We start from the raw sequence: 54,697 nt of genomic DNA on the forward strand, positions 1-54,697 counted from the left end.
TTATGCACAGGCGGTGGCGATCACCGGCCGGTTGGCCAGCAACGATCCGAACCTGCAGAACATCCCGGTGCGCACCGCCGAGGGCCGCCGCGTCCGCGAGGCTTTCATCGCGCCGGCCGGCTGGCGGATCGTGTCGGCCGACTATTCGCAGATCGAGCTGCGCATCATGGCCCACTTGTCCGACGACGAGGGCATGCTGAAGGCCTTCGCCAGCGGCGAGGACATCCACCGCGCCACCGCCGCCGAAGTGTTCGGCGTCGAACTGGCGGCGGTGACGTCGGACCAGCGCCGCGCCGCCAAGGCGATCAACTTCGGCCTGATCTACGGCATGAGCGCCTTCGGCCTGGCGGCTCAGCTCGATATCGAGCGCAGCGCCGCCCAGCAGTACATCGACCGCTATTTCATGCGTTATCCGGGCGTGGCCGAGTATATGCAGACCACGCGGGAGAAGGCGCGCGAGCAGGGCTATGTCGAGACCGTGTTCGGCCGCCGGCTGTATCTGCCGGACATCAAGCTCAGCAACCCCGGCCGCCGCGCCGGCGCCGAGCGCGCGGCGATCAACGCGCCGATGCAGGGCACCGCCGCCGACCTGATCAAGCTGGCGATGATCGCGGTGCAGGACTGGCTGGAGCGCGACGGTTTGCAAAGCAAGCTGATCATGCAGGTGCACGACGAACTGGTGCTGGAAGTGCCGGACGCCGAACTGGAGCGGGTCAAGCGCCGACTGCCGGAAATCATGGCCGGCGCGGCCGAGCTGAAAGTGCCGCTGCTGGCCGAGGTCGGCGCCGGCGGCAGCTGGGAAGCCGCGCACTGAGCCGATATCGTTGTTGCCAGAATGGAAACGGCGCCTGACGGCGCCGTTTTTGCGTCCATTCCGGCCTGCGCTTTGGGCTGGATTCCCACATTGAAAACCGGGCTTTGGTACAGGTATCGATGGTGGAGGACCGGTTGGACTTCCATAATCAATCCCTCCCAGGATGGATGTGGAGCATTGCGATGGGCCGGATGCATCAGGCCGGGCTGACCTGGCTGGAGTTGATGACGGTGCTGGCGATCGCCGCCGTCCTCGCCTGCCTGGCCTGGCCCGAGCTGGCCGCGGCGCGGGAGCGGCAGTCGCTGCGCGGCCACGCGCTGGCCTTGTTGGGCGGCCTGCACCATGCCCGCGCCGCGGCCTTGCAGCGCAATCGGCCGGTTTATCTGTGCGCGGCCAATCTGAAGGTGAATCGGGAGTTGCAGGGCTGCTTGCCGCCGCAGCGCGGCGACAGCCAGTCGTGGCCGGAAGGCGCGCTGGTGTTCGCCGACAAGGGCGCCGGCAACGGCCGTTACGATAGCGGCGAGCGACTGCGGCTGGCGATGTTCGACGGCGGCAGGATCGATGTCAGCGGACCGACGCGCTTGCTGACGCTGAGCGGGGAGGGGCGTTTGCAAGCCGCCCGACCGCTGGTTTTCCAGCTGCGGGGGCGGCGTCAATGCTTGCGGCTGACGGTGGCCGCCGATGGCCGGGGACGCTTGGGCGAGATTGGCGATGGCTGCGCCTGAGCGAGGCTTCGGCATGGTGGAGGCCTTGCTGGCGCTGACCATCTGGGCGGTGGCGATGCTGGCCCTGGCCGGCGTCCAGGGACGCATGCTGCTGCAGGCGCGCGACGCGGAGGCGCAGGACCGGATCGAAGAGGCGGTGTCCAACCTGGCCAATGCGATGCGGTCCGGTCCTGAGGCGTGGCTGCCGCATTATCTGGAAAGCGTCGATGGCGATCATCCGGCGGCGGCGGACTGCGTGAGCGGCTGTTCGGCGCAGCAGTTCGCCGCCGCCGGCCTGGCCCGCTTCAAGCGCGAGCTGCGGGATATCGGCCAGGGCGCGGGGGCGCGGGGCGTCGTCTGTCGAGCAGAGTCCCGGACGCGCCCCCGGCGGGACGCGCTCGCTTGCGACGGACGCGGTCCGCTGGCGATACGGGTGGCGTGGCGCAGCCGTCGCGGCGGGGTCTGGCGGGAGCATGCCGGTGTCTGGCCGTTGCAGCCGTAGCCGGCTGCGAGGCTCGTTGTTGCTGTCCAGCTTGTTGGCGGCGTCGCTGACTTCGCTGGTGCTGGCCCTGTCGCTGGCGGTCTTGGCGACGATACAGCGCGAGGCGAGCGACGCCGAGCGTCGAATGAGCCGGCGGCAGGACGCGCGCTGGGCCGCGGCCGAGCTGGCGCGGGACCTGCTGCGCCATGGCCGCTTCGGTTGCGGCGCCAGGCCTTGGCAGGCCGGCGATTTCGGCGCCGGCGCATGGCATTTGTGGCTGCCGGGGCGGGAGCTGGAAATCGGGCGGGTCCGGCACGACGCGGCGGGGCGCCTGGAGGCGATGGAGCTGGTCGGGCTGGCGCCGGAGTTCTGGCGGCCTTGGTCCCGGTTGTGGCTGGGCGATTGCGGCAGCGGCCGCGAGCTGGCCGGCGGAGACGCCCATTGGCAGGGTGCCGGCTCGACGCCGACGCTGCGGCTGACGCCGGCGTTCGATGGCGCCCATCTGCCGTCGCTGCAGCTGTGGCTCCCACGGGAGAGGCGCTACCGGCTGGTGGCCGACGGGCAGGCTTATCGCCTGCTGACGCGGGAGCGGGACGGCGGGCTGGCCGATGGCGAGGAGCGGGTGCTGCTGGACGGCGTGCACAGCCTGAGCCTGCAATTGCTGGTGGCCGATGGCTGTGGGGAGGCGGCGCGCTGGAGCTGGCGCGCGCCGTCCGATTTGCGTCCCGGACAGCTGCCTCAGGCGGCGAGGCTGGGTCTGGCATGGTATGCCGGCGGCGGGGAGGATGAGGTGAATCGCTTGAGCTACGATCTGGCGCTGGAGCCGGGTTTCACGTGCAAGGAGGCGTCATGAGCCCGGCGCGCCAGGCTGGCGGCGCCCTGCCGCTGGTCCTGTCGCTGCTGGCGGTGCTGGGGCTGCTGGTGCTGTCGTCGTCGCAGCAGCTGGCCGGCGTCCAGCGGCAGGCGGACAACGCGCAGGACAGACAGCGGGCGCAGATGCTGGCGCGCCAGGCGCTGAGGGGCGCCGAGCAATGGGTGTGGCGCATGGACCGCCGGCTGGCGCTGGCGGCGGCCGATCCCGGCGAGCTGTACGGCGAGGGACGGCTGTTCTCCCCCGGCTGCAACGGGCCCGAGGGCAGGGGGCTGTGCGAGCCGCAGGCGCCGCCGCAGCGCCGAACTCTCGATGGCCAGCCGCTGCTGCATCCGTGCGGGCGCAGCAGGGAGTATGCGTTGGAGGACATGGCGCCGCAGGCCGCTTGCCCGCAACGGGTGCGCAGCGGCTCACTCAGTTGGGCGAATCCGCGCTATGTGGTGGAGCTGGTCGATCCGCGCTTCGGCGCGGCCGGGGCGAGGGGACGGCTGTACCGGATCACCGTGCGCGCCTGGGGGCACCATCCGTTCAGCGTGGCCACGCTGCAAAGCTGGTATCGCGTCGGCGGGGAGACGGATCCGGGCAGGCGATTGTCCTGGACCGAGGTGGCGGAATGAGGCGCGGCGGCGGTTTCAGCCTGACGGAGCTGCTCAGCTGCCTGGCGATCGCGGCGGTGCTGGTCGCGCTGACGGTGCCGGGCTACCGGCAGTATCTGCAGCGGGCGCGGCTGGCGGAGGCCAGGGCGGCCTTGATGGAGAACGGCCATTTCATGCAGCGCTGGTACCGCTTGCGCGGCGCCTACCATCAGGACGGGCCGCCGGCCTGGCCCTTGCTGCCGGTGCTGGACACCGCGGCCTTCGTCATCGGCTTCAGCAGCGTGGCGCCGTCGTCGGACAATGTCGACCAGGCCAGCTTCATCATCGAGGCCAGGCCCAAGACCGGTTCCGGTCTGGAAGAGTGGCTGCTGAAGCTGGACCAGGACGGCAATATCCGCCAGTGCCGGCAGCAGGACGGCGTCGAGAACTGCCGGCTGTAGCGCGCTCAGGCCTGTTCCGGCGGCGGATCGTCCCCCCAGGGCGCCACCCGGACCAGCAGCATCATGCCCGGTATCGCCAGCGCGGTGCACAGGAAGAAGAAGGAGGTCCAGCCGACCGAATCGACGAGGTAGCCGGTGGCGGCGTTGGCCAGCGTGCGCGGCACCGCGGCCAGGCTGGTGAACAGCGCGAACTGGGTGGCGGTGTAGGCAGGATGCGTGCTGCGGGCGATGAAGGCGACGAAGGCCGCGGTGCCAAGGCCGACGCCCAGCGCCTCGAAGCCTATGACCACCGCCAGCATCGCCAGCTGCTCGGCGCCGACGCTGTCGAAGCGGCCGTAGCTGGCCAGCCAGGCGAAGCCCAGTATCGACACCACCTGCACCACGCCGAAGGCCCACAGCGCGCGGTTGATGCCGAGCTTGATCATCCACAGGCCGCCCAGCAGGCCGCCGATCACCGCCGGCCACAGCCCGGCGTGTTTGGCCACCAGGCCGATCTGCGATTTGGCGTAGCCCATGTCGAGATAGAACGGCGTCGCCAGCGAGGTGGCCATGCTGTCGCCCAGCTTGTACAGGAAGATGAAGCCGAGTATCCACAAGGCGTCCCGCCAGCCCCGGCGGGCGAGGAACTCGTGGAACGGTTCCACCACCGCTTCGCACAGCGTCTTCGGACTGCCGGGGGCCTGAGCCGGCTCTTTCACCATCAAGGTCATCAGCGCGCCGGGCAGCATGAACAGCGCGGTGACGACGAACACACTGCCCCAGTCCAGGTGGTCGGCCAGAATCAAGGACAAGGAACCCGGCACCAGGCCGGCCAGCCGGTAGGCGTTGATGTGCACGGTATTGCCGAGGCCGAGCTGGGTATCGCTGAGAATCTCGCGGCGGAAGGCGTCCAGCACGATGTCCTGGCTGGCGGAGAAGAAGGCGACCGCCAGCGCCAGGCCGGCGATGCTCCAGATGTCCTGGCGCGGGTCGAACAGGCCGAACAGCGCCAGCGCGGCCAGCAAGGCCAGCTGGCTGGCCAGCATCCAGCCGCGGCGGCGGCCCAACAGCGGCAGCGCGTAGCGGTCCAGCAGCGGCGACCACAGGAATTTCCAGGTGTAGGGCAGGCCGATCAGCGCGAACAGGCCGATGGACTTCAGATCGACGCCCTCGCTGCGCAGCCAGGCCGGCAGCAGGTTGAGCAGGGTATACAGCGGCAGGCCGGAGGCGAAGCCGGTGAACACGCAGACGAGCATGGTGCGCGAGAACACGTCGCGCCGCCAGTGGATGGTGGCCAGGGTCATGGGCTTCTTGTCGTGATGGTGGACGGGCCGCCCGCGCTGACGCGCGGGCGGATGTCGGCGACGGCGGGCGGCAGGCCCGCCGGGGACGGTGTCAGCGCCGCAGCGCCTGGGCTATCTTCTGGTCGGTCTTGTACTGGCTGAGCGAGTACACCGACCACAGCGCGGCCGGCAGCCAGCCTATCAGCGTCAGCTGCAGGATCAGGCAAAACACGCCGGCGAACGGCCGGCCTATGGTGAAGAACTGCAGCCAGGGCAGGAAAATGGCCAACAGCAGGCGCATGCGTCTCTCCTATCGCGATCCGGAATTCAGTCGCGCGCCACCCGGTAGAAGGCCAGGCTGCCGCGCAGGTTCGGCAACAAGGATACCCGCTTGCCCTTGTCCATGACCACCCTTTCCCTCACCCGGACGCGGTTCTTGGCGCACAGCGCCTCGAAGTCGCCCAGCATGCACCAGTGGATATTGGGGGTGTCGTACCACTGGTACGGTATGGTGTCCGACACCGGCATCCGGCCCTGCAGTATCTGCCGGCGGTTCTGCCAATAGCCGAAATTGGGGAAGGTGACGATGGCCTCGCGGCCGACGCGCAGCATCTCGTTCAAGATCGCCTCGGTATGGCGCATCGCCTGTATCGTCTGCGACAGCACCACGTGGTCGAAGCGGTGGTCCTCGAAGTCGGCGAGGCCGGTTTCCAGGTCGCCCTGGATCGCGTTGACGCCGGACGTGACGCAACGCACCACGTTGGCGACGTCGAAATCGACGCCGTAGCCCCGCACCCGCTTGTCGCGCTGCAACGCCGCCAGCAGCTGTCCGTCGCCGCAGCCGAGGTCCAGCACCCGGCTTTCGGGGGCGATCCAGTCGGCGATCAGCCTGAGGTCGGGGCGGAGAGTCTCGATGGCGCTCATGCGTTCACCTCTCCGGCGACGCGGTCCAGGTAGGCGCGCATCAGGTCGACATACGGTTGATCGGTCATCAAGAAGGCGTCGTGACCGTGCGTCGACTCGATCTCGGCGTAGCTGACGCGCTTGCCGGCGGCGATCAGCGCCTTGACCGTCTCGCGCGAGCGTTCCGGCGAGAAGCGCCAGTCGCTGGTGAAGCTGGCCACCAGGAACTGCGCCTGGGCCGGCCTCAGCGCCGCCGCCAGATCGCCGCCGCAGTCCTTGGCCGGGTCGAAGTAATCGAGCGCCTTGGTCATCAGCAGATAGGTGTTGGCGTCGAAGTAGTCGGAGAACTTGTCGCCCTGGTAGCGCAGATAGCTTTCGATCTCGAACTCCACGTCGTAGCCGAAGCGGTATTCGCCGGAGCGCAGCATGCGGCCGAATTTCTCGCCCATGCCGTCGTCCGACAGATAGGTGATGTGGCCCAGCATCCGCGCCAGCCTGAGGCCGCGGCGGGGGATGGCGCCTTGTTGGTAGAAGTCGCCGCCGTGGAATTCCGGGTCGGTGAGGATGGCCTGGCGCGCGACGTCGTTGAAGGCGATGTTCTGCGCCGACAGCTTCGGCGCCGACGCGATCACCAGCGCGTGGGCGACGCGTTCCGGGTAGGCGATGCTCCAGTGCAGCGCCTGCATGCCGCCGAGCGAGCCGCCTATGATCGCCGCCCAGCGTGCGATGCCGAGACGATCGGCCAGCCGCGCCTGCGAGGCGACCCAGTCCGGCACCGTCACGACCGGGAAGGCCGAACCCCAAGGCAGGCCGGTGGCCGGATTGACGCTGGACGGGCCGGTGCTGCCGTGGCAGCCGCCGAGGTTGTTGACGCCGACGACGAAGAAGCGGCGGGTGTCTATCGGTTTGCCGGGGCCTATCATATTGTCCCACCAGCCGACGGCCTTGTCGTCGGCGTGGTGGCGGCCGGCGACGTGGTGATGGCCGGACAGCGCGTGGCAGATCAGGATGGCGTTGCTTTTGTCGGCGTTCAGTTCGCCGTAGGTCTCGAAGCGCAGCTGGTAGCCGGGCAGCGCGGCGCCGCTGGCCAGCGGCAGCGGCAGGTCGAACGCGGCATCTTGGGCCGCGACGATGCCTACCGAACAATGGGTGTCGGTCATTGGGGCCTCTTCTATTTGTCCGCGTCCGCCGCCCTCTGTCGGGGCTGGTCTGGACGCGGTCTCCTGCGGCTACCGGTCGATTATATCCATAACATGCGCTTGCGCGGGAGTATGGCGCGCCGGGATAATCGGCTGGGTTTCCGCCACGGCCCCAATACGGTCCCCATCATGCTCGGACGCCTGTTCAAATTCTTCGCGCTATGCCTGCTGGCCTGGGCCGTCGCCCGCTTCTTCCTGAAGCCGGGTCAGCGGCGCGGCCTGCACGAGCTGGTTTCCGCGCTGGCGATCGCGCTGCTGGCCAGCGCCGGTTTGTTCTGCATTCTGTACTGGCTGGGGTGGCATCGGCTGTAGGGCGGCTTTTGGCTTCTCCGCCTGGGCGGCGGAACGCGAAGCGAGCCGTTGCGGTCCGCGCCCGTTGGTGGGCATCGACATGAAAAACCGCCCGGGAGGGCGGTTGGTGAGGCTTACTTGGCTTGGCTGGCGGTGGGTTTGTCCGTCGGGGTGTCGAGATCGGTGCGCTTGCCGCCGATGAATTTGACCAGGTTGGCCGCCCAGTGGTTGACGATAGGGTGGATTTCGGCGCCGAACTGGGTCTGCTTGTAGTTCAGATCCACGCTGGAGCCGTAGCGCAGCTGGTAGCCGGTCGCATCGTAGACGACGTCGAGCACCAGCTCATGGTTGCCTTTGACGTGCTTGAGCGACAGTTTGCCGGGCTGGTCGGCTACGACTGTCCAATCCAGCATCGCGCCGGCCTTGATGATGGCGTTCTTGTTCTGGTTGATGTCGCCGTTTTCCGCGGCCAGCGCGATGCGGCCCGGCAGCGCCAGCGGTTCATGGCGGGCGAAGGCCGGTTGGCACAGCAGAAAGCCGAACAGGGTCAGAACGAGTGCGATGAGCTTTTTCATGAGGCGAATTCTAAATCAAGAGAGAGAAAACCCCGTCGGGCGGGGTGCTGGCGCGGCAGGCCTGGGCCATGTCCGCAGCATGGCGCGAGTTTATCAGAACCGAGGCCTGGACCGTCGTATGCATTATTGTCAATATTGAGATTGTCGCAAGGACTTGGGGCCGCTTGAACGGATATCGGCACCGACTGTCAGAATCGGCATCTTGATCCGACCAAGTGGAAACGACAGGAGCGCCGCCATGCTGATCAGGAAACCCGCCGACCATACCCCGTCGGAAATCACGCCGGAAACCGTTTATTTCAACCGCCGCGCCTTCATGCTCGGCGCCGCCGGCCTGCTGCTGGCGGCCGAGGCGCCGGCCGCCCTCAACGCGAAGAAAAGCCCGCTGTCGCGGCTGGCCGCCGACGACAAGCCCAATCCGCTGCGCGACATCAACAGCTACAACAACTTCTACGAGTTCGGCACCGACAAGTCCGACCCGGCCGCCAACGCGCACACCTTGCATACCCGGCCGTGGAGCGTGCTGGTCGACGGCGAGGTGGCCAAGCCGCGCCGCTTTGCCATCGAGGAGCTGCTGAAGCTGCCGCTGGAGGAGCGCGTCTACCGGCTGCGCTGCGTCGAGGGCTGGAGCATGGTGATTCCCTGGGTCGGCTTTCCGTTGGCCAGCCTGATCAAGCAGATGAACCCGACCTCGCGCGCCAAGTACGTGGCGTTCGAGACACTGCAGCGGCCGAGCGAGATGCCGGGCCAGCGCCAGGCGGTGCTGGACTGGCCGTACCGCGAGGGCCTGCGCATCGACGAGGCCATGCATCCGCTGACCATTCTCGCCGTCGGCCTGTACGGCAATGCGCTGCCTAACCAGAACGGCGCGCCCATCCGGCTGGTGGTGCCGTGGAAATACGGCTTCAAGAGCATCAAGTCCATCGTCGGCATCCGGTTGCAGGAGACGATGCCGGCCACCAGCTGGAACCTGGCCAACGCCCATGAGTACGGCTTCTACTCCAACGTCAATCCGGAGGTCGACCATCCGCGCTGGAGCCAGGCGACCGAGCGCCGCATCGGCGAGTTCTTCAAGCGCAAGACGCTGCCGTTCAACGGCTACGGCGAGCAGGTGGCCGGCCTGTACCGCGGCATGGATCTGAGGAAGAACTTTTGATGACGACGCTGCGCATGAAATTTCCCGCGCTCGCGGCAGAGCGCCGGCTCGCCGTCGGCAAGGTCCTGCTGTTCGTCGCCTGTCTGCTGCCGCTGGCGCGCGCCGCCTGGATCGTGCTGTCCGGCGCGGCGGTGAACCCGGTGGAGTTCATCACCCATTCCACCGGCACCTGGGCGCTGGTCTGGCTGCTGGCCACGCTGGCGATGACGCCGCTGCGCCGGCTCTCCGGCTGGGCCTGGCCGCTGCGATGCCGGCGCATGCTGGGCCTGTTCGCCTTCTTCTACGCCAGCCTGCATTTCACCACCTATGTCTGGCTGGACCAGTTCTTCGACTGGCCGCACATCGTGAAGGACATCACCAAGCGGCCCTTCGTCACCGTGGGCTTCGCCGCCGTCGCGCTGATGACGCCGCTGGCGCTGACCTCGACCCGGGGCTGGATGCGCCGGCTGGGCCGCAACTGGGGCCGGCTGCACCGGCTGGTGTATCCGGTGGCGGTGCTGGCCGTGGTCCATTACTGGTGGCTGGTGAAGAAGGACATCAGCCAGCCGCTGATCTACGCCGCGGTGCTGGCGGCGCTGCTGGGCCTGCGCGTCTGGTGGAGCTGGCGGCGGCGTTCCGCCTAGCCGGCCGGCCGTTCCAGCTGTTCGCGGAACAGCGCGGCGATCAGGTCGCCTTGCGCCACCAGGCCCAGCAACCGGCCGTCGTCGTCCAGCACCATGCTGTGCGCGACGCCGCGGTCGGCGAACGGATGGATCAGCCGCTCGATCGAATCGTCCGGACGCGAGGTGTGCGGCTGCCGGTCCATCAGCTGGCCGACTCGGGTCGAGGCGTCGGCGACGGCCATCAGCTGGCGCAGGCCGATCTCGCCCAGCAGGCGGCCGTCGGTCGAGGCGACCGGCAAGGCGTCGAAGCGATGGCTGCGCAACAGCGCCAGCGCCTCGGCGCAGCTGGCGTCGGCGTGCACGCTCAGGACCTCGCGCACCATGAAGTCGGCGCAGCGTAGCGCGCCGAAGCGGCGTTGATGCAGCCTTTCCTCGGCCAGTTGCAGAATCTCCTCCAGATCGTCCTCGCTGACGTCGACCAGCTCGCCGCGTTCGGCCAGCGCCGCGTGCAGGTCGGCGCGACTGACGCCGACCCGCTCGCTGGGCGTCGGCGCCGGCGTGGCCGGCGCGCTGTGCGGATAGCGCCGGCCGGCCAGGCGGTTGATCAGCAGCGCCAGCGCCGCCAACAGCAGCGAGTTGATCAGCACCGGATGCCAGACGAAGCCGTAGCCCAGCCTGGCGACGGCCGGCCCGCCCAGCACCGCGGTCAGCGCCACCGCGCCGCTGGGCGGATGCAGGCAGCGCAGCGGGAACATCAGCGCGATCGCCGCCGCGACCGCCACGCCGGCGGCGAGGCCGGGGTCGCCTATCAGCCGCGCGCAGCTGACGCCGACCAGCGCCGCGCACAGATTGCCGCCGACGATGGACCACGGCTGCGCCAGCGGACTGGCCGGCACCGCGAACAGCAGCACCGCCGACGCGCCCATCGGCGCGATGAACCACGGGTTGGCGGCGCCCAGCGCGTGGCGGCACAGCCATTCGGTGGCGATCAGGCCCAGCGCCGCGCCCAGGCTGCCGGCCAGCCGGTCGCGGCCGCCGGCGACGATGGCCTGCGGCCAGAAGCGGCGCAGCCAGTCGCCCAGTTGTCGTCTCACGTCTTCCATCATGTTTTTCCTTGCCCCGCCGGATCGCTGGCGTGGTCGGCATTTATATCAAATCGTGATGTATTTGCCTATCGGTCCCGCACTCGGTATAAATATCAAGACATGATATATTTTCGAGTGAAAGACCGATGGAGAACCACGCTGAGACGGCCGCAGGCATGGCCAAGCAGCAATACGAGGCGCTGTCCGAATTCCGTTACCAGCTGCGGCGCTTCCTGCACTTCAGCGAACGCGCGGCCAAGGGCGAGGGGCTGACGCCGCTGCAGTATCTGCTGTTGCTGCATGTGCGCGGCTTTCCCGGCCGGGACTGGGCGACGGTCGGCGAGCTGGCCGAGCGGCTGCAGATCCAGCATCACGGCGCGGTGGCCTTGCTGACCCGCTGCGAGGAGCTGGGGCTGGTGATACGCCGCAAGCACGAAGCGGACCGCCGCCAGGTGGAGGTGCACCTGAGCGACGCCGGCGAGCGCTTCCTCGCGCGGCTGGCCGCGCGGCACGAGACCGAGCTGCGTTCGCTGCAGAACGTGTTCCGGGTGTCGCGGATCACCGCCTTCAACGATGGGGACGCCGCGCGATGAGCGGGGCCAAGCGGGATTATCTGGTGGACGGCCGGCTGCTGCCGCTGTCCGGCGTCGCGCTGATCATCGGCGCGGTCAGCACCATGGCGGCCGTGGTCCTGCTGGACCTGATCCGCCTGTTCACCAATCTGTTCTACTACCAGACGCTGTCGCTGGCCGAGCGTTCGCCGGCCCACCACGCGCTGGGCGCTTGGGCGATCGCCGCGCCGGCGATAGGCGGCCTGCTGGTCGGCCTGATCGCGCGCTACGGTAGCGACAAGATCCGCGGCCACGGCATCCCGGAGGCGATGGAGGCCATCCTGTTCGGCCAGAGCCGGATGTCGCCGAAGGTGGCGCTGCTCAAACCGTTGTCGTCCGGCATCGTCATCGGCAGCGGCGGGCCGTTCGGCGCCGAGGGGCCCATCATCATGACCGGCGGCTCGCTCGGTTCGCTGCTGGCGCAATACCTGCATTTGACGGCGGCGGAGCGCAAGACCCTGCTGGTGGCCGGCGCCTGCGCCGGCATGACGGCGATTTTCGGCACGCCGGTGGCGGCGCTGCTGCTGGCGGTGGAACTGCTGCTGTTCGAATTGCGGCCGCGCAGCCTGTTGCCGGTGGCGCTGGCCTGCGCCGCGGCCGGCTTTTTGCGGCCGCTGTTCTTTCCGGCCGGCCCATTGTTCCCGCTGAGCACGCCGGCGGTCTCCATCGCCGCGCTGGGCTCCTGCGTCGTCGCCGGCCTGCTGAGCGGCGCCCTGGCGGCGTTGCTGACGCTGGCGCTGTACCGGACCGAGGACGGTTTCGCCAAACTGCCGCTGCACTGGATGTGGTGGCCGGCCATCGGCGGCCTGGCGGTCGGCATCGGCGGCTGGCTGGAGCCGCGCGCGCTCGGCGTCGGCTACGACGTGATCGGCGATCTGCTGCACAACCGGCTGGCGCTGGCCGTGGTGCTGGCGCTGCTGGCGGTCAAGGCCGTCATCTGGGTGGCGGCGCTGGGTTCCGGCACCTCCGGCGGCGTGCTGGCGCCGCTGCTGATGCTCGGCGCCGGTCTCGGCGTCGCGCTGGCGCCCATCCTGCCCGGCGGCCCGACGGAGCTGTGGGCGCTGGTCTGCATGGCCGGGGTGCTGGGCAGCGTGCTGGGCGCGCCTATCACCGCCATCGTGTTCGCCTTCGGACTGACCGGCGACGGCGCGGCCTTGCTGCCGCTGATGCTGACCACCGCGGTCGCCTGCGGCGTGACGGCGCTGACGATGCGGCGTTCGATCATGACCGAGAAAATCGCCCGCCGCGGCCTGCACGTGCACCGGGAATACGGCGTCGACCCGCTGGAGCGGCTGCATGTGGCCGAGGTGATGACGCGCGAGGTGGTGACGATAGATGGCGCGCTGCCGCTGGCCGAGGCCAGGCGGCGTTATTTCGGCGCGGCGCCCGGCCATCACGGTTATCCGGTGCTGAGCGACGGCCGCGTGGCCGGCATGCTGTTGCGGCGCCATCTGCATGGCGAGTCGGACGACGCGCGGCCGTGCGTCGAGCTGGCCGAGCCGCTGCCGCCGGAGCAGGCGCTGCGCGAGGGAATGAGCGCCCGCCATGCCGCCGGCCTGATGGCGCAGCTGGGCGTCAGCCGGCTGCCGGTGCTCGGCGGGGCGGACGGCGCGGAACTGGTGGGCATTGTTTCGCTGCGCGACCTGCTGAGCGGCAGCGAGTCCGGCTGGCGGGAGGAAACGGTGCGGGAGCGGCTGCGGTGACGGACGGCGACGGCTGGTTCGCGCTGGCGCTGGGCGACGGCGTCTGCGCCCAGCCGCTGCTGGACGAGCTGGCCGCCGCCGCAGCGTCCGCCGGCGTCGCGGCTTGGGCGCTGTTCGTGCTGCGCGACTCCGATCGCCGGCTGCACTGCGAGGTGACCGTCTACTTTCCGCCGGCGCTGGCCAAGCTGGCCCGCGCCCGCGGCGCGCGGCCCTGGCAGCTGCCGCTGCCCGACAATCTGGAGCGGCTGGCCGGCGATCCGGATCGCCCGGTGTGCTAAAGTGGGCCTTTTGCCCGATCCGCCATCATGTCCAAGGAAAAAGCCCCGGTCACCCAGGCCATCCGCGTGCTGCGCCAGCACCAAGTGGAATACAGCGAGCATCTGTACAAATACGAGGAAAAGGGCGGCACCACGGTGTCGGCGCGCGAGCTTGGCGTCGACGAGCACTGCGTGGTGAAGACGCTGATCATGGAAGACGAGAACCGGCGGCCGCTGATCGTGCTGATGCACGGCGATCGCGAGGTCGGCACCGGCATGCTGGCCAGGCAGGCCGGCGTCAAGAAGATCCAGCCCTGCGATCCGAAAACCGCCGACAAGCACAGCGGCTACCAGGTCGGGGGCACCAGCCCCTTCGGCACCCGCCACCCGATGCCGGTGTATATGGAGGCCAGCATCGCCGAACTCGACACCATCTATGTCAACGGCGGCAAGCGCGGCTTCCTGATCGGCATCAGTCCGCGGGAGGTGATCCGCGTGTTGCGGCCGACGCTGGTCCGCGCGGCGGCGTAGCCTCGGGGAAGTTGCGCTGGTAGATCGCCTTCAGGCTACCGTCCTTGTCCATCTGGGCCAGCGCCCGGCCGACATCCTCGCGTATCCGCGCGACCTGCGGATAGCTGCGCGAAAACATCAGTCCCAGCGGCGTGTCCTTGTCCATCGGCGTAGGAATGTAGCCGAACTCCCGCTCTCGCCCCGGCATCGAGCTGCGTATCAGGAACAGTCCGCGCTCCAGCACCATCGGCACCAGGTCCAGATGTCCCAGCTGCAGCTGCCGCAGTGCGTTGACTTCGTCTGTGGTCAGCAGCGTGTTCAGTTTGTGCTGCTGGAACAGCGGGATATACCAGTAGCCGAGCTGGGTGGCGATGCGGTAGCCGCGCAGCTCGTCCAGCGACTTGAACTGCGGCGGCGGATGCGGCATCCGCGGCTTGTAATAGAACAGATAGCTGTTGGCATGCATCAGCGGCGCGGAAAAATCGAAGTCCTTTTCCCGCTCCGGCGTCGGGCGGTAGGGGAAGGCGGCGGCGGCCTTGCCGGTCTTGGTCTGCCATTCGGTCTGCGGCCAGCTCTGGAAGGTCAGCTGCACCCGGTAGCCGGCGCGGCGGAAGGCCTCGCGGACGATTTCGGTGAACACGCCCTGGGCGGGCAGTTGCTGGGACACATAGGGCGGCCATTCTCCGGTGGCCAGTTCCACCGTCGGCTCGGCCGCCGGCGCGCGCGGCGCCAGCAACAGAGCGAGGGCGGATAACAGCAGACGCCACATGGCGATTCCTTGCGAGCCGGGGATACTGTGTTATCGCACAGCCGCCGGCCTCAACCAAGGACTCACCACCACCAGAACATGAAGCCCCAGGCGCAGTCGACCAGCGCCAGCGCGGCGCAGAACGGCAGCAGCGCCGCCCAGCGGCGGACGCCGTTGTCCCAGCGCGCCAGGATGCCGCGCGCCAGATGCAGCGCCCACAGATTGGCGCCGATGAGCAGCGCCAGACGCGCGTCGTTGACCCAGCGCATGTCGAAGCCCTCGGCCTTCAACAGCGTCACCGTCAGTGCCGACAGGCCGAGAAAGACGCCGCAGCCGGCCAGCGGAATCAGCGCCTGGGCCAGATGGTGCAGCCGTTGCGTTTGCCAGCGGCCGCAGACGCGCACCGCCAGCGCCAGCGAGGCGAGGATGCCGCTGCCCAGGACCAGCGCGGTGGCGGCGACGTAGGCGATCAGCGCCATGCCGTCCAGCCAGGAGAACACGTCGTTGTGCTGCGGATAATGGGTCAGCAGCCACCACGGGGCGCCGGTGTCCAGCGGCCACATGATGTCGCGGTCCACCAGCCATTCGGCGGCGGCCTGCTTCAGCGCGACGAACCAGGGGCTCATGGTCCAGTGGAAGGCGCCCATCGCCACGCCCAGGAGGCCGTAGACGATCAGCGCGGTCTGCCAGCCGTCGGCCTCGCGCGCGGCGACGCGGACCACCTCGTCGCTGGACGGGCGCAAGCTCAGGTTTATCGCGCCGCGGTGGTCGCTGCAGCGGCCGCACATATGGCAGCCGCTGCCGCCCTGCATATGCCTGAGCGGCTGCAACGGCGCGCAATCGACCGCCGGCGTCCGCTGATGGTCGGCCTTCCAGGCGGCCTCGTCGACGCGGTAGTACAGCGGCGCCAGCTTGGACAAGAGGCCGAACACGCCGTTGACCGGGCACAGATGGCGGCACCAGGCGCGCTTGCCGCGGGTGTAGACGAAGCCGACGACGACGGCGGCGACGGTGGAGCCGCCCAACACCAGGAGCGCGGCCTTCGGATACTGGTAGACGCTGACCAGCTGGCCGTAGACCGTGGTCAGCACGAAGGCGACGAAGGGCCAGCCGCCCCAGCGCATCCAGCGCGGAATCGGCCGTCCCATGCCCTTGCGCGCCGCCCATTCCGACAGCGCGCCCTCGGGACACAGCACACCGCACCACAGCCGGCCGAACAGCACCATCGACAGCAGCACGAAGGGCCACCAGATGCCCCAGAACACGAACTGGGCGAAGATGGTCAGATTGTCCCACATCCGCGCCGTGTCTTCGGGCAGCGCCAGGCAGGCCGGCACGATCAGCAGGAAGGCGTAGACCAGCACCACCGCCCATTGCAGCCGGCGCAGCAAGGTCGCGTGATCGCGCAGCCAGTCGCCCGCGAGCGCCAGCAGGCCGCGCGGCCGCCGCTCCGGGCTACAGGAGCCGCCGCCCGACGGGGCGGCGACGATGGGGATCACCCGCTGCGGCGAGCGGGCGGGGCGGCCGGCTTTCATGCCGAGGCCGCCTGGCGGCGGTTGCGCCACTGGAACAGCGCCCAGATCGCCGCCCAGAACAGCGCGTAGGCGATCAGGCTGGTCAGCGCCGGATGCGAGCGATAGCCGGTCAGCGCGGCCACCAGGCCGCCGACCGGGCTCATGTCGTCAAGCAGCGCGGAGCTGTCCCACAGCGGGTCGACCAGCGGCGGCAGCAGGTCCATCGACATCAGCCGCTCGACGCCGTTGAGGAACAGCGAGGCGCCGAGCAGCAGCAGCATGATCTCGGTGACGCGGAAGAACAGCCGCCACGACAACACCTTGCCGCCCAGTTGCAGCAGATAGAAGGTCAGGAAGGCCAGCGCCAGGCCGGCGAGACCGGCCACGCCCATCCGCGCCAGCTCCATGCCGTGGGCCTCGGCCAGCATGCCGTACAGGAAGACCACGCACTCGCTGCCCTCGCGGGCGACGGCCAGCGCGGCCAGCACCGTCACGCCCCACCAGTTGTTGCCGGCGGCGCGTTCGGACAGGCCGCTCTCCAGTTCCTTCTTCAGCGTGCGGCCGTGCTCGCGCATCCACAGCACCATCTGCACGATCAGCGCCGCGGCGATGAAGACCATGCCGGTCTGGAAGTAGTCCTGCGCGCCGGCCATCAGCGTGCCGGCGGCGAACAGCGCGACGGCCAGCGCCACCGCCATCGCCAGGCCCAGCGCCACGCCGCCCCACAGATACGGTTTGCCGGCGCGGCCGGCCGGATTGTGGTTCATCCAGGCGTTGAGGATGCCGACCACCAGCAGCGCTTCCACGCTCTCGCGCCAGACGATGAAGAGAACCTGTCCCATTGCTTGTTCCTTGTCAGTATTACTTGGCGACGATCACGCCCTGGCCGGTCTTCGGATGGAAGTCGTCGAAGAACTTGTATTCGCCGGGGGAGAGCGGCTGGAACACCAGGAACGATTCCGCGCCGGGACCCAAGACCTTTTCCTTGCGCAGCGTGATGCTTTCGAACTCGGCCGGCGTCTTGCCGACATTCATCACTTCGATCTTGAATTTCTTGCCGGCGGGAACCATCAGCCGGGCGGGGTTCAGCTGGCCGTCCTTCATTTGCAGCTTGAACACGGGCATGTCGTCGGCCAGGGCCGAGGCGGAAAGCAGGCCGGCCATCAGGGCGGCGGCCATCAGGCGCAGAGAGGTCATCGAAGTCGTCGTTCCGGAATGAGAAACAGCGCGGGTCTCGTGCCCGCGCCGTTTTATTGTATCGAAATCAAGAATGCTTTGCGTTCACATTCTCGATACGCGAATCAATAGCCGCCCTTCTTGCCGATGCCGGCGTAGGTGAACTCGTAGTTCACTTCAAAAGGCTTGAACCACGGGCCGACGCCGGTTTCCTTGTCGACGTGGCGGCCGAAGTGGGCGTGTTCGTTGGCCGACGGCGGCATGATGGTGTATTTCAGCTTGTACTTGCCCGGGCCTTGCAGCTTGACGTTGTCGCCGTAGTGCGGGCCGTCGTTGGCCACCATCGGCATCAGATCGCCCTTCTGGGTCTTGCCGCCGACCTTGGTCAGTTCGTACTTGATCACCAGGTACGGCATCCAGGCGCCTTCTTCGAAGCCGTTCGGATTGTTCTTGGTGGCGTGGATGTCGGCTTCCAGGTGCACGTCGGACGCTTCCGGCTTCAGCATCATGCCGTCCGGCTCCATCTTGGTCGGCTGCAGGTAGACGGCGCCGATTTCCATGCCGTTCTTCAGAGCGGGCTTGCCGATCGGGTATTCCTTGGCCATGGCGGCGAAGGAGGCGGACAGGGCGACGCTGGCGATGGCCAGCTGGCAGACAAAGCGACGCATTATGTTTTCCTTATTGAATGGCCCGCGCGTACAGGGCGCTGAAATGCATGATAATGCTAGTAATTATCGTTTGCAAATCTGCGGACGCGGCGGCGGCCGGGAATGGCGATGAATTGATTATTTATTTGTCATTTAATGTCGAGCAATGGCGAGCCATTGGAGTATAACGCGAATTCGACAAGGCCATGCGGCAGGTAGGGAATAGGCTGGGGGAGACGAAATGGCGGACAACGCGCCCGGGCGGGCGCGTTGTCCGGGCGCGGACTCAGGCCGCCTTGCGGCGCAGGTCGGGCAGGGCCATCGCGACGATGCCCAGCAGCGGCAGGAAGGAGCACAGCAGGTAGACGAACTCGATGCCGCGGCTGTCCGCCAGCTGGCCCAGCACCGCGGCGCCGATGCCGCCGATGCCGAAGGCGAAGCCGAAGAACATGCCGGACACCATGCCGACCTTGCCCGGCAGCAGCTCCTGCGCGTAGATCAGGATGGCCGGGAAGGCCGAGGCCAGGATGAAGCCTATCGGCAGCGACAGCATCGCGGTCCAGAACAGCGTGGCGTGCGGCAGCAGCAGCGTCAGCGGCGCGACGCCGAGTATCGAGAACCAGATCACCCGCTTGCGGCCGATGGCGTCGCCTATCGGGCCGCCCAGCACCGTGCCGGCGGCCACCGCGAACAGGAACATGAACAGGTAGAGCTGCGCCGACTGCACGCCGACATGGAAATGGTGTATCAGATAGAAGGTGTAGTAGCTGGTGATGCTGGCCAGGTAGAAGTGCTTGGAGAACACCAGCAGCAGCAGGATCAGCAGCGTCAGCTTGACCCGCGCCGACGACAGCTCGGGCCGGGACACGGCGGTGTGCTTCTTCGCCTGGCGGTGCTGATGCGAATACCACTGGCCGACGCGGTACAGCACATACATCGCCAGCAGCGCGGCCAGGCCGAACCAGGCGACGCTGTGCTGGCCCAGCGGGATGACGATCAGCGCCGCCAGCAGCGGACCGGTGGCGCTGCCGGCGTTGCCGCCGACCTGGAAGATCGACTGGGCGAGGCCGGGCCGGCCGCCGGAGGCCATCCGCGCGACGCGCGACGATTCCGGGTGGAAGATCGACGAGCCGGTGCCGATCAGCGCGGCGGCCAGCAGCAGCAGCGCGAAGCTGCCGGCATTGGCCAGCAACAGCAGGCCGGCCAGCGTCGAGCCCATGCCGAACACCAGCGAATACGGCTGCGGCCGCTTGTCGGTGTAGATGCCGACCACCGGTTGCAGCAGCGAGGCCGTGCACTGGTAGGTGAAGGTCATCAGGCCGATCTCGGCGAAGCTCAGGTGGTAGTTGCCCTTCAGCAGCGGATACAGCGCCACCAGAAGGGATTGCAGCATGTCGTTGAGGAAATGCGAGAAGCTGATGGCGCCGAGCACGCGAAAGCGCGTGTCCTGGGCCGGGGCGAGAGTCTGGCTGCTGGTGGTCATCAAACGGTGCTCGATACAGTGGGTAGCCTGATGCTAGCAAGCGTAATCGCGCCAGTCCTGCGAAAATGAGGCAACCATCTTGTTGAAAGAGGCAGAGTGGACAGTTTCGATCATCTGAACGAGTTCGACCTCGGCCTGCAGCCGGTCGTCGGCAAGCCGCGCGACTATCCGGCCGGACTGGAGACGCCGCGCCACAACCATCCTACCGCCCAGCTCTTGTGCGCGGTGGAGGGGCTGATGCTGGTCGGTACCGAGCGCGGCCAGTGGATCGTGCCGCCGACGCGGGCGATCTGGCTGCCGATAGGCACCTGGCACGAGGTCAGGATGGTCAGTCCGGTGCGGATGCGCAGCATCTATGTCCGGCGCGACCGGCTGGCCGGCCTGCCCGAGGACTGCTGCGTGCTGGAAGTGTCGCCGCTGCTGCGCGAGCTGGTGGTCGCGGCGATGACGGTCAAGGCGCCGTGCGCGCCCGGCGGCCGCGACGAGCGGGTGATGGACCTGCTGCTGGACGAGATAGGCCGCGCCGAGGTGCTGCCGCTGTCCTTGCCGCAGCCGGCGTCGCCGGCGTTGCGGCAGTTGTGCGCGGTCTGGCTGGAAAAGCCGGACGACGCGCGCGGCGCGACCGAATGGGCGCGCGAGCTGGCGCTGGACCCGCGCACCCTGCAGCGCCGCTTCCGCCGCGAGACCGGCCTCAGCTTCGGCCAGTGGCGGCGCCAGGCGCGGCTGATGCTGGCGCTGCAGCGGCTGGCCTGCGGCGACAGCGTGCTGAAGGTGGCGCTGGACCTGGGCTATTCCAGCCCCAGCGCCTTCGCGACGATGTTCAAGCGCGAACTGGGCGCGCCGCCAAGCAGTTTCTTCGCCGCGTCCTGATCTGGCTGGGCATCGATGGTCCGATCGCGAAAGCCCTTTTCTTGCGGGAGACCGAGCCACGTAGGGTGCGTCACCCCGTAGGGGCGACGCACCGGATGTGTCCGCTTCGCGGACCGATGATTTACACGGCGGGGTTGCCCGCCGGGCAGGCAGGGGGGCTGCGCGGCCAGCCCCCCTGCACCCCCAGGCCGCCCCAACAGTGCGGCGAAACCCCGTCTCCGAAACCATTCCCAAGGCGCCGCCCAACTCGCGGGGCGCTAACGTCGCCCCGCTCAAACAGTTGGCGGCTTAAAACCTTGGGAATGGCTTCGGAGCCGGCTTGCGCTGATGGGGATGGGGTGCGTCGGTGCGGTTCCAAGTTATCGAATTGGGGTTGGAGTGTTGCGTTGTACCCCCTGTCCTCGATGTTTGGAACGAATGCGACGCACCCCTTGTCCCCTTCGGAGCGTGCCGGTAAAAAAGCGCCGGGCGAGGTTTTAAGACGCCGGCTGTTCGACGCCGCGCGACGTTAGCGCGCGGCTAGTTCCGGCGGCGCCTCGCCCGGTGTTTTTTGCCGGGGTTTCGCGCGATGAGGGGCGGCCTGGGGGCGCCGGGGGGCTGGCCGCGCAGCCCCCGGCCCGTCCGCCGGGCGGAACCGGCATTCAAATATCGTCCGCGGAGCGGACTCTGCCCCTGATGGAGGTGGAAATATTTGCAGCTAGGCCTTTTTGTTACTATATCTAGTGTTCTGGGTTAATGTTTTTTGCCGTATTTTGTGGTGGTTGGTGTGAAGGAACCATGTCATGAGCAGTAAGAAAAACGCCGTTCAGACTTCAAAAGTAGTAGCTTCAGCCGCATCGAAGGCATTGAGTGGCAAAGCAACGAGCAAATTAACTAAAGCATTAGCGGCTTCTGCACTCGTTAATGCAAAGAAGAAAACGGGCAAGAAATGATTCTTCATCTTTCATTTTCAGTCTGTCTCGTCAGGCTGTTTCTTACCCCCATCTCATCTCGCAGCTAGCTTCACCGCCAACTCCGCCAGCCGCTTCCCCTGCGCCAGCGCCAGCGCCTTCTCGTGCTCGCTGAGCGCCTGGCGCTTGTCTATGCCCGCGACGTGGCTGGCGCCGTACGGCGTGCCGCCGCTCTGGGTGGCGGCCAGCGCCGCCTCGGAGTACGGCAGGCCGGCGATCACCATGCCGTGGTGCAGCAGCGGGATCATCATCGTCAGCAGCGTCGATTCCTGGCCGCCGTGCATCGAGGCCGAGCTGGTGAACACGCAGGCCGGCTTGCCGGCCAGCGCGCCCTGCATCCATTCGCCGCTGGTGCCGTCGAGGAAGTATTTCATCGCCGAGGCCATATTGCCGAAGCGGGTCGGGCTGCCCAGCGCCAGGCCGGCGCAGTCGATCAGGTCCTGGCGCTCGACATAGGGCGCGCCGTCGTCGGGAATGGCGGCCTCGACGGCCTCGCAGACGGCGGAGACCTTGGGCACGGTGCGCAGCCGCGCCTGGCAGCCGGGAACGGCGTCGACGCCGCGGGCGATCAGCCGCGCCAGTTCGAGGGTGGAGCCGTGCTGGCTGTAATACAGCACCAGGATGTCTAGCATGATGATCTCGGATAGCGTTCGATCGCCGCATGATAGGGCAAAGCGGCTAACCTTGCCTCAGCGCCGCTTTGGCTTTACCTTTGCGCCCATGCAAGTCCAACGCCTAGAACCCTATTTGGGCTTCGCCCGCTTCCTCTCCCGCCGCATGGGAGGCCTGCGCGTGCTGCAGGTATCGGGCAGCCTGACCTTCACCACGCTGCTGGCGCTGGTGCCGCTGTTCACCATCGCGCTGACGGTGCTGTCCGCGTTTCCGGTGTTTTCCGACTACAGCGCCCGCTTCAAGATCATGCTGCTGTCGACGCTGGTGCCGGAGTTCGCCGGCAAGGTGATCACCGTCTACATGCGCCAGTTCGCCGACAACGCCGAGAAGCTGACCGCCGCCGGCATCGTGATGCTGGGCGTCACCGCGCTGATGCTGATGTCCACCGTGGAACGCACCTTCAACGCGATCTGGGGCGTGCGCCGCGGCCGGCCGTGGCTGCAGCAGAGCATGGTTTACTGGACGGTGCTGACGCTGGGGCCGCTGGTGCTCGGCGGCGGCCTGCTGTCGTGGCGCTGGCTGTTCCGCGTCACCCGCTTCGAGAAGAATCTGCCGTTGCTGGCCAGCCTGGTCGAGGCCGGCGGCAGCATCGTCTTGACCGCGCTGGTGCTGTCGCTGCTGTACTGCATCGTGCCCAACCGCTTCGTGCCCTTCCGCCACGCGGCCTGGGGCGCGCTGGCCACGGCCTTGCTGCTGGAGTGCACCAAGGCCGGCTTCGGCTTCTACATCGGCCAGATCGCCAGCTACCAGCTGGTCTACGGCGCCTTCGCCAGCATCCCCATCTTCCTGTTATGGGTCTATTGCCTGTGGCTGGTGGTACTGGCCGGCGCGGTGTTCACCTCGGCGCTGTCGTACTGGGAGGGCGGCGCCTGGCGCCGCCGCAACGAGCCGCACCGCCGTTTCCTCGACGCGCTGGAAGTGCTGTTGCTGCTGGATCGGGCGCAGACGCGCGGCGAGGCGCTGACGCCGCCGCGGCTGCGGCAGGCGGTCAAGGTCGGCTACGACGAGCTGGGCCTGGTGCTGGACCGGCTGGCGCAGCGCGGTTATGTGCAGAAGGGCCACGGCGACGCCTGGGTGCTGATGAAGCGGGTGTCGGCGATCTCGCTGGCGGAGCTGTTCGAGCTGTTTGTCTATCGCCGCGACGGCGGCCGCGGCGACGCGGTCGACGCGACGCTGTCCGACTTGCTCGGGCCGCTGACCGACCAGCTTCAGGCGGTGACGGTCGAGGACTTCGCCCGCCGCGTCGGGCAGAAGTAGGCGGTATTGTCGTAGAAGGCCGGGTTCTCGTTGTCCGGCCACCAGCCCGGTATGCCCAAGAGCGGCAGCGGGCACAGCGCGCGGGGCGTCGGCAGCGCGGCGTCGTCGTCCAGCAGCGCCGCGAGCCTGGCGTCCAGCGCCCGCCGGCGCGCCGCGTGGTCCAGCTCGAAGAAGCCGTCGTCCACCTCGACGATCCAGGCCTTGCCGCACCAGCCTATATGCGGCGTCAGTCCCATTTCCATCACCGCGTGGCCCAGCGCGAACGCCTCGACGCGCCGTCCCCAGTCGGCGCGCCGCTCGACGAACAGCCGCGTCCAGCGCATATCGTCCAGCGCCCGGCCGAGCGCCGGATCGGCGACGGCCACGATCACCCCGCACTCGTCCAGCAGCGTCGCGGCGTCGCGCAGCGGCCCGCGCCTGGTCTCGCCGCCCGCGATCGCGCGCAGGTGGCGCCGGTTCAGCGCCGTCTTGGCCAGCGGCCAGGCTAGCCAGGCGAGCGCGTTGAACCAGTCGTGCCAGTTGTCGAGGCGGGTCGGCACTTCGCCGGTCGCGCCGATATGGCTTTCGTAATAGGCCTCGGGTTCCAGTTCGCAGACGAAGCGCAGGCCGGCAGGCAGCGGCGCGCCGCCGGCGCGGGCGGCCGCGAGCAGCGCGTCGTAGCCGGCCTGGTCGGGCCAGTCGGATAGCGGCGGCACCAGCTGCCGCACCGGGCGGTACAGCGGATGGCGCAGATAATCGGTATGCCAGCGGTTCACGGCGGGAAGGGGAGCAAAAGGCGGCATTCTAGCCGGAAACCGAGCCGGCCGGCGGCTTGGCGCCGACGACGCGGTTGCGGCCGTCGCGCTTGGCCTGATACAGCAGCTTGTCGGCGCGGCTGAGCACCTCGTCGATATCGTTCTCGCCGGGCTGCCGCTCGGCCACGCCGATGCTGACGGTGTAGGACAGCGGGCCATTTTCGGCCGGCACCTCGGCCGCAGCGACGGCGGCGCGCAGCCGTTCCGCCACCATCATCGCGTCTTCGGGCCGGGTATCCGGCAGCACGGCGGCGAATTCCTCGCCGCCTAGCCGGCCGCACAGATCGCTGGCGCGCAGCGTCTCGCGGCACAGGCCGGCGAAATGGCGGATCACCGCGTCGCCGACGGCGTGGCCGTGGCGATCGTTGATCTCCTTGAAATGATCGAGGTCCATCATCATCACCGCCAGCGGGCCGGGGTGGCGGCGGCCGCGCTCGAATTCGCGGCCGGCCAGCTCGATGAACTGGCGGCGATTGTGCAGCTCGGTCAGGCTGTCCTGCGTCGCCAGATGGTATAGCTGCTTTTCGTGCACGTGGCGCTGCAGAGCGATGGCGACGATGTGGGTGCTGCGGTGGGCCAGCGCCAGCTCTTCCGCCGTCGGGCTGCGCGGCTCGCGGTAATAGCTGGCCAGCGTGCCCAGCAGCCGGCGGTCGCTGGAGAAGATCGGCACCGACCAGCAGGCGCGCAGGTCGAACGGCCGCACCTTGTCCAGCGCGTGCGCCCACAGCGGGCTGTTGAGGATGTCGTCGACGACGATGGTGCGCTTCCAGTGCGCCGAGGTGCCGCAGGAACCGTTGGACGGGCCGATGGCCACCTGCTCCACCAGCTTGCGGTAGGCCGGCGGCAGATTGAGTCCGGCGCCGAAGCGCAGCGACTGGGCGTCGCCGTCCAGCAGCATGATGCTGCACATGCTTTCCGGCTGCTGCGATTCCAGCATCTGGCAGATCTGTTCCAGCGTCTGCGCCAGCGGGCGGTTGCCGGCTATCATTTCCAGCACCGCGTTTTCCTCGGCCAGCAGCCGCTCGCCCTGGCGGCTGGCGGTGACTTCGCGGTCCACCGACAGGATGGACTTGAGCATGCCGGCGCTGTCGAATTCGGGGAAGAGGCGGATTTCGAAGGTGTGGCGCTGGCGGTCGCGGAACAGCTCCAGCTCGAAGCTGCGCGCCTCCCAGTTATTGATCAGCTGGCGGCATTCCTGCTCGAAGCGGGTGCTGGCCTCGTCGGTCCAGCCCTTTTCGCGCGGGGTCTTGCCCAGGTGGTCCTCCAGCGGCAGGTCGGAGAAGCGCGACACGCTGCGGTTGATGAACAGGCAATGCAGCTCCAGATCGTAGCGGGCGATGATGTCCTCGGAGTTTTCCACCAGGGTGCGGAACTGCTGCTCGCGGCGCAGCATCGCCGCCTCGTCGTGCTTGCGGGCGGTGACGATGCGGCAGATCGCGGTGAGCCGGTGGACCTTGCCGGCGCGCCAGGCCGGCTGCAGCGTCAACTCCAGCCATTCCCAGTGGCCGCTGTAGTGGCGGACGCGGAATTCGTGGCCGGCCTCGGGCATGTGCGGCGGCAGTTCCAGCACCTGGGCGAAGCGCGGCCGGTCCTCCGGGTGCAGCAGCAGCAGCCAGCGCGGGAAGTCCATGTCGCGGGTATGGGCCGGCATGCCGAGCAGCCGCTGTAGCGTGTGCACGCTGCCGCGCATGTGGCGGCGCGGCAGGTCGAATTCCAACAGGCCGAGACAGGCGTCCTGCACCGTGGCGCGGGCCTGGCGGTGTTGGCGGCGGCTTTGCAGCCATAGCGCGGCGGCGGCCAGCGCCAGCAGCCAGCCGGCCTGGGCGGCGAGCGAAGCGACATGGCCGTTGCCGGCTTGCGCAGGCTGCGCCCAGAGCGGCAGCAGGCCGCCGAGCATGGCCAGCGCCGGAAGGAATGAACGGTGAATCAAACAGCGCTCCACGAAAACGGCGGCGGGTCGAAACGGGAATTCTGACATCAGCGGCGGGGTGTTCCGCGCGGCGCTCGCCGCGCCGCTAGCCAAGCGTCGTATTTATGCAACAAATACAGTATGCTTGATGACGAAAGGGCGGAACATTCCGCGATGGCAAGCAAGTTGGCTGGCGCACGCTACGCGGCGGCGCGGGCGCGAGGTGGTTGAATGGATTTCTTTCCGATTTTTCTGAAACTGGGCGGCCAGCGCTGCCTGGTGGTCGGCGGCGGCGAGGTGGCGCTGCGCAAGGCGCGCCTGCTGCTGGCGGCCGGCGCCCGGCTGCAGGTCGCGGCGCCGGACTTGGTGCCGGAGTTAGCGCGGCTGGCCGAACGCTGCGAGCTCGAGCATCTGGCTGGCCGCTACGCCGCCGGGCAGCTGAGCGGGCAGCGGCTGGTGGTGGCCGCCACCGACGACGCGGCGGTCAACCGCCAGGTGGCGGCCGACGCCGAGGCGCTGGGCGTGCTGGTCAATGTGGTCGACGACGCCGAGGCGTCGCGCTATATCAGCCCGGCCGTCATCGACCGTTCGCCGCTGATGATAGCGGTGGCCAGCGGCGGCAGCGTGCCGGTGCTGGCGCGCTTGATCCGCGCCCGGCTGGAGAGCCTGATCCCGGCCGGTTACGGCCGGTTGGCGCGCTTCGGCTCCTCGTTCCGCGACGCAGTCAAGGCGCGCTTCCCCGATGTGGACGGCCGGCGGCGTTTCTGGGAAACGGTGCTGGAAGGCCCGTTGGCCGAGACGGTGATGAACGGCGACGAGACGGCGGCGCACAGCGAGATGGAGAAGCGCATCGCCGCCGGCGGCGACGGCGACGCCGGCGCGGTCTACCTGGTCGGCGCCGGGCCGGGCAATCCCGACCTGCTGACCTTCCGCGCGCTGAGGCTGATGCAGCAGGCCGATGTGGTGCTGTACGACAAGCTGGTGGCGCCGGCCTTGCTGGACCTGGTGCGGCGCGACGCCGAGCGGGTCTATGTCGGCAAGGCGCGCGCCAATCACGCGCTGCCGCAGGACGACATCAACCAGCTGATGGTCGATCTGGCTAAGCAGGGAAAGCGGGTGTTGCGGCTGAAGGGCGGCGATCCGTTCACCTTCGGCCGCGGCGGCGAGGAGATCGCCACGCTGGCCGAACACGGCGTCGCCTTCGAGGTGGTGCCGGGCATCACCTCGGCCAGCGGCGCGGCCGCCTATGCCGGCATTCCGCTGACGCACCGCGACTACGCGCAGTCGGTCACCTTCGTCACCGGCCACAAGCAGGACGGCACGATACAGCTGGATTGGCCGGCGCTGACCCGGCCGCAGCAGACGGTGGTGGTCTACATGGGCGTGTCGACGGCGGCCGAGCTGTGCCAGGCCTTCGTCGAGCACGGCCGCGCGGCCGGGACGCCGGCGGCCGCGGTGGAGTGGGCCACGACGGAGCGACAGCGCACCGTGTGCGGCACTTTGTCCAGTCTGCCCGGTCTGATGGCCTCGCACGGCATCGCGTCGCCGGCGCTGATCATCGTCGGCGAGGTGGTGGAATTGGCGGACAAGCTGGCCTGGTACCGCCGCAGCGAGAATTCAGCTGTTACAATTCAGGAAGATTGATCGCGCGGATGCGCGGGCCCGGCCCGCGCAAGTTCGAGCTTTGCTCAAAATAACGCGGCAGGTAAGTCTGTCCCGCCGCACCAAATTCGAAGACTCAGGCATGGTAGGTGTTCTGATAATTGCACATGGAGACCTGGGACGCAGCCTGGCCGATTGCGCCAAGCACATCCTGGGCCGGGAGCCGGAAAATCTGGCTGTGATGGCGGTGGACAAGACCGAAGACCCGGAACGCAAGCTGGCCGAGGCGCAAAGCCTGGTGGACGGGTTGGATCAGGGCGATGGCGTGGTGGTGCTGACCGATATGTACGGCGGCACCCCCTCCAACATCGCCAGCAGGCTGATCCGACCCGGCCGCGTAGAGGCGGTGGCCGGCGCCAGTCTGCCGATGCTGGTGCGTGCGTTGTGCTACAGCAGCCAGCCGCTGGAGATCGTCGTCAGCAAGGCGATCACCGGCGGTCTGGAAGGCGTGCTTTATATTATTCCGGGGGAAGGTAATGCTGCGATCTGAAGTCGAAATCATCAACAAGCTTGGCCTGCACGCGCGCGCGTCCAGCAAGTTCACCCAGTTGGCCAGCCGCTACAAGAGCGACATCTTCATCGCCCGCAACAATCGCCGCGTAAACGGCAAGAGCATCATGGGCGTGATGATGCTGGCGGCGGCCAAGGGCGCGCTGGTGGAGCTGGAGGTCAGCGGCGACGACGAGCAGCAGGCGATGGAGGCATTGATCGCGCTGATCAACAATCGTTTCGACGAGGCGGAATGACGCGTCATTGAGTGGGAGGCCGGTTTGCCCCGGCTTTCAGGGAGCCCGCTTGGGGCTGCCGACCGGCGTCCGGGACGTGGACGGCGACAGACGGTCGGACGGCGCCCTCCGGGCGGAGACAGCGGCAGGCATAGCACAATAACACCGGCCTGCCGGAGGAGGGGGCAATGAGCATCATCCTGCACGGTGTGGCCATCGGCGGCGGCATCGCCATCGGACGGGCCCACCTGATTTCGCGCAGCATGGACGATGTCGCGCACTATCTGCTGGAAGAGGACGAGATTCCGGCGGAAAAGGCGCGCTTCGACGAAGCGGTGAGGGCGACCCGCAAGGAGTTGGAGATGCTGTGGGGCAGCATCCCGGAGAACGCGCCGGCCGAGCTCGGCGCCTTCCTGTCGCTGCACATCATGCTGCTCGGCGACGTCACCATCTCGCGCGAGCCGCGCGAGATCATAGAGAAGCAGCACTGCAACGCCGAGTGGGCGCTGAAGCTGCAATGCGACCATCTGGTCGAGCAGTTCGACGCCATCGAGGAAGACTACCTGCGCGAACGCAAGAACGACGTGCTGCAGGTGATAGAGCGCATCTTCAATAATCTGGACGGCGACGCGCCGCAGCTGCCGGCGCCGGAAGACCTGGTCGAGGACCACATCCTGGTCGCGCACGACCTGTCGCCGGCCGACATGGTGTATTTCAAGGATTCCAATTTCGCCGCCTTCGTCACCGACGTCGGCGGCGCCACTTCGCACACCGCCATCCTGGGCCGCAGCCTGGACCTGCCGTCGGTGATCGCGCTGCACCACGCCCGCGAGCTGATACGCGAGGACGAGATGATCATCGTCGACGGCCAGCAGGGCGTGGTGATCATCAATCCGGACGCGCTGGTGCTGACCGAGTACCGCCGCCGCCAGCGCGCCTGGCGAGGCGCGCGCCGCAAGCTGTCGTCTATCCGCAAGTCGCACGCCGTCACCCGCGACGGCACGGTGATCGAGCTGTACGCCAATATCGAGCGGCCGCAGGACGTCGAGGACGTCCGCGAGTCGGGCGCCGTCGGCGTCGGCCTGTTCCGCAGCGAATTCCTCTTCCTCGGCCGCGACACGCTGCCGACCGAGGACGAGCAGTTCGAGGCCTACCGCCATGTGGCGGTGGCGCTGAAGGGCATGCCGGTCACCATCCGCACGATGGACCTGGGCGCCGACAAGAGTCCGAAATGGCTGAATCACTGCCAGGCCGACAATCCGGCGCTGGGCCTGACCGGCATCCGGCTGTGCCTGGCCGAGCCGCTGATGTTCCGCGCCCAGTTGAGGGCGCTGCTGCGGGCCTCGGCGCACGGCAAGATCCGCGTGCTGTTCCCGATGCTGAACTCGCTGCCGGAGCTGAAGCAGGCGCTGTTGCAGTTCGACTACGCCAAGGAGGAGTTGCGCGACGAGGGCATCGCCTACGCCGACGACATCGAAGTGGGCGCGATGATAGAAATCCCGTCGGCGGCGCTGGTGGCCGGCAGTCTGGCCAGGCATGTCGACTTCCTGTCGGTGGGCACCAACGACCTGATCCAGTACACGCTGGCGATAGACCGCAACGACGACACCGTCAGCCACCTGTACGATCCGATCCATCCGGCGGTGCTGAAGCTGATCCTGCACACCATCAAGACCGGCATCAAGGCCGACGTTCCGGTGTCGGTATGCGGCGAGATGGCCGGCGACGCCAAGCTGACCCGATTGCTGCTGGGCATGGGCTTGCGCAAGTTCTCGATGCATCCGGCCAATCTGCTGGCGGTCAAGCAGCAGGTGCTGACCAGCCATCTGGGTGAAATCGCGCCCGTCGCGACGCGCATGCTCAGATCGGAGGACCCTGATAAAATAGCCGATCTATTGCAACTGCTGAATGCAGAGCCGGGTGAATAGCCCGGCTTTTTTAATCGATGCTCAACGACCCTATCGACCTCGCCGCCGTCCGGCGCGCGCTGGTGATCAAGCTGCGCCATCACGGCGACGTGCTGCTGGCCTCGCCGGTGTTCTCCGCGCTGCGGGCGCAGGCGCCGCAGCTGGAAATCGACGCGCTGGTCTATCACGACACCCGCGAGATGCTGAGCTTGCATCCCGACATCAGCGAACTGCACACGATAGACCGGGGCTGGAAAAAGCTGGGGCCGCTCGGCCAGCTGCGCGCCGAGCTGGGGCTGCTGGCGCGTTTGCGGTCGCGGCGCTACGACCTGGTGATCACGCTGACCGAGCATAACCGCGGCGCCTGGCTGGCCCGCCTGCTCGCGCCGCGCTGGGCGGTCGGACCCAACGGCCCGTACGGTCGTTTCTTCAAGAAAAGCTTCAGCCACCGCTATCTGCAGGTGCCGGGCAACCGCCGCCATACCATCGAGGTGCATCTGGACGCGCTGCGGCGCATCGGCGTCTATCCGTCCGACGAGCAGCGTCGGCTGGTGCTGGTGCCGGGGCACAATGCCGAGGCGACGCTGGCGGCCAAGCTGGCGGAGCGAGGCCTGGAGCCCAGCGGCTATTTGCTGGTGCATCCGACCTCGCGCTGGTCGTTCAAGAGCTGGCCGGCCGACAGGATGGCGGCGTTGATCGACGCGCTGACGGCCCGCGGCGAGCGAGTGGTGCTGTCCGCGGCGCCGAGCGCCGAGGAAATGGCGATGATCGCCGATATCGAAAGCCGGCTGGCGCGGCCGGTGGCCAGTCTGGCCGGCCAGCTTTCGTTGAAGGAGCTGGCGGCGGCGATAGATCGTGCCAGTCTGTATATCGGCGTCGATTCGGTGCCGATGCACATCGCCTCGGCGATGACGACGCCTTGCGTGGCGCTGTTCGGACCGTCCGGCGACATCGAGTGGGGGCCGTGGCGGGTGCCGCATCGGGTGGTCCGCGCCGAGCTGCCGTGCCGGCCCTGCGGAAACGCCGGCTGTGGCGGCGGTTGGCGCAGCGAGTGCCTGGAGCGCATCGGCGTCGATCAGGTGCTGGCGGCGGTGGACGCTTTGCAAAAGGAAACAAAATGAAGCGTCTGGCCATCGTCAGGCAGAAGTACAATCCGGCGGGCGGGGCCGAGCGCATCGTCAGCGCCATCATCCGCCAACTGCGGGGCCGGGACGGCATCCAGCCGGTGCTGATCAACCGCAACTGGGAAGCGCTGGAAGGCGTGGAGGCGGTCAGCGTCAAGCCGTTCTATCTGGGCAGCGTCTGGCGCGATTGGGGTTTCGCCGGCGCGGCGCGGCGGGCATGGCGCAGCCTGGGGGCCGATCTGGTGCAGTCGCATGAACGCATTCCCGGCAGCCATGTCTATCGTGCGGATGACGGCGTCCATGCCGCCTGGCTGGCCGCCCGCGTGCGGCAGCAGGGGTGGCGGGCACGCGTCTCCATATGGTTCAACCCGTATCACCATTACATGCTGCGGGCCGAGCGGCGAATGTACCGCCATCCCGATTTTCGCGCGGTGATCTGCATTTCCGAGATGGTGAAGCAGGATGTGATCCGCCATGCCGGCATTCCAGCCGATCGTTGCGAGGTGATACACAACGGCGTCGACAGCGAGCACTTCCGCCCGGACGCCGCGCGCGCCGGCCGCGACGAGCTGCGCGGCCAACTCGGCATTCCCGCCGACGCGCCGGTGCTGGTGTATGTCGGCTCCGGTTTCGCCCGCAAGGGCGCGGCCCAGGCGATACGGGCCATCGTGCCGCATCGCGAGGCGAGGTTGGTGCTGGTCGGCGGAGACAAGCAGCTGGACCGTTACCGGCGGCAGGCGCAGAGCCTGGGCGTGGCCGACCGGGTGTATTTCCAGGGGACGCAGCGCGATGTGCGCGCCTATTACGGCATCGCCGACGGCTTCATCCTGCCGTCGGTGTACGAGCCGTTCGGCCTGGTGGTGACCGAGGCGATGGCCTGCGGCCTGCCGGTGTTGACCAGCACCCGCTGCGGCGCGGGCGAGCTGGTGGGCGAGGACGAGACCGGCTGGCTGGCAGAGCCGGACGACGACGCGGCCTGGCAGCGCAATGTCGCTCGCTGGCTGGCGGCGCGGGAGCGCTGGCCGACGATGGGCGAGCGGGCGCGGCTGCGGGTGCTGCCGTTGACCGAGGCCGCGATGGTGTCGCGAATGCTGCAACTGTTTGAACGTTTGCTGGGAGCCGCCTGATCGGCGCGGCCGATTCGGCGATGGAGTCGATTTGATGGAAAGCACACGATGAGGCCGGGACGTTTCCCCGGCCGTTTGCTGATTTTCGCCGCCTTGTTCCTGCGCCTGCTGGCGCAGCCCTGGCGTCGCAAGCCGGCGCCCGGCGCGGTGCGCCGGGTGCTGGTTCTGCATCAGTTCCTGCTGGGCGACGCCTTGATGGCGACCAGCCTGCTGGCCAAGGCCCGTCAGCGCTTCCCCGACGCCGAGATCGCGCTGGCCTGCCCGCCGGCGCAGGCGCCGCTGTACGCCGGACGGCCCTATGGCGTGCGCCCGCTGCCCTGGCAGCCGCGCGATTTCGCGTCGATCCGCCGCCTGTTCGCCGAGCCGCGCTTCGACATCGTCTATCTGATGGGCGAAAACCGTCTGAGCTTCCTCGCGCGCGCGCTGGGCGCGCGCTGGGTGGTCGGCTTCGCCGGCGAGGCGCCGGCCTACAAGAACTGGCTGGTCGACGAGGCGGTGCCGTACGCGGCGGAGCCGGAGGCCTGGACCGACACCGCGTCGCGGCTGATAGACGGACCGGAGCCGGCGCCGTTCGATCTGGCCGACTGGCCGCTGGAAACCCAGCTGCCGATGGCGTTGCCGTCGGACTATGTGTTGCTGCATGTCGGCGCCAGTTCCGCCACCCGTTATTGGACCGCGGCGGCCTGGAACCGCCTGGCTCAGGCGGTGAGGACCGCTGGTTGCCGGGTGTTGTGGTCCTGCGGCCCGGGCGAGCAGTCGCTGCTGGCCGGCATCGAGATCGCCGAACGCGATGTCTTGGTCGCCGGGACGTTGAATCTGCCCCAGTTGCGCGCGGTGCTGGCCCGCGCCCGCGCCTGCGTCTGTCCGGACACCGGCATCGCCCATCTGGCCAAGGTGGCCGGCGCGCCGTTATTGATGCTGTTCGGCCCGGGCAGCGAGACGCTGTTCGGCGCCAGCCGGTTTTTCCGCAATCAGATTTGCCTGGGCGCCGGCCCGGCCTGGTTTCCCTGCCGCGGACAAAGCAGCGTCCACCATCGCGAGGTGGAGTGGGCGCTGCGTTGCGGCCGCAAGCTGGGCGCGCGCGCCGGGGAGTGCCGTCGCGCCGCCTGCATGGAGGCGATCGATGCGGACGACGTTATTCGGAAATTGATGGGATTGTTGGCATGAGAATTGATTTGAGACGGCTATTGCAACTCGATACCGTGCTGGTTGCGCTGGCGCTGGTGTTTCTGACCATGGCCAATGTGTCGCACACCGTGGCCCTGCGTTACGCCATTCTCGGCGTGCTGCTGCTGGCCTGCCTGCCCGATTTGACGGTGGAGCGGCCGCTGCGGCTGCCGGCTCTGCTGCTGGGCGGTTTCGTCGCCTACGCCGCCTTGCATGCGGTCTTGCTGTCGCATTGGACCGAATACGCGTTGACGGAAATCTACAGCCAGTTGCTGGTCGGCGCGCTGTGGTTCGTCGTCGGCGTGATTCTGTTCCGCCGCCGCCTGCCGGTGTCCATCATGGACCTGGTGGTGTTGGCCGGCATGTCGCTGGCGGCGGTGGAATTCTTGCACGGCGCCTATCGCTACTGGACGAACGGCGAGTGGCCGTACATGGTGACGTTCACGACCGAGACCAAGCTGGAATTCACCTTCTTCATGAATTTCGTGCTGGCCTTCGTCGCCACCGCCTTCTGTTTCGACCGGCCGGGCAAGGAGCGTCTGTCCCGGCTGCCGCGCTGGGCGCTGGGCGCGATCGGCCTGCTGATCTTGTTCGTCAGCCTGAAGGCGGGCGCTCGCAACGGCATGATAGGCCTGGTTTATCTGTGCTTCTCGATGCTGGTGATTTTCATGCTGTTCGACGGGGCGAGGCTGGGCTGGCGCAAGGCGGTCCTGCTGGTGGTCCTGGTGGTGGTGGCCGTTGGCGCCCTGGCCGGCTATGCCTTCAAGGAAGACACCAGAAACCAGGTTTTCCTCGAGTCGGCGCGCGCCGGCTGGAATTATCCGGCGACCAAGGGCTGGTTGCGGATCGCGCCTTATCCGCTGATGCATGACGGCCGGACGGTCGACGAATCCGCTTACGAACGGGTGGCGTGGATACATAGCGGGCTGGATTTGATCATCGCCCGCCCGCAAGGCTATGGTTTCGCCCGCAACGCTTTTTCCCTGGCGCTGACGGAAACCGGCCATCCCAACAATGTCGGCCACAGCCACAGCGGCTTCATCGACTGGGGGGTGGGATTGGGCCTGCCGGGCGTGTTGTTGTGGCTGGCGTTTTGCGCGACCTTGCTCGGCTTCGGCTATCGGGCTTTCCGCCAGCGGCGGGAAATCCTGGGCCTGATGCTGATGCTGGTCACCGCAGGCTATCTGGGCCGCATGTTGATGGAGAGCGTCAACAAGGACCACATGCTGTATCTGTTCCTGTTCACCGCCGGCGCGCTGCTGGCGGAAATCCACCGGCGCAGTCCCGCCGTTACCGGCGGTAACGGCGGCCAAGACCGGCAAATGATATAGAATCTAGCGCTCGAAACAGGAAGTCCGCCCCATCATGCGTGATCTAGCACAATTCACCGTTGGCGAGTGGCTGCGTCTGCAGCCCTGCCAAGACGCCTTGAAGCAATGGCGCAACGATATCTGGCAGCGCCATTACCAGTCGCTGCGCGTCGAGGGGCAAGCGGCCTTTCTCGACGGCCTGGCCGGCCAGACGCAGGGCCTGGGCCTGGTGGTGGCTTTCGAGCAGCCGTGGGCGTTGAACTGGCAGTTGAAAATGGCGCGCGTCCATCTGTCCGACATGCGCCTGCTGGTGTTCGACAATTCCCGGCGTCCGGAGATGCGGCGCCAGATCGCCGAAGTGTGCCGCGCCAACGACGTGCCCTATCTGGGCCTGCCGGTCAATCCCACGCGCCATGTGAATCGCTCGCATGGCTTCGCGATGAACTGGATTTACCATAATGTGGTGCGGGAGCTGCGGCCGGCGCATTTCGCCTTCATCGACCACGACATGATTCCGGTGCTGGATAGCTCTTGCTTCCGCCCGCTGGCGGCGCAAGCAGTGTACGGCCTGCCCAATGTCAGCGAGTGGGCCTGGCAGCTGTGGGCCGGCTACTGCGCTTTCGACGGCGCTTTCGTCGAGAATCGGGCGCTGAACTTTCTGTATGATTTTTCCAATGGCCTGGATACCGGCGGACGCAATTGGCGTCCGGTGTACCGGGAACTGCCGCGGGCGCGGCTGAAGATGGCGGACCGGGCGTTTCCGGAAGTGGCCGACCCGCTGAGCGGCGCGCTGGCCAAGGTCGAGATGATAGACAACAGCTGGTTTCACATCGGCAATATCAGCTATAACAACGTTTTCCAGCAGAAAGCCGAACTTTGCCAGAACCTGGCGGCGGCGCTGGACGAGGGGGCGACGTGGCTGGAACTGTGCCCGTCCCTGACCGCTGGACGGTCGGAATAGGATACTAATGGTCAAGCACTCCCTCCAATACAATTGGAAAGTCTATCGGCGGCTATTGGGCTACCTGCTCGGCTATTGGCAGGTCCTGTTGTTGTCGGTGCTGTCGATGATGCTCGCGGCGCTGACCGAGCCGGCTTTGGCGTGGCTGATGAAGCCGCTGATCGACGGCGGCTTCGTCAACAAGGACCCTCACACCATGGTCTGGGTGCCGATGGCCATCGTCGGCGTCTTCCTGGTGCGCGGCCTGACCAGCTTCGTCAACGAATACACCGCCAGTTGGCTGACCGGCCATCTGGTGCAGACCTTGCGTCAGGAGATGTTCGCCAAGCTGGTCCGTCTGCCGGTGCCTTATTACGACGAGCACCAGTCGGGCCGCCTGATGTCGCGCATCGCCTACGATGTCAATCAGGTGACCGAGGCCGGTTTCAATGTGATCACCGTCACGGTGCGGGACGGCGTCACCGCCTTGTCCCTGCTGAGCCTGCTGTTGTGGATAGACTGGCAGCTGACGCTGATCTGCCTGGTGGTGATGCCGGCGGTGACGTGGTGCATGCGGGTGGTCGGCAAGCGGCTGCGCGGGCTGGCGCGAGAAAACCAGCAAAGCATGGCGCAGATGACCCAGATACTGGGCGAGAGCATAGACGGTCAGCGCGTGGTCAAGGTATACGGCGGAGAGGGGCAGGAAATCGCCCGTTTCAACCACTCGGCCGAGTCGCTGCGGCGCAATCAGGTCAAGCAGAGCGCCGCCAGCTCCGCCAGCACCGGGATCACCCAGTTGCTGATCGCCTGCGCGCTGGCGGCCATCCTGTATTTCGCCGCCCTGCGCGCCCAGCACGGCAATTTCAGCGCCGGCGGCTTCATGACCTTCCTGACCTCGATGATGGGGCTGTTCGCGCCGATCAAGCGCATCACCGGGGTGTCGCAGGCGATGCAACGGGGGCTGGCCGCCGCCGAGTCGGTGTTCTCCTTCCTGGATACGCCGGAAGAGCCGGACCATGGCCGGCGCGTGATGCCGCAGACCCGCGGCGAGCTGGCGTTCTCCGGCGTGTCCTTCAGTTATCCCGGCTCCGAGCGTGTCGCGCTGCAGGATATCGAGCTGACGGTGCGGGCGGGCGAGACGGTGGCCCTGGTCGGTTCGTCCGGCAGCGGCAAGACCACGCTGGTCAGCCTGGTTCCGCGCTTCTACGAACCCGACGCCGGCCGGCTGCTGCTTGACGGCGTGCCGTTGACCGACATTCCCTTGGCTGATCTGCGCGGCCATATCGCCATGGTCAGCCAGGATGTGCAGCTGTTCAACGACAGCGTCGCCGCCAATATCGCCTATGGCCGACAGGGCCGGGTCGCGCGCGAGGAGATCGTCGCGGCGGCGCGCGCGGCCAATGCGCTGGAGTTCATCGAGGCGATGCCGGAAGGCTTCGACACCATGATAGGCGAGAACGGCGTGCGCCTGTCCGGCGGACAGCGGCAGCGGCTGGCGATCGCCCGCGCCTTGTTGAAGAACGCCCCGTTGCTGATCCTGGACGAGGCGACTTCGGCGCTGGACACCCAGTCGGAACGGCTGGTGCAGGCGGCGCTGGAAAACCTGATGCAGAACCGCACCACCATCGTCATCGCCCATCGCCTGTCCACGATAGAGAACGCCGACCGCATCGTGGTGATGCACCAGGGGCGGCTGGCCGAAGAGGGCGGGCACCAGGAATTGCTGGCCAGGGGCGGCTTGTATGCACGCCTGCACAGCCTGCAGTTCCGCGAGCAGGACGAGGCCTAGCCAGGCTCTCAAAGCAAAAAGGCCGCGAATTCGCGGCCTTTTTTGCGTGCCTCCGATACCGGCGCGCTACAGTTCCATCGAGAACAACGGGTCCTGCGGGTCCAGCTGGCGGCCATTCTCCTGGATGGTGCGCCATACCGGCTGTCCCTGCACCTGTTCCCGCACGTCGCGGGCCAGCAGCGCGTAGGCCTTGCGGTTCCTGTCTTGCGAGTAGACGCGCAGCAGCGCCACCTTGGCGTGCAGATTGTCGGGATCGTCTTTCAGGGAATCCTTCAGGACCCTCACCGCTTCACGGGTGCGGCCGTAGGCTAGGTAGACTTCGGCCTCTCCCACCGGATCGATGCCGCGATGGGTCGGCTTGGTGTATCGCAGGCGTCGCCAGAACTGGCGCAAGGAATAATAGACAAGCATCAGGGCCAAGCTGCTGGCCAGTGCCGTAAAAACATCCATTCTGTTTCTCCCCCTCGGTGGTACAACATCTTATGTAGTCTGTTGATTATTCTGAAGAGGAGGGCGGCTTGGCAATCCGTATAAATCCGTAAACCGCCCGACAGCCCGAAATCAGCTGTTTGCCCGTAGCGTCCGCTCCAGTAGTTCGGGGGCCAGGCCGGGCTGGATCTCCGCCCGGCCCAGTTCGCGCAGCAGCACGTAGCGTACGGTGCCGGCCTCCACCTTCTTGTCGTGCGCCATCAGGCGCAGCCATTGTTCGGTGGGCATCTGCGGCGCCCGGACCGGCAGGCCGGCGGCGGCGATCAGTCGCCGCACCCGCTCGACGTCGGCGGCGGACAGCCAGCCCAGTTCGGCCGACGCGGCGGCGGCCAGCACCATGCCGGCGGCGACGGCTTCGCCGTGAAGCCAGACGCCGAAGCCCAGGCCGGCCTCGATCGCGTGGCCGAAGGTATGGCCCAGGTTCAACAGCGCGCGCACGCCATTTTCCTTTTCGTCTTCGGCGACGATGGCGGCCTTCATCTCGCAGCTGCGCTTCACCGCGTATTGCAGCGCCGCGCTGTCGCGGGCGCGCAGCGCGGCCATATTGTCCTCCAGCCAGGCCAGGAAGTCGGCGTCGCCGAGCAGGCCGTATTTGATCACCTCGGCCAGGCCGGCCGACAGCTCGCGTTCAGGCAGCGTCGCGAGCAGGTCCATGTCGGCGATCACCGCCTTCGGCTGGTAGAAGGCGCCTATCATGTTCTTGCCGAGCGGATGGTTGATCGCGGTCTTGCCGCCGACCGACGAGTCCACCTGCGCCAGCAGCGTGGTGGGAATCTGGATGAAGGGCGCGCCGCGCTGGTAGCAGGCGGCGGCGAAGCCGGTCATGTCGCCGATCACGCCGCCGCCCAGCGCGATCAGCGTGGTCTTGCGCTCGGCGTTGTCGGACAGCAGCGCGTCGAAGATCAGGTTCAGCGTCTGCCAGTCCTTGTGGACTTCGCCGTCGGGCAGCGTCACGGCGGCGCAGGACACGCCGCGGGCCTCCAGCGCGCCTTGCAGCCGGGCCAGGTAGAGCGGGGCGACGGTTTCGTTGCTGACGATGGCCACTTTCGGCAGCGGCAGGTGGGGCAGCAGCAGATCGACCTGTTCCAGCAATCCATGGCCAATATGTATCGGGTATCGGGTATCGGGCAGGATCAGGTCGAGGGTGATCACGAATCAGCTTCCTTGGCTTGGATGGCGGGCCTGCAACTGGTCCACCAGGCGGGCGACCAGAAGATTGACGTTTTGTTGGGTGGTGTCGACGATGATGTCGGCGATTTCACGGTACAGCGGGTCGCGTTCGTTGAACAGCGTTTCCAGCTTGGCGCGCGGATCGGCGATCTGCAGCAGCGGGCGGTTCTTGTCGTGCAGGGTGCGGGCCAGCAGATCGTCGATGGCGGCGCGCAGGTAGATGACGGTGCCGTAGCGCGCCAGCACCTGGCGGTTCTCCTCGCGCAGCACGGCGCCGCCGCCGGTGGCCAGCACGATGTCCTGCTGGCGGGCCAGATCGAGGATCACGCAGGCCTCGCGATTGCGAAAGCGCATTTCGCCCTCGATGTCGAAGATGGTGGCCACGCGCACGCCGGTGCGCGCCTCGATTTCCTGGTCGGAATCGTAGAACGTCTTGCCGGTGCGGCGCGCCAGCGCTCTGCCCACCGTGGTCTTGCCCGCGCCCATCAGGCCGACCAGAAAAAAGTTGCCTGCCAATTTCTCCATGGCAGGCATTGTAGCCGATAGCCGTCGGCTCTGTCTTGACCCCGTCAGCTGCCGGCGGCGATCAGGTCGTTGACCACTTTGGGGGTGATGAAAATCAGCAGTTCGCTGCGTTTGTCGATTTTCTGCGTGCTGCGGAACAGCGCGCCCAGCAAGGGGATGTCGCCGAGCAGCGGCACCTTGTTGGTCACATTGTCCAGCTGCTGCTGATAGATGCCGCCTATCACCACGGTGCCGCCGTTGTCGACCAGCACCTGGGTGACGATCATCTCCGTGGTCAGCGACGGCGTGCCGTTGACCGTCTGCTGGAAGTTGGCGGAATCCTTGTTGACGGTGACGTCCAGCAGCACGTGGTTGTCCGGCGTGATCTGCGGCTTTACCTTCAGGCTCAGCACCGCCTTCTTGAACGATACCGAGGTGGCGCCGCTGGAGCTGGCTTCCTGGTACGGAATTTCGGTGCCCTGCTCGACGGAGGCTTCCTGCCGGTCCGAGGTCATCACCCGCGGGCTGGAGATGATGCGGCCCTTGTCCTCGGCCTGCAGCGCCTGCAACTCCAGGCCGATGATGCCGGACTGGCCGACGCTGTACAGCGCGGTCAGCGAGCCGGCCGGATTGCTGATCGGCAGGTTGACGCCCGGAGTGACCGCGTACGGCGTCGGCGTCGCCGACTTCACCGGCGGAATGCGGCCGTTGGCGTTGGTGATGGAGTTGGCGAGGCCGCTGCCGCTGAGCAGGCCGGTGCTGCCCACGCGTTCGTAGGCGAGGCGCACGCCGAGATCGCGTTCCCAGTTGTCGGTGGCCTCGACGATGCGCGCCTCGATCAGCACCTGCTTCACCGGAATGTCGGTCTTGGCGATGATGTCGCGCAGCTTGTCTATCACGGTGCCGATGTCGTTGATGATCACGGTATTGGTTTTCGGATCGATCAGCACGCTGCCGCGCTCGGACAGCAGGCTCTCCTTCTTGCCGGAGGTGTTGTCGCCGTCCAGCACTTTCTTGAAGTCCTCGGCCGAGCGGTAGCGCAGCACGAAGGTTTCCGAGCGCAACGGCTCCAGCGTCGCCAGCTGCTGGCGCGCTTCCTGCAGCTGCTTGTCGCGCGCCAGGAGTTCGTCGCGCGGCGCGATTTGTATGATGTTGCCGTTGCGGCGCTGGTCCAGGCCCTTGGTCTGCAGGATCAGGTCCAGCGCCTGGTCCCAGGGCACGTCTTTCAGCCGCAGCGTGATATTGCCGCTGACCGAGTCGCTGGTGACGATGTTGAGCCCGGTGAATTCGGCGATCACCTGCAGCACGGTGCGCACTTCGATGTTCTGGAAGTTCAGCGACAGCTTGTCGCCCTTGTACTGCGGCTTGCCGTTGCCGGTGTCGGCCACCAGGTCCGCCGACGGGCGGCGCACCTCGACCACCAGCTTGCCGTCGGTCTGGTACGAGGAGTAATCCCAGTCGCCCTGCGGCATGATCAGCAGCCGGATGTTGTTGCCCTGGTTGACGGCGTCCACCTTGGCCACCGGCGTGCCGAAGTCGGTGACGTCGAGCCGGCGCACCTGCTGGCGCGGCAGCGCGGCGCCGATGACGTTCACCACCAGGTTCTTGCCGTCGCGGCGGATGTCGACCGGGGTGTTGGGGCTGGGCAGCGTCAGCGCCACCTGGCCCTCGCCGTTGCGGCCGCGGCGGAAGTCCAGGCTGGCGCCGGTCGACGCGCCGACCATCGGGGACGCCTGGTTTTGCGGCGGCAGCTGTTCGACCGGCGTGGCGTCCTGGCCCGGCGACAGCGAGCCGTCCAGCGTCAGCAGCAGCTTGTTGCCGCTGACCACGCTGCGGTAGGAGGCGTTGCGGGCCAGGCTGAGCACCAGCCGCGAGCGGCCGGTGGCCTCGACGGCGACGGCCGAGCGCACCAGCGCGCCGTCGCTGTTGACGGTTGGTTTGGCCAGCTTGACGCCGGTGTCGGCGAAGTCCAGCGCGATGCGCGGCGGATTGGACATGGCGAAGCTGTTGGGTCGCACCGCCGGACCGTCGAAGGTGATCTGCACCGTCTGCTGGTTGCCGTCGACCTTGCCCATCTCTATCGCGGTGATGGCCGGCCCCGCCCACGCGGCTTCCGCTGCCAGGCCCAGCGCCAGCCCGCCCAGCAATGCGATGGAAAACTTGTTCATTTGTTCTGCCCTTGTTCGTCAAGATGCAGGCTGCTGTCGCGCTGCACCCATTCCCCATTCAGGTCTTCGACGGTTTCGGAAAGCACGACTTGGGAATCGTCGATGGCGGTGACCTTGCCGAAATTGGGACCGATGTAGTTGCCGGACTGCACCCTGTAGATGGCGCCCTCCGGCGTGCGGATCAGCGCGTACATCGCATTGCCGCGCCTGAGCGTGCCCACCATCGCCAGCTTGTCCAGCTCATAGTTCTCCAGCGCTTCGCGCGGTCGCTTCATGTCGGGGGCGTTGGCCGAGTTCTGCGTCTTGCCGGCCTGCAGCTTCTGCGCGTTGAACGGATCCGTCAGGTCGAAGGCCTGGTAGCTGAACGGCTTGTAGGTCTGCACCTGCGGCAACGGCTCGATCTGGCCGCGCAGCCCCTGGCTGCTGGTGACCATCCAGGCTCTCAGATCTTCGGTGCCGGGACCGCCGCAAGCGCAGAGCAGCAGCGTCAGGGGCAGCAGTCCGGCCAGTCGTCTGTTCATCGCGTCGGCCCCCTCACTTGGCCGGCGCCGGCGCCAGTCCCGCCCGCTCGCTGGGTTCCAGCGCGCGGTAGGTGTGGGCGGTGGCGTCCATGGTCAGCCGGTTGTCCTTGCCATTGCTCGGATTGAGGCTGATGTCGCTGATGGTGACGATGCGGGACAGCTGGGCCACGTCGTTGACGAAGGCGGCCAGGTCGTTGTAACTGCCGGACAGGCGTATGGTGATCGGCACCTCGGCCATTTCCGCCGAACGGGTCTCGGTGCCGGGCTTGAACAGGTCGAACTGCAGGCCGCGGCCGATGCCTGCCTGGTTGATTTCGGTCAGCAAGGTGTCCATGTCGGACTTGGTCGGCAACTGCTTCAGCAGCGCGCCGAAGGAGGCGTCGATCTCCTTCAACTGCTGTTGCAGCGCGTCGAGGTTGACCGCCTGGCGCTTCTTGTCGATGAAGGTCTGCTTCAACTGATCCTCGTGCTGGCGCGCCTGGTTCAGGTGATCGTTCTGTTCGCCGAGCACGAAGAAGTACCCGAGCCCGATCACCAGCAGCGCCAGCAGCGCCAGCATCAGCCCCTGGGCCTGCAACGGCCAGTTGGGCATGTCCTTGGGGTCGAGCGCGCGTAGTTCGTCCAGCGTCATGGCTTGGCTCCCGGTGGTTTGCCGCCCGGCGGCGGCGTGGCAGGGGTCTGGCGCAGGCTGGCGTTCAGGGTGAAGGCGCTGACGCGCTGGTTGTTGACGATGGTGGCCGACACCTCGACCAGCACCGGCGCCTCGAAGCTCTCCGATTGGCCGAGCTGGCGCATGTAGCCGGACACGCGCGCGCCGGACTGGGCGTAGCCGGTCAGCGTGACCTGGTTGCCGGTCTGCTTGAAGGTGCGCAGATAGACGCCGTCCGGCGTCTGCCGGACCAGCTGGTCGAACAGGTGCACGGCCTCGTTGCGGCCTTCCTGCAGCCGCTCCACCAGCTGCTTGCGAGCCAACAGGTCGTCGCGTTGCTTCTTCAGTTTGCCGATGTCCTTGATCTGGCCGTCCAGCCTGCCGATCTCGGTCTGCAGGAACTGGTTGCGCACCTCCTGCTGCGCGACCTGATGGTCCAGCACCAGATAGGCCACGGTCACCAGCAGCAGCGACGCCACGGCGGTGGCGCCCAGCATCAGCTGGAAGCGCAGCCGGTGGGCGGCTTTTTTCTGCTCGCGGTGGGGGAGGAGGTTGATCCGTATCATTCAGTCGAACCTCCTGAGCGCCAGGCCGCAGGCGATCAGCAGCGAAGGCGCGTCCATCAGCAGCTCCTTCAACCGTATCGTCGGAGATTGCACCATGGTGGTGAACGGATTGGCGATCATGGTGCTGATCTGGGTGCGGCCGGCGACCGCGTCGTCTAGGCCGGGCAGCATGCTGCAGCCGCCGGCGAGCAGGATGTAGTCGACGCGCAGATACTGGGACACGCTGACGGTGGTGTAGAAGAACTGCAACGCGCGCTGGATCTCCTGGGCCAGCGAATCGATGAAGGGGTGCATCAGCTCCGGCTCGTAGCCGTCGGGCAGCGCCATGCTGCGCTTGCCGTTCTCGGCCTCGTCGAAGCTGATGTTGTAGCGGCGCTGGATGTCGCGCGTCAGCTGGTGGCCGCCGAAAGCCTGCTCGCGGTAGTAGATCTGCTGGCTGTTGCGGATGATGTTGCAGTGGATGCGGGTGGCGCCGATGTCGAACAGCGCGAAGGTCTGGTTCATGCCCTGGTCGGGCAGTTGCTGCTGGATCTGCTCGAAGGCGGTCATCATCGCGAACGATTCGACGTCGACCACCTGGGCGCGCAGGCCGGCCATCTCGACCACCGCCACCCTCTCCTCGACCTTCTCCTTGCGCGCGGCGCACAGCAGCACTTCCAGGTCGTCTATGCTGGACGGCGACGGGCCGAGCACCTGGTGGTCGAGATTGACCTCGTCCAGCGGGAACGGAATGATCTGGTTGGCCTCGGACTCCAGCATCTGGTCGAGGTCCTCGGTCTGGCTGACCGGCACCAGCAGCTTCTTGTAGATGGCCATCTGCGTCGGAATGGCGATGGCGGCGCTGCGTATCGGGCTGCCCAGTCGCTTCCAGGCATGGCGCAGCGCTTCGGCGATGCCGTCGATCTCCACCAGATTGCCATCGTTGACGGCGTCCTTGGGCAGCGCCTCTATCACATAGCGCTCGACCTGGTAGTTCTTGCCATTGCGCGACAGCTCCACCAGCTTGATCGCGGTATTGCTGATATCCAGGCCCAGCAGCGGCGCGTTGCGGGATTTCCCGAGTCCCAGTTGTTCGAGCCACGGCTGTCCGAACCTAAGTTTGTCGAATAGCATCTGCGCCTCAATCCCGTCTCTTCGCAACAGAATTTCGAACTGTTGCCGCCATTGTTTGTCTTGTTGGCTTTCACAAGACGTTATAATCCGGTTTCCAGTGAAAGCCCATCGTAAATATGCTCAGACGATTTCTTGCAATATTGGCAGGCGTGTTTCTTGGCGGCGTGGTACTGCTGGCGGGCGCCGCAGCCATTGCTGTCATCATAACCTACCCGCGACTGCAAAGCCTTGATGTAATCACCGATTACCGGCCAAAAATCCCGCTTCGCGTCTATTCCGCCGACAACCAGCTGTTGGGCGAGTTCGGCGAGGAGCGGCGCTCCTTCTCCCGCATCCACGAGGTTCCGCAGCTGATGAAGCAGGCGGTGCTGGCCGCGGAGGACGAGCGTTTCTATCAGCATAGCGGCATAGATTATCTCGGCATCATGCGCGCCGCCGTCGGCAATCTGGTGTCCGGCCATGCCCGCTCCGGCGCCAGCACGATCACGATGCAGGTGGCGAAGAACTTCTTCCTGTCCAGCGAGAAGACCTTCACCCGCAAGTTCAACGAAGCCTTGCTGGCGTTCAAGATCGAGCACACCTTGAGCAAGGACCAGATTCTGGAGCTGTACTTCAACCAGATCTATCTGGGCCAGCGCGCCTACGGCTTCGCCGCCGCCGCCCAGGCTTACTACGGCAAGCCGCTGAACCAGCTGACCGTCGCGCAGATGGCGATGCTGGCCGGCCTGCCGAAGGCGCCGTCGGCCTACAATCCCATCGTCAATCCGGACCGCGCCAAGCTGCGGCAGCAGTACGTGCTGCGTCGCATGCGCGAACTGAACTTCATTACCCAGCAGCAATATGATGAAGCGTTGAACGAGCCATTGCAGCTGGCCAGTCAGGCGGCCGATACCAGCCAGCCCGGCCAATATGTTGCGGAAATGGTACGCCAGGCGATGTACGAGCGTTACAAGGAGGCCGCTTACACCGAGGGCTTCAAGGTGTACACGACTTTGGACAGCCGCCACCAGAAGTGGGCCTACGACGCCTTGCGCGCCGGCCTGGTCGACTATGACCGCAAGATGGGCTATCGCGGACCGGAAAGCGTGCTCGACCTGCCGTCCGGCGAAGGCGAGGACCTGACCGAGGCGCTGGACGAGGCGATGGGCGATCTGCGCGACAGCGGCGACATGCTGCCGGCCATCGTGCTGTCGGCCAGCCCGTCCGAGGTGCGCGCCTATATGCGCGGCGGCAAGACCGCGATCCTCAAGGGCCCGGGCCTGGAGTTCGCCCGCCGCGCGCTGAGCGGCAAGGCCTCGGCCCAGCTGCAGATCCGCCGCGGCGCGGTGATCCGCGTGCTGGCCAACGCCAAGGGTTACTGGGAAATCGTGCAGATGCCCGAGGTGGAGGGCGCCTTCGTGTCGCTGGACACCCGCACCGGCGCGATCAAGTCGCTGGTCGGCGGCTTCGACTTCAACCGTCGCAGCTTCAACCATGTGACCCAGGCCTGGCGTCAGCCCGGTTCGTCGTTCAAGCCGTTCATCTATTCGGCCGGCGTCGAGCGCGGCATCACGCCGTCGACGCTGATCAACGACGCTCCGCTGTCGGTGCCGGGCGTCAACGGCCAGCTGTGGGAGCCGAAGAACGACGACGGCAAGTTCGCCGGCCTGATCACGCTGCGCCAGGGCCTGACCCGGTCCAAGAACCTGGTGTCGGTGCGCGTGCTGATGGCGGTGGGCACCGACTACGCCCAGCAGTACATCCAGCGCTTCGGTTTCTCCGCCAAGCAGCATCCGGCCTATCTGCCGATGGCGCTCGGCGCCGGTTCGGTGACGCCGTTGCAGATGGTCGAGGGCTATTCGGTGTTCGCCAACGGCGGCTACCGCACCAAGGCCTATTTCATCGACCGCATCGAAGACCAGTCCGGCCGCGTGCTGGCCAAGACCGTGCCCACCGTGGCCGGCCAGAACGCGCAGCAGGCGATAGACCCGCGCAACGCCTTCATCATCCGTTCGATGCTGGGCGACGTGGTGCGCTACGGCACCGGCTTCCGCGCGATGAGCCTTGGCCGCACCGATCTCGCCGGCAAGACCGGCACCACCTCGGATTGGAAGGACGCCTGGTTCGTCGGCTTCAACCCCAATCTGGCGGCGGCCACCTGGGTCGGTTTCGACCAGCCGCGCTCGCTCGGCCGCTACGGCTATGGCGGCACCGCGGCGCTGCCGATCTGGATCAACTACATGGGCAATGCGCTGAAGGGCCAGCCGGTAGTGGCGCCGCCGGTGCCGCAGGGCATCGTGGTGAAGCCGGGCGCCGGTCAGCGCGGCGGCGACGAGTACTACTACGAGGAGTTCCAGAAGACCAATCCGGAGCTGCGCATCGACAATCAGGGCACCGTGCCCGGCGGCGACGAAGACGCCAGCGCGCCGAAGTCCGACGCCGACGGCAACAAGCCGGCCGCGCAGGACGCGGTGGAGAACGTCAAGGACCAGTTGTTCTAGACGGCGGCGCGGCAATGAACAACCCCGGCGGAATCGCTTCCGCCGGGGTTTTTTCATGCGCGGCTCGAAAGAGACCTTGAACCGGCTCTCAGAACCTGTTCACGGTCTTTTTCCGGCAGCGGCCATTTTTTGTCGGATGCAGGGAGCGGAAAACGGCCCCGAAGGGCAGCCCAGCCAGGCGGCCATCTGCCGCGTTGTCGGGCTGGGCCTTGGAATCACCAAGGCCTGCCCCCTCCGCCTTGCATCTGGCCGCCTGGCTTGGCTGCGCTGCTTGAAAAAAGATCGTGAACAGGTTCTCAGGACTGGGCGGGGCAGCGGCTCAGCAGCCGCTGGATGTCGGCCGGCTGCAGCACGTCGTGCTCCATGCCGCGCTGCAATAAGGCCATCAGATAATGTCTGCCGAAAATGGGCGAACCCTCCCATTCGCTGCCTCGTCCGCCGAGAATGGTGGGCAGCGTGATCAGCACTTTTTCTCCATTGATGACATCGATCGCGAATTCGTCTTCGCGAATGGATTCAGGGATGCTTTGGCTGTGCATGGCGGATCGACCTCGGGGTGCGGATGCGATGTTTTATCGACGGTGCGCGCGCGGTGGGAGTGACGTAAATATTTTAATGTGGTTCAGCGATATTATATTATCATACTGCGAGCGGCAATGGCGAAAGCGCTAATACGTGTTGAATGTGCGGGTCTCGATAATGTCCTAATAAGTTTTATCTGTGTTTAATTTATTTTGTAGGGCACAGTTTTAATTCGAGACGTATACACAATTAACTTTCGTTTGCGCAGGTGATTTCACCGCTTTATATTTGGCGGTCCGTTACCAGGCGGTACGGCAGAATCTCGCTTTTCCGATGGCGCGGATCTTGCGGCATCGAAATTGGAAAAGGGCGATTTCAACCATATTCGGGATAGGCGAATGGCGAAAGGCATGGAAAGGGGGCTGCAGGAGGATCAGGGCCTGCTGGCGGCGATTGCCCGCAATCTGGCCGGCCTGATGAGCAGGCATGGCGTCGACGCGATGCGGCTGAGCGATGAAACCGGCCTCGGCATCGCCACCATCAATAATCTGCGGCGTGGCGTCGGCAATCCGACGCTTTCCACGCTGGGCGAGATCGCCCGTTATTTCCAGGTGGGCATTGGCGAATTGGCCGCCGTCGATCCGGACGTCGCGACGGAGCGTGGTCCGGCGGTATTTTCGATGCCGCTGACCGGCATAGGCCGGCTCGGGGATTTCATCGACGCAGGCGTGGCGGATCTGGGCCATTACTGCGCCGAAGTGGCCGGTTATGCCGGCCGGACGCTGTTCGCGGTGCTGGTCAACAACGACACGCTGTACCCGCATTACGCTCAGGGCACGGTGTTCATCATGGTGCGGGAAAGCCGGCCGCAGGACGGTGATATCGTGCTGGTGCGGATAGGGGACAACCCGCCTTGTCTGCGCCGGGTATACGTGGAGGAGGAATTCTTGCTGTTTCTGTCGATTTCGGCGCTGAACGACATGGCGCCTTCGCTGTATAAAAACTACCAGGTGCTGGCCGTGGTGCTGAAAGCCATCAAGACTTTGTCGGGGGGCGCGCGGTGAACGAATTCCGCCTGTACGGACTGATCGTCGGCTTGACGGTCACCATCATGATTATTTGCGATTCGCTGGTGTACAAGACGGTGGATATCTACAGCCTGAAGATCACCGCCAGCGGCATCGTGTTTTCGCTGTGCTATCTGCTGTCGACCATTTCCACCGAAGTATACGGTTACAAGCTCGGCGGGCGCACGGTGTGGATCATCGTCATCTGTCAGACGCTGTTCGTGTTGATCCTGAACGCCTTCGCGCTGATCCAGCCGGACAACAACGCCATTTCCAAGCAGTACTACCAGCTGTTCCATGAATTCTGGCGGGTGATGGTGGGCACCTGGATTTCGGTGCCGGCCTCGTATTTCTGCAACGGTTTCATCGTGTCGCGGCTGAAGATCTTTTTCGCCGGCCGCTTCTTCTTCGTCCGTTATCTGATCGCCTCGATGCTGGCGCAGGCGGTGCTGTTGCTGACCGCCTATCCGATCAGCCTGTCGTCCAAGTACAGCGGCGCCGAGCTGGTCAACATCATCGCCACCACCTGGTCGTACAAGGTGTGCATGTCGGTGTTGCTGTTGCCGTTGGGTTATTACCTGGTGGCGGTGATCAAGAAGATAGAGCGAACCGACTATTTCGACTGGGAAGTCTCCTACAATCCGCTGGCGGTCTTCCGCGACAACGGCGACGGCGTCGAACGCAACCGTTTTGGCAGGGCCCGCGCATGAAGCTCCTGCAATTGACCGACCTGCATCTGTTCGCCGAGCGCGGCGGCCGTCTGCTCGGCCGCGACACCCATGCCGCGCTGGACAGGGTGCTGGCCGCGGTGAAGGCGATGGGGCCGGGCGCCGCCGACGCGGTGCTGCTGACCGGCGACGTGTCGCAGGACGAGTCGGAAGGCTCGTACCGGCTGGCGGCCGAGGCGCTGGCCGGTCTCGGTCTGCCGGTGTACTGGATCGCCGGCAACCACGACGTCCGGCCGACGATGGCGCGGGTGTTCGCCGACTACGCCTTCCTGCGCCCGCTGGACGTGGTGGAGCTGGGCGGCTGGACCTTCATCGGCGTCGACAGTTGCGTGGCGGGACAGGACGCCGGCGAGATTGCCGAAGCCGAGCTGACGCTGTTGCGCCGGCGCCTGGCGACGGTCGGGCAGGGCAAGGCCGCGGTGGTGCTGCACCACCATCCGCTGGCGGTGGGCACGCCGCTGCTGGACGATTGCATGCTGAGGCAGAGTTCGCGTTTCTGGCGGGCGGCGCTGGACGCCAGGCTGCCGCTGGTCATCTGCGGCCATGTGCACGGCGAACACAGCCTGTCCTATCGAGGCTGCGCGCTGGAAGTGGCGCCGGCCACCTGTTTCCAGTGGCGCGACGGCGCCTGCGATATCGAGATCGACGACAGGGCCGGCTACCGGCTGTTCCGCTTCGAGGCCGACGGCTACCGGGTAGCCAGCTTATTTGCGTGAGCGCAGCGGCACCACGTTGTCGGCTTCCGCTCCGGCTTCGGCGCGGCCTTGCGTCGCCAGCGCCCGCAGCTGGCCGGATACCTTGCGGCCCTTGTTGAAGCCGGTTTCGTAGGCGATCTTGCAGATTTCGTGCGGCGGCAGGCGCTGGAACAAGTCGATGTTGCCGCAGATGCTCTCGCCGGAATACACCTCCTCGCGGCCGTGATTGGCGATGCGGTACTGGTTGCCGCGAATGGCCTCGGTGACCCGGCATTCGCCGGCGCTTTCCTTCAGGCTGTTCTCGTACAGCGCGATGCCGATCAGGTCCTTCGGATTGACCGCCGACAGAATCTGCACGTTTTCGATGATGTCGCGGTGGCGCAGCTTGATGATGTCGTGGGTGCCGTACTGCTTGAACACGTAGACGGTGGCGTCGCCGTCCCGGCCGGGCACGATTTCGCACAGCGACAACTGATAGGGCGGGTTGAAGACGGCCGCGATCCAGTTCTTTAAATTGCGCAGGCTTTGAAACGGCATCGGGTTCTCGTCGTCGCTGTGAAACCGCCGACGGTTTGCCGGGAGCGGGTTTCGGTTTGGGGAGTGGACAGCAAGCGGCCTGTCCGGCCGCGCGTATCGGGGCCGGACGGCTCGATCGGCGCGAAACTGGGCGCAGTATAAACCCGCGCCAGATGAGATGTCTTTGGCATTTTATTATTCAAATTAGTACAATATGCCCACCCGGCCGGCGCGCAAGCCCCGGCGGCGGGCGTCGCGCAAGGGAATTCCAGCCGGTTTCCCGGGTCAGATCAACTGACCTTTATTATTAATTTTGTCGCCCGGGCCTGCGTCGAAGGCCGCATCGTTCTACAATGTCGGGCTAGTCTTGCAGGAGTACCCGATGCCTTATACCAAGATCGCGGTGGTCGCCATCTTCGTGCTGTCCACCCTCTATGTGCATTTCCGCGGCCGCGTGCGGCTGGGATTCTGGCGCCAGCTGAGCGATCATTCGACCATCATGGCGCCGATCAACTGCTTCATGTATCTATTTTCCAAGGTGCCGCCCAAGCCCTATCTGCCGGTGGAGCGCTTCCCCGAACTGCAGGCCTTGACCGCCAACTGGGAGAAGATCCGCGAAGAGGCGGTGGCGCTGTACGACCGCGGCAATATCAAGGCTTCGGACAAGTACGACGATCTCGGTTTCAATTCCTTCTTCAAGACCGGCTGGAAGCGCTTCTATCTGAAGTGGTACGGCCAGGACCACGCGTCGGCGCAGGCCTTGTGCCCGTATACCACCGATTTGCTGAGGCAGTTCCCCAACATCAAGGCGGCGATGTTCACCGCGCTGCCGCCGGGCAGCCGGCTGGTGCGTCACCGCGACCCGTTCGCCGGCTCGGTGCGCTACCACCTGGGCCTGATCACGCCGAACGACGACCGCTGCTACATCGACGTCGATGGCCAGCAATACAGCTGGCGCGACGGCGAGGCGGTGATCTTCGACGAGACCTATCTGCACTACGCCGAGAACACCACCGACCAGAACCGCATCATTCTGTTCTGCGACGTCGAGCGGCCGATGTGGTTCTGGCCGGCGCGCGTGATCAACCGCATCGTCAGCCGGGTGCTGGTCGGCGCCGCCAATTCGCCGAACGAGGCGGGCGACCGCACCGGCGCGCTGAACCGCGCCTTCCGTTACATCCAGCAGGTGCGCTTGTTCGGCAAGAAGATCAAGGCGCAAAGCCGTTTCACCTACTACCTGCTGAAGTGGCTGATCCTCGGCGGTCCGATCATGCTGTGGCTGTTCTGGGGCGCGTGGCGCTGAGAACGGACCGGCTGTCGAAGTAGAAAACCGCGCCCCTGGGCGCGGTTTTTATTTGGCGGAGCGAGCCTGGCGGAGGATCAGCGGTCGATCAAGCCGCCGCCCAGCGCCTTGTACAGCGCCACCGCGTTGCCGAACTCGCCGCGCCGCAGGTCGAGCAGCGCCTGTCTGGCGGCGTAGAGCTGGCGCTGGGCGTCCAGCAATTCCAGCCGGCCGTCGACGCCGGCGCGGTAGCGTTGGGCCGACAAATCGGCGCGGCGCTCGGCACTGGCCACCGTTCTGTCCTGGGCGGCGATCTGCCGGCCGAAGGTTTCGCGCCCGGCCAGGCCGTCGGCCACTTCGCGGAATGCGGTCTGGATCGCGCGTTCGTACTCGGCGACGGCGCCGGACTTGCGCAGTTCGGCCAGGCGCAATTCGGCGCGCAACCGGCCGGTCGGGAACAAGGGCAGCGAAACCTGGGGCGCGAAGCTCCAGGCGCGGTGGCCGCCGTCGAACAAGCCGCGCATCGCCGGACTGGCGAAGCCCAGCGAGGCGGTCAGCGACAGGCTGGGAAAGAAGGCCGCGCGCGCCGCGCCGATGTCGGCGTTGGCGGCCACCAGCTCTTGTTCCGCCTGCAGGATGTCCGGCCGGCGCAGCAGCAGATCGGACGGCAGGCCCGCCGGCAGCCGCGTCGCCACCGGCTGGGTCTCCAGCGGCAGCGGAGCAGGCAGATCGGCCGGCGGCTCCGCGCCGACGAGCAGCCGCAGCGCGTTGCCGGCTTGCGCGAGGGCGCGGACGCGCGCCTCCAGGTCCGCTTCGGCGCCTGCGACCTGGCCCTCGGCCTGAGCCACGTCCAGGCCGCTGCTCTGATGGCCCGCTTTCAGCCGGCGCGCCAGGTCCAGCGATTGCCGCCAGTCGGCCAGCGTGCGCACGGCCAGCCGCTTTTGCTCGTCGGCCAGCCGCTCGGCGAAGTAGGCGTCCGCCACCGCGCCCACCAGCGAAATCTGCGCGGCCCGCCGGCCCTGTTCGCTGGCCAGATAGCGGGCGAAGGCGGCGTCGGACAGCGATTGCATGCGGCCGAACAGATCGATCTCGAAGGCGCTCAGCGCCAGGTTGGCGCTGTACTGCGTCTGCGTGGCAGCCGGCAGGGTCCCGTTGGCCGGCGTGCGCTGGCGCATGGCGCCGGCCGCGCCGTTTATCTGGGGCAGCTGTTCGCTGCGCTGGATGCCGTACTGGGCCTGGGCGGCCTCGACGTTCAGCGCGGCCAGCCGCAGATCGCGGTTGTTGCTCAGCGCCAGTTCGATCAGCCGCTGCAGCCGCGGGTCGCCGAACATCGCGCGCCAGCCAAGCGTGGCCGCGTGGGCACCGGACGCGTCGCCGGAGGCGGCGGGGAAGGCCGCCGGCACCGGCAGATCGGGTTTGATCAGCGGCTGGGTCAGCGAGCAGGCCGACAGGGCCAGGACGACGGGAAGAATGATGAATCTCATGGTTCAGCCCTCCTGTCCGCGATCGGGCGCGGCGTCCGGGCGGCGCGATTTCAGCCACCGTCCCAGACGCTCCTGCGAGCCGATCACGAATACGAAGAAAACGGGAACAAAGAAAACGGCCAGCACGGTGGCGGTCAGCATGCCGCCGAACACGCCGGTGCCGATGGCGTTCTGCGTCTCGGCGCTGGCGCCGGTGGCGATCATCAGCGGCACCACGCCCAGGCCGAAGGCCAGCGAGGTCATCAGGATGGGTCGCAGCCGCAGCCGGGCCGCCTGCACCGCGGCTTCCGTCAGGCTCTTGCCTTCGTCGCGCAGCTGCTTGGCGAACTCGATGATCAGGATGGCGTTCTTGGCCGACAGGCCGATCACGGTGATCATGCCCACCTTGAAGAACACATCGTTGGGCATGCCGCGCAGCATCACGGCGGCCAGCGCGCCGATCAGGCCCAGCGGCACCACCAGCATCACCGACAGCGGGATGGACCAGCTCTCGTACAGGGCGGCCAGCACCAGGAAGACCGCGATCATCGACAGCGCCATCAGCATTGGCGCCTGCGACGCCGACTGGCGCTCCTGCAGCGACTGGCCGGTCCACTCGACGGCGAAGCCGGGCGGCAGCTGGGCGGCCAGCCGTTCCATCTCGGCCATCGCCGCGCCGCTGGAGTGGCCGGGCGCGGCGCCGCCGGAGAGGCGCGCCGCCGGGTAGCCCTGGAAGCGCACCAGCTGCAGCGGCGTCTCGGCCCATACCGGGCGCGCCAGCTCGGACAGCGGCACCATGCTGCCGGCCGCGTTGCGCACGTAGAGCTTCAGCACATTGTCTATCTGCATCCGCGCCGGCGCGTCGGCCTGGAGGATCACCTGCTGCATCCGGCCGTTGTTGGGGAAGTCGTTGACGTAGGCCGAGCCCATCGC

58 protein-coding genes (2 of these 58 cut by a window edge) are annotated in these 54,697 nt (G+C 66.8%); 31 read left to right on the forward strand and 27 right to left on the reverse strand.

Going from position 1 to position 54,697, the window contains the following annotated elements; all coding sequences use genetic code 11:
- The 6 genes from polA to CXB49_RS00795 all read left to right on the forward strand — a co-directional run.
- Positions 1-814, forward strand: the 3' portion of a protein-coding gene (polA, locus tag CXB49_RS00770; protein WP_101706640.1) for a DNA polymerase I. Its footprint begins 1,976 nt before the window's first position; the window shows 814 of its 2,790 coding nt (coding positions 1,977-2,790); its start codon lies off the left edge, out of view; its stop codon occupies positions 812-814.
- Between the two features lie 182 nt (positions 815-996).
- Positions 997-1,539, forward strand: a complete 543-nt coding sequence (locus CXB49_RS00775; protein ID WP_158300562.1) for a GspH/FimT family pseudopilin — start codon at positions 997-999, stop codon at positions 1,537-1,539.
- Complete coding sequence (locus tag CXB49_RS00780; protein WP_158300563.1) at positions 1,526-2,020, forward strand: hypothetical protein; 495 nt, start codon at positions 1,526-1,528, stop codon at positions 2,018-2,020. Before CXB49_RS00775 ends, CXB49_RS00780 begins: the two co-directional genes overlap by 14 nt.
- Positions 1,992-2,852: a hypothetical protein gene (locus CXB49_RS00785; RefSeq protein WP_158300564.1), complete on the forward strand. Its 861-nt coding sequence runs from the start codon at positions 1,992-1,994 to the stop codon at positions 2,850-2,852. Before CXB49_RS00780 ends, CXB49_RS00785 begins: the two co-directional genes overlap by 29 nt.
- On the forward strand, positions 2,849-3,487 hold the full coding sequence (locus tag CXB49_RS00790) for a pilus assembly protein (protein WP_101706644.1): 639 nt from the start codon (positions 2,849-2,851) through the stop codon (positions 3,485-3,487). Before CXB49_RS00785 ends, CXB49_RS00790 begins: the two co-directional genes overlap by 4 nt.
- On the forward strand, positions 3,484-3,906 hold the full coding sequence (locus CXB49_RS00795) for a type IV pilin protein (protein ID WP_101706645.1): 423 nt from the start codon (positions 3,484-3,486) through the stop codon (positions 3,904-3,906). Before CXB49_RS00790 ends, CXB49_RS00795 begins: the two co-directional genes overlap by 4 nt.
- A 5-nt stretch (positions 3,907-3,911) precedes the next feature.
- Here CXB49_RS00795 and CXB49_RS00800 read toward each other — a convergent pair whose 3' ends face one another.
- The 4 genes from CXB49_RS00800 to CXB49_RS00815 all read right to left on the reverse strand — a co-directional run bounded on the left by CXB49_RS00800 (position 3,912) and on the right by CXB49_RS00815 (position 7,231).
- Positions 3,912-5,189 carry an AmpG family muropeptide MFS transporter gene (locus CXB49_RS00800; protein WP_101706646.1) on the reverse strand — a complete coding sequence of 426 codons (1,278 nt, stop codon included), beginning with the start codon at positions 5,187-5,189 and terminating at the stop codon, positions 3,912-3,914.
- Positions 5,190-5,280: 91 nt separating this feature from the next.
- The gene (locus tag CXB49_RS00805) at positions 5,281-5,469 is read right to left on the reverse strand and encodes a YqaE/Pmp3 family membrane protein (protein ID WP_101706647.1); all 189 of its coding nucleotides are present in this window, start codon (positions 5,467-5,469) and stop codon (positions 5,281-5,283) included.
- Between the two features lie 26 nt (positions 5,470-5,495).
- Positions 5,496-6,092 carry a methionine biosynthesis protein MetW gene (gene metW / locus CXB49_RS00810; protein ID WP_101706648.1) on the reverse strand — a complete coding sequence of 199 codons (597 nt, stop codon included), beginning with the start codon at positions 6,090-6,092 and terminating at the stop codon, positions 5,496-5,498.
- Positions 6,089-7,231, reverse strand: coding sequence for a homoserine O-acetyltransferase (locus CXB49_RS00815; RefSeq protein ID WP_101706649.1), 1,143 nt, complete (start codon positions 7,229-7,231; stop codon positions 6,089-6,091). The genes metW and CXB49_RS00815 overlap by 4 nt, the downstream gene beginning before the upstream one ends.
- 168 nt (positions 7,232-7,399) lie before the next feature.
- On the opposite strand from CXB49_RS00815, the gene CXB49_RS00820 reads away from it, so the two are divergent.
- Positions 7,400-7,582, forward strand: a complete 183-nt coding sequence (locus tag CXB49_RS00820) for a hypothetical protein (RefSeq protein ID WP_101710551.1) — start codon at positions 7,400-7,402, stop codon at positions 7,580-7,582.
- A gap of 113 nt (positions 7,583-7,695) precedes the next feature.
- On the opposite strand, the gene CXB49_RS00825 is transcribed toward CXB49_RS00820, so the two are convergent.
- The gene (locus tag CXB49_RS00825) at positions 7,696-8,136 is read right to left on the reverse strand and encodes a hypothetical protein (protein WP_101706650.1); all 441 of its coding nucleotides are present in this window, start codon (positions 8,134-8,136) and stop codon (positions 7,696-7,698) included.
- Between the two features lie 238 nt (positions 8,137-8,374).
- Between CXB49_RS00825 and msrP the strand changes: the two genes are divergently transcribed.
- Positions 8,375-9,292, forward strand: a complete 918-nt coding sequence (msrP, locus tag CXB49_RS00830; RefSeq protein ID WP_101706651.1) for a protein-methionine-sulfoxide reductase catalytic subunit MsrP — start codon at positions 8,375-8,377, stop codon at positions 9,290-9,292.
- Positions 9,293-9,306: 14 nt separating this feature from the next.
- Positions 9,307-9,915 (forward strand): protein-methionine-sulfoxide reductase heme-binding subunit MsrQ, encoded by a 609-nt coding sequence (gene msrQ / locus CXB49_RS00835; protein ID WP_233492902.1) that lies wholly within the window; start codon positions 9,307-9,309, stop codon positions 9,913-9,915.
- Here the strand turns inward: msrQ and CXB49_RS00840 are convergent.
- Complete coding sequence (locus CXB49_RS00840) at positions 9,912-10,997, reverse strand: HPP family protein (protein ID WP_199406751.1); 1,086 nt, start codon at positions 10,995-10,997, stop codon at positions 9,912-9,914. The genes msrQ and CXB49_RS00840 overlap by 4 nt on opposite strands.
- 128 nt (positions 10,998-11,125) lie before the next feature.
- Here CXB49_RS00840 and CXB49_RS00845 point away from each other — a divergent pair, with 128 nt between their 5' ends.
- The 4 genes from CXB49_RS00845 to ybaK are packed head-to-tail and all read left to right on the forward strand — an operon-like array spanning position 11,126 to position 14,081.
- Positions 11,126-11,572, forward strand: coding sequence for a MarR family transcriptional regulator (locus tag CXB49_RS00845; protein WP_101706654.1), 447 nt, complete (start codon positions 11,126-11,128; stop codon positions 11,570-11,572).
- Positions 11,569-13,293, forward strand: coding sequence for a chloride channel protein (locus CXB49_RS00850; RefSeq protein ID WP_101706655.1), 1,725 nt, complete (start codon positions 11,569-11,571; stop codon positions 13,291-13,293). Before CXB49_RS00845 ends, CXB49_RS00850 begins: the two co-directional genes overlap by 4 nt.
- Positions 13,290-13,571 (forward strand): hypothetical protein, encoded by a 282-nt coding sequence (locus CXB49_RS00855; RefSeq protein ID WP_101706656.1) that lies wholly within the window; start codon positions 13,290-13,292, stop codon positions 13,569-13,571. The genes CXB49_RS00850 and CXB49_RS00855 overlap by 4 nt, the downstream gene beginning before the upstream one ends.
- Before the next feature lie 27 nt (positions 13,572-13,598).
- Positions 13,599-14,081: a Cys-tRNA(Pro) deacylase gene (gene ybaK, locus CXB49_RS00860; protein ID WP_101706657.1), complete on the forward strand. Its 483-nt coding sequence runs from the start codon at positions 13,599-13,601 to the stop codon at positions 14,079-14,081.
- On the opposite strand, the gene CXB49_RS00865 is transcribed toward ybaK, so the two are convergent.
- The 6 genes from CXB49_RS00865 to CXB49_RS00890 form a co-directional block, all read right to left on the reverse strand.
- Entirely contained in the window at positions 14,023-14,829 is an 807-nt protein-coding gene (locus CXB49_RS00865) for an ABC transporter substrate-binding protein (protein ID WP_101706658.1), read from the reverse strand. The genes ybaK and CXB49_RS00865 overlap by 59 nt on opposite strands.
- Positions 14,830-14,891: 62 nt before the next feature.
- Entirely contained in the window at positions 14,892-16,343 is a 1,452-nt protein-coding gene (locus tag CXB49_RS00870) for a 4Fe-4S binding protein (RefSeq protein ID WP_101706659.1), read from the reverse strand.
- Positions 16,340-17,164, reverse strand: coding sequence for an FTR1 family protein (locus CXB49_RS00875; RefSeq protein ID WP_101706660.1), 825 nt, complete (start codon positions 17,162-17,164; stop codon positions 16,340-16,342). The genes CXB49_RS00870 and CXB49_RS00875 overlap by 4 nt, the downstream gene beginning before the upstream one ends.
- Positions 17,165-17,183: 19 nt before the next feature.
- The gene (locus CXB49_RS00880; protein WP_101706661.1) at positions 17,184-17,519 is read right to left on the reverse strand and encodes a cupredoxin domain-containing protein; all 336 of its coding nucleotides are present in this window, start codon (positions 17,517-17,519) and stop codon (positions 17,184-17,186) included.
- Between the two features lie 104 nt (positions 17,520-17,623).
- Entirely contained in the window at positions 17,624-18,166 is a 543-nt protein-coding gene (locus CXB49_RS00885; RefSeq protein WP_101706662.1) for an iron transporter, read from the reverse strand.
- Positions 18,167-18,431: 265 nt separating this feature from the next.
- A complete protein-coding gene (locus tag CXB49_RS00890; RefSeq protein WP_101706663.1) occupies positions 18,432-19,628 on the reverse strand; it encodes an MFS transporter in 1,197 nt (398 codons plus the stop codon).
- 96 nt (positions 19,629-19,724) lie between these two features.
- On the opposite strand from CXB49_RS00890, the gene CXB49_RS00895 reads away from it, so the two are divergent.
- Positions 19,725-20,498, forward strand: a complete 774-nt coding sequence (locus CXB49_RS00895) for a helix-turn-helix transcriptional regulator (RefSeq protein ID WP_101706664.1) — start codon at positions 19,725-19,727, stop codon at positions 20,496-20,498.
- A 782-nt stretch (positions 20,499-21,280) separates the two neighbouring features.
- Complete coding sequence (locus tag CXB49_RS23170; RefSeq protein WP_158300565.1) at positions 21,281-21,430, forward strand: hypothetical protein; 150 nt, start codon at positions 21,281-21,283, stop codon at positions 21,428-21,430.
- Positions 21,431-21,483: 53 nt separating this feature from the next.
- Here CXB49_RS23170 and wrbA read toward each other — a convergent pair whose 3' ends face one another.
- A complete protein-coding gene (gene wrbA / locus CXB49_RS00900) occupies positions 21,484-22,080 on the reverse strand; it encodes an NAD(P)H:quinone oxidoreductase (protein WP_101706665.1) in 597 nt (198 codons plus the stop codon).
- 88 nt (positions 22,081-22,168) lie between these two features.
- Here wrbA and CXB49_RS00905 point away from each other — a divergent pair, with 88 nt between their 5' ends.
- Entirely contained in the window at positions 22,169-23,377 is a 1,209-nt protein-coding gene (locus CXB49_RS00905) for a YihY family inner membrane protein (RefSeq protein WP_101706666.1), read from the forward strand.
- Here the strand turns inward: CXB49_RS00905 and CXB49_RS00910 are convergent.
- A complete protein-coding gene (locus tag CXB49_RS00910; protein WP_101706667.1) occupies positions 23,329-24,132 on the reverse strand; it encodes a DUF3025 domain-containing protein in 804 nt (267 codons plus the stop codon). The genes CXB49_RS00905 and CXB49_RS00910 overlap by 49 nt on opposite strands.
- Before the next feature lie 28 nt (positions 24,133-24,160).
- On the reverse strand, positions 24,161-26,101 hold the full coding sequence (locus CXB49_RS00915; protein ID WP_158300566.1) for a diguanylate cyclase: 1,941 nt from the start codon (positions 26,099-26,101) through the stop codon (positions 24,161-24,163).
- 210 nt (positions 26,102-26,311) lie between these two features.
- On the opposite strand from CXB49_RS00915, the gene cysG reads away from it, so the two are divergent.
- The 10 genes from cysG to msbA all read left to right on the forward strand — a co-directional run bounded on the left by cysG (position 26,312) and on the right by msbA (position 37,831).
- Positions 26,312-27,724 (forward strand): siroheme synthase CysG, encoded by a 1,413-nt coding sequence (gene cysG, locus CXB49_RS00920; protein WP_101706669.1) that lies wholly within the window; start codon positions 26,312-26,314, stop codon positions 27,722-27,724.
- 100 nt (positions 27,725-27,824) lie between these two features.
- Positions 27,825-28,232 (forward strand): PTS sugar transporter subunit IIA, encoded by a 408-nt coding sequence (locus CXB49_RS00925; RefSeq protein ID WP_101706670.1) that lies wholly within the window; start codon positions 27,825-27,827, stop codon positions 28,230-28,232.
- Entirely contained in the window at positions 28,219-28,488 is a 270-nt protein-coding gene (locus CXB49_RS00930; protein ID WP_101706671.1) for an HPr family phosphocarrier protein, read from the forward strand. The genes CXB49_RS00925 and CXB49_RS00930 overlap by 14 nt, the downstream gene beginning before the upstream one ends.
- Positions 28,489-28,655: 167 nt before the next feature.
- Positions 28,656-30,395 carry a phosphoenolpyruvate--protein phosphotransferase gene (gene ptsP, locus CXB49_RS00935; protein WP_101706672.1) on the forward strand — a complete coding sequence of 580 codons (1,740 nt, stop codon included), beginning with the start codon at positions 28,656-28,658 and terminating at the stop codon, positions 30,393-30,395.
- 17 nt (positions 30,396-30,412) lie between these two features.
- Positions 30,413-31,495: a putative lipopolysaccharide heptosyltransferase III gene (gene rfaQ, locus CXB49_RS00940; RefSeq protein WP_101706673.1), complete on the forward strand. Its 1,083-nt coding sequence runs from the start codon at positions 30,413-30,415 to the stop codon at positions 31,493-31,495.
- Positions 31,492-32,625 carry a glycosyltransferase family 4 protein gene (locus CXB49_RS00945; protein WP_101706674.1) on the forward strand — a complete coding sequence of 378 codons (1,134 nt, stop codon included), beginning with the start codon at positions 31,492-31,494 and terminating at the stop codon, positions 32,623-32,625. The genes rfaQ and CXB49_RS00945 overlap by 4 nt, the downstream gene beginning before the upstream one ends.
- A gap of 48 nt (positions 32,626-32,673) precedes the next feature.
- On the forward strand, positions 32,674-33,792 hold the full coding sequence (locus tag CXB49_RS00950; protein ID WP_101706675.1) for a glycosyltransferase family 9 protein: 1,119 nt from the start codon (positions 32,674-32,676) through the stop codon (positions 33,790-33,792).
- On the forward strand, positions 33,789-35,123 hold the full coding sequence (locus CXB49_RS00955) for an O-antigen ligase (RefSeq protein WP_101706676.1): 1,335 nt from the start codon (positions 33,789-33,791) through the stop codon (positions 35,121-35,123). Before CXB49_RS00950 ends, CXB49_RS00955 begins: the two co-directional genes overlap by 4 nt.
- Positions 35,124-35,157: 34 nt before the next feature.
- Positions 35,158-36,063 carry a hypothetical protein gene (locus tag CXB49_RS00960; RefSeq protein ID WP_158300567.1) on the forward strand — a complete coding sequence of 302 codons (906 nt, stop codon included), beginning with the start codon at positions 35,158-35,160 and terminating at the stop codon, positions 36,061-36,063.
- Positions 36,064-36,070: 7 nt separating this feature from the next.
- The gene (gene msbA / locus CXB49_RS00965; RefSeq protein ID WP_101706678.1) at positions 36,071-37,831 is read left to right on the forward strand and encodes a lipid A export permease/ATP-binding protein MsbA; all 1,761 of its coding nucleotides are present in this window, start codon (positions 36,071-36,073) and stop codon (positions 37,829-37,831) included.
- A 66-nt stretch (positions 37,832-37,897) separates the two neighbouring features.
- Here the strand turns inward: msbA and CXB49_RS00970 are convergent, their stop codons facing one another.
- From CXB49_RS00970 to CXB49_RS01000, 8 genes are all read right to left on the reverse strand, one after another.
- Positions 37,898-38,281 carry a FimV family protein gene (locus CXB49_RS00970; protein WP_233492903.1) on the reverse strand — a complete coding sequence of 128 codons (384 nt, stop codon included), beginning with the start codon at positions 38,279-38,281 and terminating at the stop codon, positions 37,898-37,900.
- Between the two features lie 111 nt (positions 38,282-38,392).
- Complete coding sequence (gene aroB, locus CXB49_RS00975; protein ID WP_199406752.1) at positions 38,393-39,472, reverse strand: 3-dehydroquinate synthase; 1,080 nt, start codon at positions 39,470-39,472, stop codon at positions 38,393-38,395.
- 3 nt (positions 39,473-39,475) lie between these two features.
- Positions 39,476-40,024, reverse strand: a complete 549-nt coding sequence (aroK, locus tag CXB49_RS23845) for a shikimate kinase AroK (protein WP_199406753.1) — start codon at positions 40,022-40,024, stop codon at positions 39,476-39,478.
- Positions 40,025-40,059: 35 nt separating this feature from the next.
- Positions 40,060-42,162 carry a type IV pilus secretin PilQ gene (gene pilQ, locus CXB49_RS00980; protein ID WP_101706679.1) on the reverse strand — a complete coding sequence of 701 codons (2,103 nt, stop codon included), beginning with the start codon at positions 42,160-42,162 and terminating at the stop codon, positions 40,060-40,062.
- Complete coding sequence (locus tag CXB49_RS00985; protein WP_101706680.1) at positions 42,159-42,683, reverse strand: pilus assembly protein PilP; 525 nt, start codon at positions 42,681-42,683, stop codon at positions 42,159-42,161. Before CXB49_RS00985 ends, pilQ begins: the two co-directional genes overlap by 4 nt.
- Positions 42,684-42,696: 13 nt before the next feature.
- Positions 42,697-43,314, reverse strand: a complete 618-nt coding sequence (locus CXB49_RS00990) for a type 4a pilus biogenesis protein PilO (protein WP_101706681.1) — start codon at positions 43,312-43,314, stop codon at positions 42,697-42,699.
- Positions 43,311-43,898: a PilN domain-containing protein gene (locus tag CXB49_RS00995; protein ID WP_101706682.1), complete on the reverse strand. Its 588-nt coding sequence runs from the start codon at positions 43,896-43,898 to the stop codon at positions 43,311-43,313. The genes CXB49_RS00990 and CXB49_RS00995 overlap by 4 nt, the downstream gene beginning before the upstream one ends.
- On the reverse strand, positions 43,899-45,011 hold the full coding sequence (locus tag CXB49_RS01000) for a pilus assembly protein PilM (protein ID WP_101706683.1): 1,113 nt from the start codon (positions 45,009-45,011) through the stop codon (positions 43,899-43,901).
- Positions 45,012-45,175: 164 nt separating this feature from the next.
- Here CXB49_RS01000 and CXB49_RS01005 point away from each other — a divergent pair, with 164 nt between their 5' ends.
- Positions 45,176-47,491 carry a penicillin-binding protein 1A gene (locus CXB49_RS01005; protein WP_233492904.1) on the forward strand — a complete coding sequence of 772 codons (2,316 nt, stop codon included), beginning with the start codon at positions 45,176-45,178 and terminating at the stop codon, positions 47,489-47,491.
- A gap of 296 nt (positions 47,492-47,787) precedes the next feature.
- Here CXB49_RS01005 and CXB49_RS01010 read toward each other — a convergent pair whose 3' ends face one another.
- Entirely contained in the window at positions 47,788-48,030 is a 243-nt protein-coding gene (locus CXB49_RS01010; RefSeq protein WP_101706685.1) for a hypothetical protein, read from the reverse strand.
- Between the two features lie 381 nt (positions 48,031-48,411).
- Between CXB49_RS01010 and CXB49_RS01015 the strand changes: the two genes are divergently transcribed.
- From CXB49_RS01015 to CXB49_RS01025, 3 genes are read left to right on the forward strand one after another with little or no spacing between them, the layout of a single operon-like run.
- On the forward strand, positions 48,412-49,077 hold the full coding sequence (locus CXB49_RS01015; RefSeq protein WP_101706686.1) for a helix-turn-helix domain-containing protein: 666 nt from the start codon (positions 48,412-48,414) through the stop codon (positions 49,075-49,077).
- Positions 49,074-49,790 carry a VUT family protein gene (locus tag CXB49_RS01020; protein WP_199406754.1) on the forward strand — a complete coding sequence of 239 codons (717 nt, stop codon included), beginning with the start codon at positions 49,074-49,076 and terminating at the stop codon, positions 49,788-49,790. Before CXB49_RS01015 ends, CXB49_RS01020 begins: the two co-directional genes overlap by 4 nt.
- Positions 49,787-50,524 carry a metallophosphoesterase gene (locus tag CXB49_RS01025; protein WP_101706687.1) on the forward strand — a complete coding sequence of 246 codons (738 nt, stop codon included), beginning with the start codon at positions 49,787-49,789 and terminating at the stop codon, positions 50,522-50,524. Before CXB49_RS01020 ends, CXB49_RS01025 begins: the two co-directional genes overlap by 4 nt.
- Here CXB49_RS01025 and CXB49_RS01030 read toward each other — a convergent pair.
- The gene (locus CXB49_RS01030; protein ID WP_101706688.1) at positions 50,513-51,040 is read right to left on the reverse strand and encodes a hypothetical protein; all 528 of its coding nucleotides are present in this window, start codon (positions 51,038-51,040) and stop codon (positions 50,513-50,515) included. The genes CXB49_RS01025 and CXB49_RS01030 overlap by 12 nt on opposite strands.
- Positions 51,041-51,401: 361 nt before the next feature.
- On the opposite strand from CXB49_RS01030, the gene lpxO reads away from it, so the two are divergent.
- Positions 51,402-52,322 (forward strand): lipid A hydroxylase LpxO, encoded by a 921-nt coding sequence (lpxO, locus tag CXB49_RS01035; RefSeq protein WP_101706689.1) that lies wholly within the window; start codon positions 51,402-51,404, stop codon positions 52,320-52,322.
- A gap of 77 nt (positions 52,323-52,399) precedes the next feature.
- On the opposite strand, the gene CXB49_RS01040 is transcribed toward lpxO, so the two are convergent.
- Both CXB49_RS01040 and CXB49_RS01045 read right to left on the reverse strand, forming a co-directional pair.
- Complete coding sequence (locus tag CXB49_RS01040) at positions 52,400-53,785, reverse strand: efflux transporter outer membrane subunit (RefSeq protein WP_101706690.1); 1,386 nt, start codon at positions 53,783-53,785, stop codon at positions 52,400-52,402.
- A gap of 3 nt (positions 53,786-53,788) precedes the next feature.
- Positions 53,789-54,697 carry the end of an efflux RND transporter permease subunit gene (locus CXB49_RS01045; protein ID WP_101706691.1) on the reverse strand. 2,235 nt of this gene lie beyond the right edge of the window, so the window shows 909 of its 3,144 coding nt (coding positions 2,236-3,144); its start codon lies beyond the right edge, outside the window; its stop codon occupies positions 53,789-53,791.

The organism is Chromobacterium sp. ATCC 53434 (genome assembly GCF_002848345.1).
Classification (GTDB): domain Bacteria; phylum Pseudomonadota; class Gammaproteobacteria; order Burkholderiales; family Chromobacteriaceae; genus Chromobacterium.

Excerpts from the sequence above, each read along its gene's own strand:
- CXB49_RS00775 (WP_158300562.1), top strand. The coding sequence starts at position 997 with ATGGGCCGGATGCATCAGGCCGGGCTGACCTGGCTGGAGTTGATGACG.
- CXB49_RS00780 (WP_158300563.1), top strand. The coding sequence starts at position 1,526 with ATGGCTGCGCCTGAGCGAGGCTTCGGCATGGTGGAGGCCTTGCTGGCG.
- CXB49_RS00785 (WP_158300564.1), top strand. The coding sequence starts at position 1,992 with ATGCCGGTGTCTGGCCGTTGCAGCCGTAGCCGGCTGCGAGGCTCGTTG.
- CXB49_RS00790 (WP_101706644.1), top strand. The coding sequence starts at position 2,849 with ATGAGCCCGGCGCGCCAGGCTGGCGGCGCCCTGCCGCTGGTCCTGTCG.
- CXB49_RS00795 (WP_101706645.1), top strand. The coding sequence starts at position 3,484 with ATGAGGCGCGGCGGCGGTTTCAGCCTGACGGAGCTGCTCAGCTGCCTG.
- CXB49_RS00800 (WP_101706646.1), bottom strand. The coding sequence starts at position 5,189 with ATGACCCTGGCCACCATCCACTGGCGGCGCGACGTGTTCTCGCGCACC.
- CXB49_RS00805 (WP_101706647.1), bottom strand. The coding sequence starts at position 5,469 with ATGCGCCTGCTGTTGGCCATTTTCCTGCCCTGGCTGCAGTTCTTCACC.
- metW (WP_101706648.1), bottom strand. The coding sequence starts at position 6,092 with ATGAGCGCCATCGAGACTCTCCGCCCCGACCTCAGGCTGATCGCCGAC.
- CXB49_RS00815 (WP_101706649.1), bottom strand. The coding sequence starts at position 7,231 with ATGACCGACACCCATTGTTCGGTAGGCATCGTCGCGGCCCAAGATGCC.
- CXB49_RS00820 (WP_101710551.1), top strand. The coding sequence starts at position 7,400 with ATGCTCGGACGCCTGTTCAAATTCTTCGCGCTATGCCTGCTGGCCTGG.
- CXB49_RS00825 (WP_101706650.1), bottom strand. The coding sequence starts at position 8,136 with ATGAAAAAGCTCATCGCACTCGTTCTGACCCTGTTCGGCTTTCTGCTG.
- msrP (WP_101706651.1), top strand. The coding sequence starts at position 8,375 with ATGCTGATCAGGAAACCCGCCGACCATACCCCGTCGGAAATCACGCCG.
- msrQ (WP_233492902.1), top strand. The coding sequence starts at position 9,307 with ATGAAATTTCCCGCGCTCGCGGCAGAGCGCCGGCTCGCCGTCGGCAAG.
- CXB49_RS00840 (WP_199406751.1), bottom strand. The coding sequence starts at position 10,997 with ATGGAAGACGTGAGACGACAACTGGGCGACTGGCTGCGCCGCTTCTGG.
- CXB49_RS00845 (WP_101706654.1), top strand. The coding sequence starts at position 11,126 with ATGGAGAACCACGCTGAGACGGCCGCAGGCATGGCCAAGCAGCAATAC.
- CXB49_RS00850 (WP_101706655.1), top strand. The coding sequence starts at position 11,569 with ATGAGCGGGGCCAAGCGGGATTATCTGGTGGACGGCCGGCTGCTGCCG.
- ybaK (WP_101706657.1), top strand. The coding sequence starts at position 13,599 with ATGTCCAAGGAAAAAGCCCCGGTCACCCAGGCCATCCGCGTGCTGCGC.
- CXB49_RS00865 (WP_101706658.1), bottom strand. The coding sequence starts at position 14,829 with ATGTGGCGTCTGCTGTTATCCGCCCTCGCTCTGTTGCTGGCGCCGCGC.
- CXB49_RS00870 (WP_101706659.1), bottom strand. The coding sequence starts at position 16,343 with ATGAAAGCCGGCCGCCCCGCCCGCTCGCCGCAGCGGGTGATCCCCATC.
- CXB49_RS00875 (WP_101706660.1), bottom strand. The coding sequence starts at position 17,164 with ATGGGACAGGTTCTCTTCATCGTCTGGCGCGAGAGCGTGGAAGCGCTG.
- CXB49_RS00880 (WP_101706661.1), bottom strand. The coding sequence starts at position 17,519 with ATGACCTCTCTGCGCCTGATGGCCGCCGCCCTGATGGCCGGCCTGCTT.
- CXB49_RS00885 (WP_101706662.1), bottom strand. The coding sequence starts at position 18,166 with ATGCGTCGCTTTGTCTGCCAGCTGGCCATCGCCAGCGTCGCCCTGTCC.
- CXB49_RS00890 (WP_101706663.1), bottom strand. The coding sequence starts at position 19,628 with ATGACCACCAGCAGCCAGACTCTCGCCCCGGCCCAGGACACGCGCTTT.
- CXB49_RS23170 (WP_158300565.1), top strand. The coding sequence starts at position 21,281 with ATGAGCAGTAAGAAAAACGCCGTTCAGACTTCAAAAGTAGTAGCTTCA.
- wrbA (WP_101706665.1), bottom strand. The coding sequence starts at position 22,080 with ATGCTAGACATCCTGGTGCTGTATTACAGCCAGCACGGCTCCACCCTC.
- CXB49_RS00905 (WP_101706666.1), top strand. The coding sequence starts at position 22,169 with ATGCAAGTCCAACGCCTAGAACCCTATTTGGGCTTCGCCCGCTTCCTC.
- cysG (WP_101706669.1), top strand. The coding sequence starts at position 26,312 with ATGGATTTCTTTCCGATTTTTCTGAAACTGGGCGGCCAGCGCTGCCTG.
- CXB49_RS00925 (WP_101706670.1), top strand. The coding sequence starts at position 27,825 with ATGGTAGGTGTTCTGATAATTGCACATGGAGACCTGGGACGCAGCCTG.
- CXB49_RS00930 (WP_101706671.1), top strand. The coding sequence starts at position 28,219 with ATGCTGCGATCTGAAGTCGAAATCATCAACAAGCTTGGCCTGCACGCG.
- ptsP (WP_101706672.1), top strand. The coding sequence starts at position 28,656 with ATGAGCATCATCCTGCACGGTGTGGCCATCGGCGGCGGCATCGCCATC.
- rfaQ (WP_101706673.1), top strand. The coding sequence starts at position 30,413 with ATGCTCAACGACCCTATCGACCTCGCCGCCGTCCGGCGCGCGCTGGTG.
- CXB49_RS00945 (WP_101706674.1), top strand. The coding sequence starts at position 31,492 with ATGAAGCGTCTGGCCATCGTCAGGCAGAAGTACAATCCGGCGGGCGGG.
- CXB49_RS00950 (WP_101706675.1), top strand. The coding sequence starts at position 32,674 with ATGAGGCCGGGACGTTTCCCCGGCCGTTTGCTGATTTTCGCCGCCTTG.
- CXB49_RS00955 (WP_101706676.1), top strand. The coding sequence starts at position 33,789 with ATGAGAATTGATTTGAGACGGCTATTGCAACTCGATACCGTGCTGGTT.
- CXB49_RS00960 (WP_158300567.1), top strand. The coding sequence starts at position 35,158 with ATGCGTGATCTAGCACAATTCACCGTTGGCGAGTGGCTGCGTCTGCAG.
- msbA (WP_101706678.1), top strand. The coding sequence starts at position 36,071 with ATGGTCAAGCACTCCCTCCAATACAATTGGAAAGTCTATCGGCGGCTA.
- CXB49_RS00970 (WP_233492903.1), bottom strand. The coding sequence starts at position 38,281 with ATGGATGTTTTTACGGCACTGGCCAGCAGCTTGGCCCTGATGCTTGTC.
- aroK (WP_199406753.1), bottom strand. The coding sequence starts at position 40,024 with ATGCCTGCCATGGAGAAATTGGCAGGCAACTTTTTTCTGGTCGGCCTG.
- pilQ (WP_101706679.1), bottom strand. The coding sequence starts at position 42,162 with ATGAACAAGTTTTCCATCGCATTGCTGGGCGGGCTGGCGCTGGGCCTG.
- CXB49_RS00985 (WP_101706680.1), bottom strand. The coding sequence starts at position 42,683 with ATGAACAGACGACTGGCCGGACTGCTGCCCCTGACGCTGCTGCTCTGC.
- CXB49_RS00990 (WP_101706681.1), bottom strand. The coding sequence starts at position 43,314 with ATGACGCTGGACGAACTACGCGCGCTCGACCCCAAGGACATGCCCAAC.
- CXB49_RS00995 (WP_101706682.1), bottom strand. The coding sequence starts at position 43,898 with ATGATACGGATCAACCTCCTCCCCCACCGCGAGCAGAAAAAAGCCGCC.
- CXB49_RS01000 (WP_101706683.1), bottom strand. The coding sequence starts at position 45,011 with ATGCTATTCGACAAACTTAGGTTCGGACAGCCGTGGCTCGAACAACTG.
- CXB49_RS01010 (WP_101706685.1), bottom strand. The coding sequence starts at position 48,030 with ATGCACAGCCAAAGCATCCCTGAATCCATTCGCGAAGACGAATTCGCG.
- CXB49_RS01015 (WP_101706686.1), top strand. The coding sequence starts at position 48,412 with ATGGCGAAAGGCATGGAAAGGGGGCTGCAGGAGGATCAGGGCCTGCTG.
- CXB49_RS01025 (WP_101706687.1), top strand. The coding sequence starts at position 49,787 with ATGAAGCTCCTGCAATTGACCGACCTGCATCTGTTCGCCGAGCGCGGC.
- CXB49_RS01030 (WP_101706688.1), bottom strand. The coding sequence starts at position 51,040 with ATGCCGTTTCAAAGCCTGCGCAATTTAAAGAACTGGATCGCGGCCGTC.
- lpxO (WP_101706689.1), top strand. The coding sequence starts at position 51,402 with ATGCCTTATACCAAGATCGCGGTGGTCGCCATCTTCGTGCTGTCCACC.
- CXB49_RS01040 (WP_101706690.1), bottom strand. The coding sequence starts at position 53,785 with ATGAGATTCATCATTCTTCCCGTCGTCCTGGCCCTGTCGGCCTGCTCG.